33 protein-coding genes (1 of these 33 running past the window's edge) are annotated in these 57,671 nt (G+C 43.2%); 24 read left to right on the forward strand and 9 right to left on the reverse strand.

Translation table 11 applies throughout. The annotated features are described in order from the left end of the window. Positions 1–1,279: 1,279 nt before the first annotated feature. The 8 genes from BMX56_RS27205 to BMX56_RS27235 all read right to left on the reverse strand — a co-directional run bounded on the left by BMX56_RS27205 (position 1,280) and on the right by BMX56_RS27235 (position 17,799). Entirely contained in the window at positions 1,280–2,491 is a 1,212-nt protein-coding gene (locus tag BMX56_RS27205) for a DUF4998 domain-containing protein (RefSeq protein WP_090652874.1), read from the reverse strand. Positions 2,492–2,524: 33 nt separating this feature from the next. After that, positions 2,525–3,751, reverse strand: coding sequence for a DUF4959 domain-containing protein (locus BMX56_RS27210; protein WP_090652875.1), 1,227 nt, complete (start codon positions 3,749–3,751; stop codon positions 2,525–2,527). 49 nt (positions 3,752–3,800) lie between these two features. Next, complete coding sequence (locus tag BMX56_RS27215) at positions 3,801–5,714, reverse strand: RagB/SusD family nutrient uptake outer membrane protein (protein WP_090652876.1); 1,914 nt, start codon at positions 5,712–5,714, stop codon at positions 3,801–3,803. Positions 5,715–5,736: 22 nt separating this feature from the next. Next, a complete protein-coding gene (locus BMX56_RS27220) occupies positions 5,737–8,982 on the reverse strand; it encodes a SusC/RagA family TonB-linked outer membrane protein (protein WP_218152498.1) in 3,246 nt (1,081 codons plus the stop codon). 545 nt (positions 8,983–9,527) lie between these two features. Continuing rightward, positions 9,528–10,571 carry an aldose epimerase family protein gene (locus BMX56_RS27225; RefSeq protein WP_090652877.1) on the reverse strand — a complete coding sequence of 348 codons (1,044 nt, stop codon included), beginning with the start codon at positions 10,569–10,571 and terminating at the stop codon, positions 9,528–9,530. Positions 10,572–10,787: 216 nt separating this feature from the next. Next, entirely contained in the window at positions 10,788–14,132 is a 3,345-nt protein-coding gene (locus BMX56_RS27230) for a tetratricopeptide repeat protein (RefSeq protein ID WP_177183940.1), read from the reverse strand. A 15-nt stretch (positions 14,133–14,147) separates the two neighbouring features. Beyond that, on the reverse strand, positions 14,148–15,491 hold the full coding sequence (locus BMX56_RS30315; protein WP_177183941.1) for a sugar porter family MFS transporter: 1,344 nt from the start codon (positions 15,489–15,491) through the stop codon (positions 14,148–14,150). A gap of 58 nt (positions 15,492–15,549) precedes the next feature. Beyond that, the gene (locus BMX56_RS27235) at positions 15,550–17,799 is read right to left on the reverse strand and encodes an alpha-amylase family protein (protein WP_218152499.1); all 2,250 of its coding nucleotides are present in this window, start codon (positions 17,797–17,799) and stop codon (positions 15,550–15,552) included. Between the two features lie 381 nt (positions 17,800–18,180). Here BMX56_RS27235 and BMX56_RS27240 point away from each other — a divergent pair, with 381 nt between their 5' ends. The 14 genes from BMX56_RS27240 (at position 18,181) to BMX56_RS27305 (ending at position 40,733) form a co-directional block, all read left to right on the forward strand. Then, complete coding sequence (locus tag BMX56_RS27240) at positions 18,181–19,089, forward strand: AraC family transcriptional regulator (protein ID WP_090652878.1); 909 nt, start codon at positions 18,181–18,183, stop codon at positions 19,087–19,089. A 40-nt stretch (positions 19,090–19,129) separates the two neighbouring features. Continuing rightward, positions 19,130–19,264 carry a hypothetical protein gene (locus BMX56_RS30595; protein WP_255369935.1) on the forward strand — a complete coding sequence of 45 codons (135 nt, stop codon included), beginning with the start codon at positions 19,130–19,132 and terminating at the stop codon, positions 19,262–19,264. Positions 19,265–20,016: 752 nt separating this feature from the next. Then, positions 20,017–22,902 (forward strand): SusC/RagA family TonB-linked outer membrane protein, encoded by a 2,886-nt coding sequence (locus BMX56_RS27250; RefSeq protein ID WP_255369936.1) that lies wholly within the window; start codon positions 20,017–20,019, stop codon positions 22,900–22,902. Positions 22,903–22,924: 22 nt separating this feature from the next. Continuing rightward, on the forward strand, positions 22,925–24,427 hold the full coding sequence (locus tag BMX56_RS27255; protein ID WP_255369937.1) for a RagB/SusD family nutrient uptake outer membrane protein: 1,503 nt from the start codon (positions 22,925–22,927) through the stop codon (positions 24,425–24,427). 11 nt (positions 24,428–24,438) lie between these two features. Continuing rightward, on the forward strand, positions 24,439–25,548 hold the full coding sequence (locus BMX56_RS27260) for a discoidin domain-containing protein (protein WP_090652881.1): 1,110 nt from the start codon (positions 24,439–24,441) through the stop codon (positions 25,546–25,548). A gap of 42 nt (positions 25,549–25,590) precedes the next feature. Then, complete coding sequence (locus BMX56_RS27265; protein ID WP_090652928.1) at positions 25,591–26,679, forward strand: DUF5007 domain-containing protein; 1,089 nt, start codon at positions 25,591–25,593, stop codon at positions 26,677–26,679. 20 nt (positions 26,680–26,699) lie between these two features. Further along, positions 26,700–29,846 carry a SusC/RagA family TonB-linked outer membrane protein gene (locus BMX56_RS27270; protein WP_090652882.1) on the forward strand — a complete coding sequence of 1,049 codons (3,147 nt, stop codon included), beginning with the start codon at positions 26,700–26,702 and terminating at the stop codon, positions 29,844–29,846. 11 nt (positions 29,847–29,857) lie between these two features. Further along, on the forward strand, positions 29,858–31,381 hold the full coding sequence (locus BMX56_RS27275; RefSeq protein WP_090652883.1) for a RagB/SusD family nutrient uptake outer membrane protein: 1,524 nt from the start codon (positions 29,858–29,860) through the stop codon (positions 31,379–31,381). Positions 31,382–31,411: 30 nt separating this feature from the next. After that, positions 31,412–32,134: a class I SAM-dependent methyltransferase gene (locus tag BMX56_RS27280; RefSeq protein WP_143065544.1), complete on the forward strand. Its 723-nt coding sequence runs from the start codon at positions 31,412–31,414 to the stop codon at positions 32,132–32,134. 39 nt (positions 32,135–32,173) lie between these two features. Beyond that, positions 32,174–33,796, forward strand: coding sequence for a DUF5008 domain-containing protein (locus BMX56_RS27285; RefSeq protein ID WP_090652885.1), 1,623 nt, complete (start codon positions 32,174–32,176; stop codon positions 33,794–33,796). Positions 33,797–33,825: 29 nt separating this feature from the next. Next, positions 33,826–35,529 (forward strand): alkaline phosphatase family protein, encoded by a 1,704-nt coding sequence (locus BMX56_RS27290; RefSeq protein ID WP_090652886.1) that lies wholly within the window; start codon positions 33,826–33,828, stop codon positions 35,527–35,529. A gap of 24 nt (positions 35,530–35,553) precedes the next feature. Beyond that, positions 35,554–36,978: a PA14 domain-containing protein gene (locus tag BMX56_RS27295; RefSeq protein ID WP_090652887.1), complete on the forward strand. Its 1,425-nt coding sequence runs from the start codon at positions 35,554–35,556 to the stop codon at positions 36,976–36,978. Positions 36,979–37,006: 28 nt separating this feature from the next. Continuing rightward, complete coding sequence (locus BMX56_RS27300) at positions 37,007–37,819, forward strand: PKD domain-containing protein (RefSeq protein ID WP_090652888.1); 813 nt, start codon at positions 37,007–37,009, stop codon at positions 37,817–37,819. Positions 37,820–38,255: 436 nt separating this feature from the next. Beyond that, complete coding sequence (locus tag BMX56_RS27305; RefSeq protein ID WP_090652889.1) at positions 38,256–40,733, forward strand: glutaminase family protein; 2,478 nt, start codon at positions 38,256–38,258, stop codon at positions 40,731–40,733. A 333-nt stretch (positions 40,734–41,066) separates the two neighbouring features. On the opposite strand, the gene BMX56_RS27310 is transcribed toward BMX56_RS27305, so the two are convergent. After that, positions 41,067–42,167, reverse strand: a complete 1,101-nt coding sequence (locus tag BMX56_RS27310; protein ID WP_090652890.1) for a hypothetical protein — start codon at positions 42,165–42,167, stop codon at positions 41,067–41,069. Positions 42,168–42,847: 680 nt separating this feature from the next. Here BMX56_RS27310 and BMX56_RS27315 point away from each other — a divergent pair. The 10 genes from BMX56_RS27315 to BMX56_RS27360 form a co-directional block, all read left to right on the forward strand. Then, the gene (locus BMX56_RS27315; protein ID WP_090652891.1) at positions 42,848–44,557 is read left to right on the forward strand and encodes an alpha/beta hydrolase; all 1,710 of its coding nucleotides are present in this window, start codon (positions 42,848–42,850) and stop codon (positions 44,555–44,557) included. A 29-nt stretch (positions 44,558–44,586) separates the two neighbouring features. Further along, a complete protein-coding gene (locus BMX56_RS27320) occupies positions 44,587–46,188 on the forward strand; it encodes a M81 family metallopeptidase (RefSeq protein ID WP_218152500.1) in 1,602 nt (533 codons plus the stop codon). A 54-nt stretch (positions 46,189–46,242) separates the two neighbouring features. Continuing rightward, positions 46,243–46,461 (forward strand): hypothetical protein, encoded by a 219-nt coding sequence (locus tag BMX56_RS27325; RefSeq protein WP_090652892.1) that lies wholly within the window; start codon positions 46,243–46,245, stop codon positions 46,459–46,461. Positions 46,462–46,487: 26 nt separating this feature from the next. After that, positions 46,488–46,829: a type II toxin-antitoxin system VapC family toxin gene (locus tag BMX56_RS27330; RefSeq protein WP_177183942.1), complete on the forward strand. Its 342-nt coding sequence runs from the start codon at positions 46,488–46,490 to the stop codon at positions 46,827–46,829. A gap of 35 nt (positions 46,830–46,864) precedes the next feature. Continuing rightward, positions 46,865–47,254 carry a hypothetical protein gene (locus tag BMX56_RS27335; RefSeq protein ID WP_090652894.1) on the forward strand — a complete coding sequence of 130 codons (390 nt, stop codon included), beginning with the start codon at positions 46,865–46,867 and terminating at the stop codon, positions 47,252–47,254. Between the two features lie 107 nt (positions 47,255–47,361). After that, entirely contained in the window at positions 47,362–48,660 is a 1,299-nt protein-coding gene (locus BMX56_RS27340) for an aminotransferase class V-fold PLP-dependent enzyme (RefSeq protein WP_090652895.1), read from the forward strand. Between the two features lie 435 nt (positions 48,661–49,095). Further along, the gene (locus BMX56_RS27345; protein WP_090652896.1) at positions 49,096–49,974 is read left to right on the forward strand and encodes an AraC family transcriptional regulator; all 879 of its coding nucleotides are present in this window, start codon (positions 49,096–49,098) and stop codon (positions 49,972–49,974) included. Positions 49,975–50,089: 115 nt separating this feature from the next. After that, positions 50,090–54,244 carry a hybrid sensor histidine kinase/response regulator transcription factor gene (locus BMX56_RS27350; RefSeq protein WP_090652897.1) on the forward strand — a complete coding sequence of 1,385 codons (4,155 nt, stop codon included), beginning with the start codon at positions 50,090–50,092 and terminating at the stop codon, positions 54,242–54,244. A gap of 50 nt (positions 54,245–54,294) precedes the next feature. Continuing rightward, positions 54,295–55,257 carry a family 43 glycosylhydrolase gene (locus BMX56_RS27355; RefSeq protein ID WP_090652930.1) on the forward strand — a complete coding sequence of 321 codons (963 nt, stop codon included), beginning with the start codon at positions 54,295–54,297 and terminating at the stop codon, positions 55,255–55,257. A gap of 645 nt (positions 55,258–55,902) precedes the next feature. Continuing rightward, positions 55,903–57,671, forward strand: the 5' portion of a protein-coding gene (locus tag BMX56_RS27360) for a SusC/RagA family TonB-linked outer membrane protein (protein WP_090652898.1). It continues 1,453 nt past the right edge of the window; 1,769 of the gene's 3,222 nt are visible here — the first part of the coding sequence; its start codon is at positions 55,903–55,905; its stop codon lies off the right edge, out of view.

Consider the following 57,671-nt stretch of genomic DNA (forward strand, 5'->3'; position numbering starts at 1 on the left):
CTTACTCATTCTTTCCGAAAAAACCATCGCTAAATATCGTTTTTGAAAACCAGGATAGTCAATTATTCTTAGCCGCTTAACCCGAACTCACGTTAGTTAGAGATATTTTTAACGCGGCGAGCCATGTTGAACTTTAAAAGCGACCGCCTGACCTATGCGGAATTGCTGGCGCCTTTACGCTGTCGCAAGGCTCCGGCCTTGTGGCCCGCTGATAGACAAACGCCATGCTAAGTAATAACTATGCAACTCCCGGATGTTCATTTCATCCGGGAGTTTATATTTTAAACGGAGCAAAAAGTAATCAAGAGCATTACGCTTAACAACAAACATTGTTAACTGTCCTAAAGACATGGCGTAAGCTTAGTATTTAGAAGGAAAAGATGAAATTCTTTTCCTGAAGATGACGTAGCGGGTAATTTAATTGTAGCTGCCGCGATATGTCTTTTCGTTTATTTATTATAGTTTACGAATTGACAACACTATAAATGACTCTGTGAATCTGCGGTCGCCGCAAGCTCGGGATTTTTGCATAATCGGAAAATGGCTGTATCGTTGGCACTTGACTTTAATTTACCCTTGCGTTTTAAGTCGGAATTTTTATTTTTTAGAATTTAGGTTATTGGGAAGCCGATAAGAAAAAGCTTGATTCAATTGTTGCCGAAAACCCCGGCATAACACTCCTTGATGTGGTAAAGCCTATCATCCTTCGTAACAACCGGTTCCGCTGCGACCATGGTTGGGATATTGACCTGGAGGATGGATCCAGCAACTATCTTATTTACAATAATCTGTGCTTAAACGGGGGAATCAAGCTGCGGGAAGGCGTAAGCCGTGTTGTTGAAAACAATATCATGGTCAATAATACTTTTCATCCCCATGTATAGTTTAAAAATAGTGGCGACCTGTTTCGTCATAATATCGTTGGAACTGGATACTTGCCTATCGGTATTTCTGCCTGGGGAAAAGAGGTTGATTACAACGCTTTTCCTGATTCCGTTTCATTGGCTGAAGCGCGCTTGCGCGGAACGGATAGTCATTCGGTGCACGGGCCTCTAACCTTTGAAAATCCTCGGAAAGGAGATTTTCGCGTGAATGAGGGTGCTAAATATAGAAAAATTATTTTGCGAAGACACACCCGGCGCGGATCGGATTTAGAAGTTAAATTTCCATACGGGGTTACGCATGTGATGCGTATCTGCAAAACTGCCTTCGCCCCCCATAACAAAAAAGCCGGCAACCATTACAGCTACCGGCTACATTTAACCAATTTATAAACCTATTATTTATCTGTTTTGTACATCGTCAGTTCGCACAGGTGGAAATAGTTGCCGCCGCCCCATGTTTCCAGCACTTTAAACCTGATGTAGCGGTATGGCGCCAAATTAGCCGGGAAGGTAAATGGCTCGCCGGCGCGTTCAAACGCCAGATCGGCATCGGTGTTTTGGCCAACCGGCAGGCCCGATGGCTTAACCGAGGTAAAGCTGCCAAGCATTACCCAATTGCTAAAGTCGCCGTTTGAGCTTGGGTTGTTGCTGCCGTAAATTTCGAAGCGTTTTGGATTACCGTAGTTATACAGGCCCGATTCGCGCTGCCAGATTTTCATTTTTGCCAGCGATGCCGATTGCCCCATATCAAAGGTGAACCAGATAGGGAAATTTTGGCCGGGGGTATGAAAACCAGGCTCGCCGGTGCTTTTATCCCACAGGTAATAAGTTTCCCAGCCGTAGGCCGATGGCACATCTGTTGGCAGGTTATAGGCCTTGAACAATGATTTATCGCACTCCACAATGTTGTAAATGGTTGGGAAGCTATCGGCTGTTTTTACCGGAAACGCATCTACCGCGTCGGGCGTTGGTTTATATGCCGACTGGTAGCTTATAGGGCTGCCCAGCTTATAATCGGTTAAAGTTACCGAGTTATCATTAGGCCCGAAAGATTTTTGGGCGGCAGCGCCAAGCTTATTGGTATACATCATAGTGGTTGATACGTTACCTGTATCGGCCTTGTTAAAGTTTAACGTTACGGTGCCGTCGTCATTTAACGAATAGGGGTTTGACGTATTATAGCCCCGGTTAAACAGCGCCGAGATGTACGATGGACCGTATACCCGCACGTTGTTTAAATCCTGCCCTACCGATTTATTGCCATCGTTATCATGTGCCACAATGGTGAAAGTATATACATACTCTTTTAAATTGGGGATTGATACGGTAATTGAATCGGCCGGACTGTGCGAGGTAGCATTAACAACTACCGAATCGCTGCCATTATTCCAGCTTACCACGTAGTTTTTGATACTCGGATCGGGGCTGGGGTGCCAAACCAGTACGGCCCGCAAATTGCCGGTGTGGTAGGTAACCCCGCTGGCTAAACCAGGGTAAGTTACCTCGTGATGATCTAAAAAAGATTTATAGTCTGTATCGTATTTTTTGCAGCCGGCCAGCGACAGGTACAGCAAAAAGAAAACAGCAACCTTGAAATTAATTTTCATTTTCTTAATTTTTAATGTTAACAACACGTTGTACTACAAAGGATTGCCATATAACGATACCTCAATCGCGTTTACATAGTTTAAGCCGCCAAACGTGCGCGATACATCCAGCCTGATATATTTGGTAGCCGGCGCAGCAAACGGGATGGCAAAGTTTACGCCCGCGGCAACAAAGGCCAGATCTGACGCGTTGGCCTGGTTATTTGGCAAACCCGAGGGCGGCGGCGGAAACGCGAAGTTGCCCAGGTTAACCCAATCGCCGGATATGGTGCCCGGTGCCGAATTTTTTGGCAGAACGGAATCCTGCGGATTATCAACCGTGGTGCCCCATAGCGTAAAATTCTGGATGTTTTGGTACGAGTAAATACTGTTAAGCCTTTCCCACAGCACAAAGCGGCTCAGCTTAGCAGTTACGCCCAAGCCAAATGTACACTGGTTGGTTGGCGCGCCTAAAGTATGCCAGCCCGGCTCGTTGGTGCTGCCATCAAACAGGTATTTTAACTCCCAACCGTAACCAATTGGGCTATCGCTGGCCAGATGGTACACATAAAACTTGCTTTTATCCAGCAGGGTTTCATACAGCGGCGTTAAGGTTTTAAACAAGGTATCGGAGTGGTTGCCAAACCTATCGGTGGTATAAACACCAAACTTGGTAGATACGGCGCTAAAACCACGTACCGAAAAATTAACGGTATCGGTACTGATATAGTTAGGGTCCTGCTCATCGTACTTGTTGGTTTTGGTGTTAAACGTAAGGACGTGCATGGCAATAGGCGCTTTATTGGGGTTGAGGCCAAAAAAGTTTGCGCCGCCAAAATCGGCAGTGATGTTTAGCGCGGCGTTAACCAGCTGGTAGTTTGGTGTAAGCGGGTTTACCTTTACGGTAACCGGATCGGACATGATATTGGCACGGCTTACAGCATACAGCGTAACCGTGTACTCCTGGGCACGGGCAAAGCCATCAACCGTAATGGTATCGGTATAATAGCTGGCCTTGGTTTCGCGCACAGTTTTATCGTTAATGGCATATTTGGCCAAAACGTACAGCAGATTTTTTGAATTGGGCAAGGTATAGGTTAACCTGGCGCTGCCGTTTAAATTGATTACGTTAACATTGGTTACAGGCCCCGGTTTGGTAGGATCGTTGGATACCACCTCGATGTTCGACTCGGCTTTTTTACAGGACGCAAAAAGCATCATGAGCAACACGGGCGCTAACAGCAAACCTGAAAGGTATCTGCGGTTATTGATCTTTTTCATAATTTATATTTTAATATTAATCATTTGAAATTTTTACAGCACCGGTAAACTACCAGTATGGGTTTTGGTTAAGGTTGTTATCCACCACAATGTCGCTTGTCTGGATAGGCCATAAATAATCCTTAATCCCAAACACGGGTATAATAACCGTTTGCGGCCGGTAGTAATTCGCGGCATCGCCTTCGTTAACGTTCCAGCCCTGTATGGGCCTGCTCAGCACATCCTGCAGCTCTTTCCAGCGGCGCAAATCCCAGCCGGCCTGGCCTTCAAAGCACAGCTCAATCCTTCTTTCGCGGTGAATAATCTCGCGCAGGCCATCTTTGGTATTTGGCTTATCGGGCGTTTTTGAATAGCTGCCCCATGAAGCCTGTACGCCACCCAAACCGGCCCTTGCCCTTACTTTATCTATGTAAGTAAACACTTCGGCAACAGGGCCCTGCGATTCGTTAAGCGCTTCGGCATATAGCAGGTAAAGGCCTGCCAGGCGCATCCGCGGCATATGAAAATCAACCGCGGTAAAAACCTCATCATAAACCGACAGGTAATTGGCCAGTTTTTTTGGCCACATACCGGTAATATTGGTGGCGCTTAAACTTTTTGGCCCGGCTAAAGCATAAGGGCCACGGGCCTGTACGTAGTAGGCGCTGCTTTCGTCAAGCTTGCCGTTGCCAAACCAGATGCCGCCGTCGAAACCAATGCTGGCATAAAAACGCAGCTCGCGGTTAAAGTGGCCTTTTGCTGTTTGATAGCCCGATTTGATGTACGATCCATTGGCATCATCGCCGGTTTGCGGGGTGTAGCGGTTGGCATAGTCAAAAGTTTTATCCTCATTGATAGGCACACCATTGCTGGTATAATACAGCTCGGATGTTGAAATAGGCACCGCGAATGTTGATGGATAGGTTGATGCCAGGCTTTCGGATTTATCCGTCATCCTTGGGATAGTAAAGCCCTGGTAACCAAAACCGTAATTTAGGGCCCAGATCAGTTCGGGGTTTTGCTCCCATTTATCGGTGATCATGGCCTGCAGGGTTAATACCTTTTTCAGCTTATCAGATACATTGCCCACACTTACTGTTGGCGGCGTGTTGTACAGGTGCAGGCCCTGCGCTTCGCACTCGGTTATAGCGGCTTTACAGGCATCGGCAGCCAGTTTCCATTTGTTAGCATCGGCGCTTGATGAAAAAAGCAGCTTGCCTGTATTATCCTTAAAATTGGCATAATCGGGGTTGCCGTTAAACAGCGGACTTGCAGCCGTGGTTAAAACCTCGGCCTTTACACTCATGGCAATAAATTTGGTAATGCGACCGAACTCGGTAGCCTGGCTTTCAATAACAGGTGGCAAATCGGGTATGGCATCATCCAACAACGATACCACATAGGCAAATGATTCATCAACCGACGAGCGGCTGCGTTTTACATCGGCCGTGCTGGCATTAACCGGATTATTGGTTTTTATTAAAATGATGGGGCCGTACAACCTTATCATGTAATAATGATAGTAGGCCTTTAAAAATTTAACCTCGGCAATCCACCGCTTTTTTTCTGATGCGCTTAAATCAATAGGCTTATCAATGTTTTCGAGCATGATATTGCACCTCCTGATGGCCTGGAACAAATTGCTGCCCCCGTTGGTGCCGTCCCAGTAGTTAATGCTTGGGTTTGCGGTGGTTTGCAGGCCCCTGATGATGTTGAAGCCCACCTCGTTAAAGTAATGATCGTTAAGGGTATTGGGGTACACAATTTCTGACGAGGTTGCAAAACCCGGATCATTTACCACGTTGTTCATCTGCGTCATGGTAGCGTAGCACGAAAACAGGTAGTTTTCGGCCTCGTTACGGTTCCGGAAGGCATATTCAAGCGTGCCCACATTATCGGGGGTAACATCCAGGTATTTTTTACATGAAAGGCTCATGGAACACAGCACAATCACACAAATCAATTTATAATATGACGATTTCATATCTTCTGCTTTTTTCTGTTAATTATAAATTCACGTTTAAGCCTATGTTGTATACTTTTTGTATCGGGTACGCAAAGCCGTTACCACCCTGCTCAGGATCCCATAGTTTGAAGGGGCTCCAGGTAAGCAAATTCAGGCCGTTAAAGTAAATTCTTAGGTTTGATACCCTTAATGATTTGGCTATGCGTGCAGGCAGTGTATAACCAACCTCTAATGATTTAAGGCGCATAAAGCTGCCATCGCGCAGCCACCAGGTGCTTGGCTGCAGGTTGTTTGATATCACGGTTGAGTTAACACCCAGGCGTGGGTAGGCTGCATACAAATCCTGGTGCTCTTCGCTCCAGTGGCTGTTGGCAAACTCGCTTAATACCTGTGTATTGCCGTACACATAAGGATCGGGGCTTTGGATAAAAGGGCTTACCCTGGTAGGATCGACAAAGAACGATACCCTTGCCTGGCCCTGGAAAAATGCCGAAAGATCAAAACCCTTATAGCCGGTTGAAAAACCGAAGCCATAAACAATTTCGGGCGTTTGCGGATAACCCAGATAGGCCATATCCAATACATCTATTTTACCATCGCCATTTAAATCGCGGTATTTAATATCGCCACCCTGTGGTTTTATACCGCTGCCATTAAAGATCTGGGTAGGCGAGTTTGCCGCTTCCTGGTCGTCAACAAACAAGCGTTCGGCAATGTAGCCGTAGCCGCGGCTTATGGGCTGGCCAATGGCATGGCGCCATGGCTCCTTATAGTCGGGCTCCTCGATGTAAGTATATTTATTATTGGAGTAGGTAAAGTTACCGCGGATTGATGCCCAGGCGCTGTTGCCAAAGTTTTGTTTGTAATCCATAGATAAATCGATACCCTTTGAATCAACCACGCCCAGGTTGGCACTGATAGGCGCCTCTAAACCCTCGCTTACAGGGATGCTTGCGCGTTGCTGTAAAATGTTATAGCGGTGGTTTTTATAAAACTCGGCCACGATATTGAAATTTTTCAAAAGCGTCATTTCAACGGCAACGTTGGTTTGTCTCGAGGTTTCCCAGGTTACATCAGTATTCTCGTAATTCTGGATGGTTACCCCTTTACGCTCATACTGGTTATTGATACCAAATTGCGCATAATTATAACCCTGGTTAAACTGAACTACCGATTGGTAGAAGAAACGCTGCGAGCCAATGGCATCGTTACCCACCAAACCATGGCTGGCGCGGATTTTTAAACGATCGACGATGCCCGGTGTCCACCAGTCTTCATTAGATACTACCCATGAGGCACCAATGGTTGGGAAGAAACCATAACGATGATTGGCCGAAAAGCGCTCTGATCCGTTATAGCCAAAGTTAAACTCGGCAAAATACCTGCTTTTAAAAGAGTAGGTTACCCTGCCTGCCAGGCCAAGGTTACGATAGGGTAGGGCCGATAACAAATCGCCGGCATTGGCATACAGTGTTTGCTGCTGTGTACCTATCAATGTGGTGTTTATGGTATGACTGCCGAATGATTTGGCATACTCCAAAGCGCCCTGCAAATAAATAAAGGTATTTACCTGTGTACCGCCCGGCGAATAGCTCAGGTATTCCTGCGCTACGTTGTAGCCTGTTGGCTGCGGGTTAAGCCAGGTAAGGGTGTACTTGTTGGTTTCCTTATCGTAGGTATTAACGTTATAGTAAAAAGGCGAATAGGCCGATTGTGAGGTGAAATAAGAATACCTGTTGGTATTAAATAGCCCCCTGAACTTTAAACCGTCGGTAATAAACTTAAGGTTTTGGTTTAACTCCAGTTGTGCCGACATCCTTGACTCTGACGAGTTTTTATGACCGCGCAACAAAGCCGCGTAAGGGTTATTGTAGGAGATATTGTTGCTTGTGGTACCGCCAACCAAACCTGTATTACCAAAAAGGATGTGCTGGGCATTCAGGTTTGCCGAATCGGCCGGGAAATAAGCCGGGAACAATACGGGGCTGGTATGGATGGCCACGTTATATAAATCGGATGCGAAAGAACCATCGGTAGTAATAGGGCCGTTATATTCGCTAAACGTACCCGATAAACGTACAACCACCTCGGTGGTCTTGGTCATGTTTACGTTGATGTTTGAACGTAACTGGTAGTTTTTAAACTTAACGTTATTGTTGTTATTGTTGCGGATATCGTTCTTCAATACCCCGTTATCCACATTGTATGCGCCTGCTATATAGTAGCGGGCAATGTTACCGCCGCCGCTCACGCTTAAATTATTACGTTGTGTGGTGGCACGTTTTTTAAACAACAGGTTAAGCCAGTCAACAGCGGGGTATACATACTGGTTGCTGCCCGGCGTTCCGTTTATGGTATTCTGCGTATTCCTGATCTTGCTTTCGGGGAAAGGTAACGGCAATTTAGGGTCGCGGGTTAACGTGGCCTCGTTGTAAAGGTTCATGTACTGGATCGGGTCCACAAGGTCCAACGTTTGGGTTGATTGCGAGGACGAGTATTCCGACCGAAAATTGATTTTAGGCGCGCCTTCCTTACCCTCTTTGGTGCTTACCAAAATAACACCGTTTGCACCGCGTGCACCGTATAGGGCGGTAGCGCTGGCATCTTTCAGGATAGAGAAGCTGGCAATATCATCCACATTTAAGCGTGCCAGGTCATTGGTGGATAGCTCCACATTATCAATCAAAATAAGCGGATCGCGTTTGTAACCGAAAGTAGTTACCCCCCTGATGAAGAAGGAGGCGTTATCCTGCCCCGGCTGGCCGCTGCGCTGGTAGGCAATGATACCGGCTGCCTGCCCTGCCAAAGCGTTGGTTAAGTTACTCGCCGGTATTTTTAGTTCGCCGGGCTTGATGCTGGTTACCGAACCTACCAATGCTTCCTTGCGTTCCTTTTTACCAAAGGCTGTTACTACAACTTCTTCGGCAATCAGCTTGTTTTCTTTAAGGATGATGTTGAAGATCTTTTTATCGGCACTAACAACAACGTGCTGTTCGGTAAAACCCACAAAGCTTATACGTAATGATGTACCTACGGGCACATCCAGTACAAAGCGGCCGTTCTCATCAGTCGACGTCGAGATATTTTTAACGTTTTCGGCCAATATGGTAGCACCCTGTATTTTTACGCCAAGGGTATCGGTTACCTTACCTGTAACGGTAACCCTGGTTTGCGAATAGGCACTGCCAAAAAACAGGGTAAGCACAAAAAGCATTGTGCAACGCCCCAGGATAAGCTGCCTGGTATTTTTTGAAAGTAGTTTACTAAAAATGTAAAGTGGCTTCATAAAATTTGGTTCATAATTTGTTATTCATTAATTGGTTTGCGATCAAATATTTGTTTTCAAATGCAGGATCAGTTATTGGCGGGAAAGCAAGTTTTTGGGGATTGTTAAGCCGGGCTTATGCGCGGAGCTAATTGTAAAACGGCCGGCCCCTTCTCCATAAGGCCGTGGTTTTATTAATCGCATCCGCCGGTTATTCCGTGGCCTGTAATTGGTTGTTCTGCTTTTCTCCCCTAAGGTCAAGAGTCAAAATCTTCACATACTTTATGGGTTTAGTTAATAATTGGTTCTGTAAATGTAGGGGGAGATCAAGCTTGAGAAAATGGATTTACTTTCAAAAAGGATGGACAATTTTATGATTTTTGATCATCAAAATGGGTTCGTCCATTAATTCCCGAACCCTGGGAAAAACAGCACTTTGGGGAGTGCAAAAAAGTTAAAACTTTTTGTGATTTTTTTTTAAAAAAGTATAGCATAAGTATCTCGTTTGTATAAAAAAGTATTGTTTTTTATACAAAAAGAGCTGCTTATAAAAAAGGAAGGAAAGCTTAAGCCACCACGCCAAATTTGTACACAATAACCTGGTGAAAAGCTTCGCCTGGGCCTAATGTTGCCGATGGAAAATGAGCATGATTGGGACTATCGGGATAATGCTGGCACTCCAGGCATAAACCATCAAAAGGTCTGTATGACCTTGAATAATTGCCGGGAATTTTGCTTTGAAGATAATCGCCGGTATACACAACTATTGATGGATAGGAGGTAGCTACCTCAACCCGGCGCCCCGAGGTGCTATCGATAAGCAGCGCGGCCGTTTTGAGGGTATGTTGGGCGTCGTTTTGCAGTACAAAGCAATGGTTATAACCGTTGATGGTATCGCCGCCGGCAATCATTTTCTCCCTTAAAACCTCCCCGTTTAAAACCCTTTTACCGGCTGGTTTAACCAGGCCGGTTGGTACGTAGGTGGCATCTACATCCAGCATGTTTTCGGCATAAACCTTAAGGGTATGGTCAAAAATAGCACACTCCCCAGCAGATAGATTGAAGTATGCGTGATTGGTAAAACTGGCCACCGTTTGCTTGTCGGCTGTGGCCTGGTATTTGATTTTCAGTTCATTATCATCAGTCCACTCATAAGTTACTACCAATTTAAGGTCTCCGGGGTAGCCGCCATCACCATCCTTACTCAGCAGGCTAAATGATACGCCGCTTTCGGTTATTTGATAATCAAACACCCGGGTATTAAAGCCGGTATTACCACCATGGTTGGAATTGTTACCATCATTAGCGTCCAGGTGATAAATTGTTTCGTCTAAAGTAAATTCTGCCCCTCCAATCCTGTTGGCAAAACGACCTATGGTGGCACCTAAATAGCATTCGTCGGCAATATAATCCGGTAATGAATGGTAGCCCAATATCACGTTTTCCAGGTTGCCCGCCTTATCCGGCACTACTGCCGATACCAGCGTTGCACCATAATTGGTAAGCTCCACATATGCCCCTGAACTATTTTCGAGCCTGAAAAAGTAAACCTTACAGCCAGCATGTTCGCCCCATTCCTGTTGCGATATCCTGTTTTGGCTTTTGATCATGATTTGGTTGGTATTATGGCTCAAGGTAAATTATATTATTGTAATTATAACACCTATTTAATTAAGCTAAAACTATTTAGCTTAATTAAATGACGCATAAGGGCAACACAGATATGCATTGCATTGTTTATTTAGCCAGAAGTCTTAAGCTTTAAGTCCCAAATGCTACCTCGCATTTTTCAACCTAAAACTTAAGACTCCGGGCTTAAGACTAAATTAATAGTTTGTCACGTTCAATTGCTGTTTGGTCATCTCTAAATGAGCCTTTGCACCGGCATGGGCACTGTCGAGTTGCAGCACTTTGGTAAACAGGGTCAGTGCTGCATCAAACTCGTGCAAACCCAGCATTCCTAATCCCTGTAAAAAGTAGGTGTGAATGGTGTTGCGCAGGTTTAAATCGTCGTCGAAAATGAGCAGGTTGGGGAGGGATACGGCAAAGTAATCTATCTTCACCACATCACTTTCATGGGCTTTGCCATAGGCTATCAGCTTATCAAAAATCTGTTTGGCATGCTGCTGGTCGCCCAGTTTTTTCCAGCTTAGGCCCTGGTAAAAAATCTTATCGGGCTGCTGATCGTTATAAAATATGGCCGCCGACGGTTCATCCAAACCGATGGTCGACTGGGTAAAATAGTGTTTGGCGGCGTCAGCCTGGTTTAAACCTTCATAAGCACGGCCCAGCCAATAATCAATATCGTTTTCCTGTGTACCGTAAAGCTTGCCCTCACCTAAATTATGTGGGTAGCTTTTGGCCATGTTTAAATTGGCAACGGCTTTGTTAAAGTCGCCTTCGTCAATATACTGTTTAGCCAACTGCACCAGGCTAAACACGTATTGGCCCGATGCCTTGCCTTCGCCGCCCTCCCATGGGTGAAACTGCCGTTTCATCAATAAACCAAGTGCCTTATCGTACTCGCCCGACAGGTTATAAAGCGTTACCCGCTCCAGGTAAACGTCGTCGCGTTGTTCGGCAACTTCAAGGTTATCTTCCAGCAACTTCAACCGTTTATCAACAGGATAGTTCAGCCTTTTATAAAGCTGATCCAGCTCCATTAATACGCGGGCATCTGTTTTATCCAGTTCAAAAGCCTTTTCAAAATAGTTTAAGGCTTTTTCGGCATTGTTTTGCTTGTTAAAATAGGCAATAGCCAAATTCCTGAACACCGTCGGAAATGTTTCGTCCAGCTTTGCTGCTTTTTCCCAGTTGCTTACGGCATCATCATACTGGCGTTTATCATAAAACAGGTTGCCTAAATAGTAAGGCGCTTTAGCATCAGCCGGGTTAAGCTCCATGGTGAGCTGAAGGATCTTCACCTCATCCAAACGGTTAGGAAAGCACAGGTAAGGGTCGGCTACGGCGGCTTTTTTAAACCATTTCTGGGCTTCGTCCTGTGCGCCGTTTTTATGGCAAAAATAGCCCAGGCTGTAATAAACCATTGGGTTGTTGCCATTATCCTTCAACGCCAGTTGCAATAGCTCACCAGCCTCGGTATATAAACCGGCCGCAGCGTAATCAAGGGCGTATTCAATATAGTTTTGATCATCGTTTCTTGACAGGGCTATCAGCTCATCCAGGCATTTGGCAACCATCTCGGCATTGCCTTCCAGCTTATAAAGCTCAATTTTTTCAAAAATAACCCCAAGGTTAAAGCCATCCCTTTCAAGCGCCACACTGGCCACATTTTGTGCTTTATCCAGCTGTTTCAGGTTGCGCAGGGCAGCCATTTTTATCACATAGGCCTTGCTGTTATTGGCGTTTCTATCCAGCGACTGGTTGATATGATCTAAAGCCAATGCAAAGTGACCGCGGGCGATATCTGTTTTGGCCACCTCAAAAAATCCGGTATCTTTCCAGGCATTGCTCCAGGTTGATTTATAAAAAAACGTATAAGCTTCATCGGCCCTGCCTAAATATTTTAAGCATAAGCCCAGGTTGTAATAAGGCTCGCTATCATATGGGTTAGGGTTGCGTTGAATGCTGGTTTCCACAGCCTGCCTTAAAAAGGGCTCGGCTTTGGCAAACTGACCTTTGCGGATATACCATTTACCCAAAGCGTTGTTGTTGCGGATATCGGTTGGTTCGCGGCGAAGGGCTTCTTCATAGTAAGGTACGGGGCTATAGGTAGCATGACGGTATTGCTCCAGGTGCTGCGCGGTTAAAAACAATTGCTCCACGCTTTCCACATTGGCAGGTTCCAAAGCGGGTTTGGCCGGGATAGGCATTTCGTTCTTTTTGTTTTTGGCCGGCTCGTACCGTAGTACTTCCTGGTCACTGCTATTGGTGATGATAAGCAGCAGCGCATTCTCGTCCAAACCTGCAGCTACCGTCAATTCCTGTACAAAAACAACTTCAGGCACAATTGTACCGGTGTGTGCAAACAGCTCTTCGCCGTTATAGCTAAGGTTGATATGCAGGTTTGTTTGGGCCGATGTTACCTGCACTTTGATGGTTACCTTATCCCCATTTTTGCTTAAAGCTAACAGGATATCCTTAGATGCGTTTTTTACCATGCCTAACTCGCGGTAGGGTAAAAAATACTGGGTAAAAGTTTTTTCTTCGTAAGGCATCAGCCAGCTAAAATCGGGCTGATTATCGGTAAATACGCCCGTCATCAGCTCGATATATGGGCCATCCTCGTCGGTGAGGTTCCTGTCCCAGGCCTGGCCAAAATCGCTGTGGCCCCAGGTCCATTGTTTTTTGCCGGGCGATACATGGTGATTGGCTACGTGCAGTAAACCGGCTTCGCTATCATGCTCATAGCCGCCCACAAAATCATAATCAGAGTTAATGGCCATGTACGATGTGGGTACCGGGATGTTTTTATACATCGAGATATCGGTACCGGGCGAATAATCAACCTTGTAGTAAGTACCTGTAGCTATCGGAAAATCGGATACATCGCGCTTACCGTGGTCAAAAACAGCGTTCACATCCGGCGGAAATACCGATTGGTAATAATCATTCACCTTAACTGCCGGGTTTGCCCACCATAAAAAGGTTTGCGGCAGCGCCGATCGGTTAAAAAGTTTCGCTTTTATTTCGATATATGCCGTATCGGGATGCAGGGTAAAACCCGCCATGCCTTTGGTGTGGAACATACGCTCCACCTCGTTTACCCAAACGGTTTTGCTGCCATCGGCATGCTCTTCCAGCTTGTAATCAACCGGATCAAAGGTGCTTGGCCTGTGGTGCTGCGGCCAGTTAAATTCGATACCGCCCGAAATCCAGGGACCGGTTAAACCAACCAATGCAGGCTTAATTACCTGATTATGGTAAATAAAATGGCGTTGCTTCACCTTATCAAAAGCTGTTTGAATGCGGCCGCCTAACTGAGGCAAAATCATCACCTTCAGGTATTTATTCTCCAGGAACAGGCCTGTGTATTCCTTCTCTTCTTTTTCATCGGCAATTTTCTCAATCACCGGGTTTGGATAAACCACCCCGCTGCTGCCCTGGTAAACCCGTTTTTCAAAAAACATGGGGTTTTTATCGGGCTTGCCAACACCATAAGTGGGGATAATTACTTGCTCTTCCCAAACGGAAACAGTTGAACTTTGCATACTATGTATTGTATTTTAATGTCTTATTAAATTGTCTTCTAACTCTTCTAAAGTTTGGCCTTTGGTTTCTTTCACTTTTGCTTTTACAAACAGGAAGCCCGCAAAGCAGATGCCCGCGTACAGGTAAAATGGCCCATATGCGCCTAATATTTTGGCCAGGATAGGGAATGTAAATACCAGGATAAAGTAAGCCCCCCAAAGCGATACAATGGCTACCGATGATGCAACACCACGGATTTTATTGGGGAAGATCTCGGATATAAGCACCCAGGTAACCGGGGCCAGCGAAATAGCATAGGTACTGATGGCCAGCAATACAAATATAGATACCAGCCCCGCCGGGAAGTGATTTTGCAGCAGGAAGGCCAGTATAATGTACAATACAGATAAGCCCAGCGATCCCCAAAGCATCAGCGGACGGCGGCCCAGTTTATCAACCTGCCACATGGCTAATAAGGTAAATACCAGGTTCACTACGCCTATGGCCACGGTCTCGAACAATTGCCGGTTCAGGTTAGCGCCAACCGATTCAAATATGGTAGAAGTATAGTTAAACACCACGTTAATACCGCAAAATTGCTGAAACACAGCCAGCGTAATACCCACCACCACAGCCGGGCGTACGGCTTTTTCAAACACCATAGCGTATGATTGTTTGGTTGCGCCAATTAATGATTTTTCTACCGCTTTAAAGGTTGATTCGGCAAAATCAGGCGAGCCAATTTTGTTGAGGATAACCCTGGCTTTATCGGGCTGACCGGATTTCATGAGCCATCTTGGGCTTTCGGGCAGCCAGGTAACACCTATCAAAAATATGGCAGATGGTACTGCACCCAGGCCAAACATCCAGCGCCATGAATCGGCACCGTGATCGGCCAGGAAGTAGTTGACCAGATTGGTCACCAATATGCCGATAACCACAGTAAGCTGATTTATAGCCACGTTTCGGCCGCGTACTTCGGCAGGCGAAACTTCGGCAATATACATGGGGCAAAGCATCGACGCCATGCCCACGCCTATCCCGGCGCCAAAACGCAGGATTAAAAAGTAAGTTAAGGATGCAGAAAAAGCAATCCCGATAGATGATACCGCGAAAATTAAGGCAGCGATAATAAGCCCTGGTTTACGGCCATATTTATCGGCTATGTTACCGGCCAGCAAACAGCCAACTATGCAGCCTAAAGCCAGCGAACCGGTTAAAAAGCCCTCCCATACCGGTGTTAAGGCAAACTGGGTTCGCAGGAACGGCAGCGCGCCCGAAATTACCGCAAAATCGAACCCGAACAGGTACCCGCCCAGGGCCGAAATAAAGGAAATGCCAATAATATAACTACTGTTAAAGCTTTTTGAACTACTCATTTTTTAGGTTGGATATGGTTAACTGGTGGTGGCATAATATTACAGTTTATTTTTATCATTAATTTACCGCTACTATTTTTACCAGCAGGGCATCGCCTGTGTTGGCGGCCATGCTAAATGTTTGGGCGTCAGCTTTTAATTCACCAATGGCCTTATCGGTCATAAAATCGCGGAATTCATATTGTTTATGCGCATCAAGGCCCAGGGCCTGCCTGCTAAACAATTGCTTAAAATCATTTTTAAGATCGAAATTGAATAAGGCCAGCATAGTGGTGTCGCCCGGCAGGTAAAATGATAGTTGTTGATCGAAACTTTCACCATCAGCCATTTTCAGGGGGATAAACGCTTTAGGATCGCTAAAGAATTTGGCGATGTTTTTATTGTTCAAAAATTCCTGTGCACGGTACGCGGCTATCGGGTTCCTGAAATCAGATCCATCGCCCAGAATACTGCCCATCACCATCATGGCATACAGGCGTACTTTTATTTCCTGCTCGTTCAGATCCGGGTTTTTCTGGAAGTTTTTCATGATGCTTACATCCAGGTTGGTATAAGGGAACAAAGTGCCCTGCACCCAGCCCATATGCGATCCTGTGGCTAACGATGCTTCGGTACTGCCCCAGTTAGGAAAACCTTTCTGGTCATCGCGCAGGTGCGAGTATACATCGGTAGATACAAACCGTGTGTGGGTATACTGATGCGGAAACAACGGCGAGATAGCCTGGGTGATAAAAACATCTTTGCCCATAATTGAATCAACCAGGTGTCGCAAAGTTCTCATTCCATAATTGTAAGCCTGTATCCCGGTACGAATCTTTGGATCGTAACGTTTGGTACTCTCCAGGGCGCCAGCCGTTAAAAAGTCTATCTTGATAAATTTGGCATTGATGGCTTTTGCCTTTTTCAGCTGCGAAATGATAGAAAGCCTGACCGCCGGATGCGTGGGATCCAGGGCATAAGCGCCCCAATCGCCATCTTTGTACATGATGGCCTTACCGTTTTTATCCTGTAAAAGCACATCCTCAAACATTACATCGGTACCTGGCAGCTTGTGCCCTTTTGTATCATTCTTCCAGCTCCACATGGCAAAAGGCGTAAAATAAAACCCCATCTGCTGGCCGTTTTTTGCGCCATATTCTCCTATTGATTTTAAAACCTCGGTAGAATAGATGCCCTGGTCGTACGAGTCGATACTTAAAACTGGTTTGGAGTAAGCGCCAAAGTTGGGCATGGAGTGGATGAAATCCGAGATCTGGTTTACAGCAGGCGGCATCATCACCTTTTCGTAACCCAGCACACCTTCAACCCCAAAACTGTTCCAGTAAACAGGAGCTGGCCCCTCCCAGGTTTGCTTGCCATTGATGATGGAATTTACCCGCCCATAATCCTTAAAAGCCTTGTGCAGATCATCCGATCCGCAGATATATACGGCGGCCGAGCTTACGGTTTGGCCAACCATGGTACCATGGTCGGCATGGTCATGCGTACCATCCAGGCCGCCATAACCCGATTTAAGGGATGGATCATCCGGCGTCGCCACACCGCCAAAAACGTTTAATGAATCTACGTAGCCCAATTGGGTTCCGATTTGATAGGATAAACCTGTTTTCCAGAAATCGTGGCTTACACTACCTATTACCAGTCCCGAATTTTTAAGCTGATCATAAACCGCCAAAAACTCGTAGCTGATGCCTTTGCTTTTGGGCTCGTCGCCTTTCGGCCATCTCCGCTCTAAAGTTGGCGTCCAGTCGTCGTTATCAAACGGAACATCCAAAATGCGCGGCCCGGTACCGGGAATAAACAACTTGCCTTTATTGGCCGGCAGGATAGCTATCGGGCTGATATCCCGGGTTTCGATAGGTTTACCCTGGGATGTAGCACTTACATTAACAAGCGCATATTGCCTGCCCTGGTAAAGGGTAAAGGATTGTGTGATGCTGATGTTGTGTTTTGCATCGCTATGCTTAACAACAAGGCTTAAGCCTTTGCCTATATTATCGTTAACCTGCCGGGTTGTGCAGGCATGGTTAGCAAGATCGACGGTTGATAAATATCCTGAAGTTAAATCGCGCACGTAGGCTACCGTGTTATCCATATGCATACCGTTGGCAAACACATAGTTAATTGTGCCGGTAGTTTTATCGACGGTGATTTTTACCTGTGGGCTGCTAATAACGGTATTATCCGCACTTTTTTGGGGTTCCTGTGCACTCAACATAGTCACAGATAGTATCAAAACAGTTATCAAGCCAGAGATTTTGATGAAGCTGATTTTATAATTACCTGGTGTTTTTTTAAAGTGCTGCATTGGTGTTGTTATAGTTTTTGTTATCGGCAATAGCTTGGTCAAATCTGCTGCATCGTGTTTGTCGGTACACTTAATTCCTGTTGTTGTCAGCAATAAACACCGGACCTTAACACACTAATATTTCCGGCTCATCTCTTTTATGGAAATAATTAAGAAGCATTTGCTATTGTTGGTATTGCTAATTGGTTACGATGTAAATGTCATGGATAAAACAGGATAAAAGAATAGTTAATATTACGGAAATGATGGACTTTATTACGCTGCGCCAATTTCAATTATTTTTATTTTTTACCAATGTTTTGATATTTTTTGTGAATGTTTGTATACGAAGATCAATTAGTTAATACCGAGAACTGATTACAACGGTGTCCAATCAAAAAAATGACTAAAAGTACAGCTATCAGGCGGCGGGACGGTTTTGAAGGGCAAAAGCTTATTGTGCTGCCCAAAAAGATCATTACCAACTTTTTAAGTAAGGATTTAGTTACCAAACAAATCTACATTACCGATATCGGCTATTACCCTAAAGCCCGGCACCATTACGCCGAGCGCCCCAACGGCATTAACCAGCATATAATAATTTATTGTACCGAAGGCTACGGCTGGTTGGAGATCAACAAGAAAAAGGTGGAGGTTTCGCCATCGCAATTTATTGCCATACCTGCCAACACCCCGCATAAGTACGCCGCTAACATGGATAAACCATGGACGATATACTGGATTCACTTCAAAGGCGAGATAGCATCTTTCATAGTAGAACTGATCCTGAAAAACTCAGAGAATTACAAGCCATACCTGTCTTTTAACGAAGACCGGATAAAACTGTTTGAAGACATTTGTTTTAACCTGGAGAAAGGCTATAGCAGCGATGCGCTGCGTTATGTAAATATGATATTCTCGCATTTCCTATCCTCGCTTATTTACGAGGATAAGTTTAACCATGTTGACGACAAACCTGCCGATAACGATATAGTTGAGAAAACCATTCATTACATGCAAGATCATGTTAATACCATGATAAGGCTTGATGACCTAAGCAGCTTTGCCAAGTTATCCACTTCGCATTTTTCGGCCATTTTCCGGGCAAAAACGGGTTACTCGCCCATCGAGTATTTTAACCAGCTAAAAGTTCAAAAAGCCTGTCAGTACATCTCGTTTACAGCTATGTCTATCAAAAACATTGCCCTGACTTTGGGTGTGGAAGATCAATATTATTTCTCAAGGATGTTTACCAAACTGATGGGCACTTCTCCCAATGAGTACAGGAAGAAGGTAAAAGCGAGTAGTTGAAGGGGGAATCCTAAACTCTGATGGAAAAATTTAAGTATAAATGTTACGTTACGATGAGCCGGCAGATGGCTTTTTAACTGTAGAAAAAGCGGGGCGCTCGTTTGCCGGATTGACCTGCCCGATGGCAATTACAATTATTACAGCTTTGAGTAAATCAAACAGTGGAGTTTTCTGAATATAACAGGTAAAAATTTTATTTACTATAAACGCTATGTAGCGTATATTAACAAAAGAAAGTGGTTTTTGTTAATATAATCGATTTATAAATAGGGTATTGCAAGGCTTATTTCTATTGTTTTATCTTAAATCGCTAAATGATTTATGCGATATTGTCCCTCTGGTTAACCAATCTGCAACAAATTGTATCAATATTTCGTCAAATAGTATCAATTTGTTTTGTGGCGAAAAGTTAGTGCGGTTTTTACCATATTTTTATTTCACAATTATAATAATACTATGCCGGCTTAAAGTGATTAAAAACTACCGGTTTGTACTAACTAACATTTACCAAATTATGAACACAAAAAAAAATGCTATTATGGCCTTTGCGGCTATGGCCAATTATTACCGCCTGCTCCAGGCGGTAACTCCCAAAACAATTTGTAGTGGTTTAAAATGTTAGGATGTAGTCCTGAATATTTATCCCTGCCTGCAATTAAATCAGTAAATCCTTAAACTAAAATCTATGCCCACAAACCTTACTCAACATCACACTTCCCGGGAAAATGCTTCAGATGCCTAAGCAGCATACCGTCTTCGTGAAGGTATAATCCTTTCCAAATCAATTTTTTATATCATTAATCAAATTATCCATTAATTATGCGATACTTATGGCTGTGCTTTGTAGTTTTTTTAGCAATTACTACAAATGCACCTACTTGCTTAGCTAAAGATAATAGGGGAGAGAGAAGCAAAATCAACTATATTGTGTTTAACAATGACACCACAGTTCGTCGCGATACAACTGTTAAGGACTCGTTGTTAAAGGATAGTAGCAACTTTATAAAAAAGCGTACTATTTATAACTTTTTTGTCGATAGCGTTACTAAAAAACCTTATGAATTATCCTTATTTCCGGCAGTTTCATTACAACAACTTTTAAAAGGGAAATTCGCAGGACTATACGTCCAGGAACCTTCGGGCGAGCCCGGTTCTGTGCAAAACATGTTTATCAGGGGGGCGCCAATGCCCTTGTTATCGCAAAGAGAGGTTTATCAATCACAGCCGCTTGTGGTACTGGATGGTATTCCGATAATAACCGAGCACCCGTTTGCATTTGATATTCAGCAATATGAGTTTAACAGGCCCGGCCCTGCTACTAACATATTTGCCGGTATTGATATGAACAATATTGCTTCGATAGAAGTGTTGAAAGATTTGGCAGCTACTGCGGTTTATGGACCAAGGGCTGTGAACGGAGTAATTGTTTTATCCTCAAAAACGCCGGGCGCCTCAAGAAGCATCACTTTTGATTCGTATATCGGTTTAGCGCAACGGCCGCAGGTGACAACCATAAACGGTAAATACGAAAACGCTTTCAGGCAAAGGTTTTATGACCAGTATACTACCAACGGCAGATATTCTGATGATGAAAATTATCCTATTTATTTAAGCGATTCGCTTAACAATGTATATAGCGGGAAAGCCGACTGGAGTGATCTTTACTACCGCAACGCTTTAGTTTATGGTATCAACTTCGGCATCTCGGGTGGTACAAACCGGGCGAATTTTCGCTTTTCTTTGGGCGATATGAAAAATGAAGGGGTTGCTGATGGAACAGCGCTAAATCGGTATAGCGCTATGTTTAACATCAATATGAAACCTGTAAAGTGGCTTTTGTTTTCAACCATGGTAAATGCCAACAGGTTGGACCGCACCCGTAATAAAAATTTACGCGACAGGTTTGCGCAGATTAATTATTTCCCCGACCTGAGCGCCCCCTTACCCCCCAATAAAGATTATTATGCCAACTATCTTAAAGAGTATCAAAAAGGCTTTGACAATAACAAAACTAATATTATTGACGGATACGCAAGGATTGGCGTTGAATTTGGAAAGTTTAATTTCAGCACCACTTTTGGTGTAGATTATAACGAGGGCTATCGCGATGTATTTTATGCCCGCACACTTTTGCAGGGTAATAGCTACGCATCAAACTACTTTGGCTTTAACCAGAGGTTAATGTTGGATAATAAAGCAACATATTCTTTTAACCTAAACAAAGTACATGATTTTCAACTGGAGGTTGGACAATCAACCCAATGGAACATTTATAAATACAGCAATGCTTATGCGTATAAAGGGGTAAACGATTTTATCAAAATAAACCTTTTAAACTCAGACCCTAATGATCCTAATTATTTAACCCCGGTTGCTTTTCCACGTGAATTAACCTACCGCTTTTTGGATAAAACCAGGGACAACCTGGTGTCGTTTTATGGCAAAGTAGATTACACACTAAAAGAAAAGTACCTGTTATCAGCTACATTACGTGCTGATGGCTCTTCAAACGCTCAGCCAACAAGCCGTTGGTTTTATTCGCCTGTAGTTTCTGCCGCGTGGAATATTAAAAAGGAAATGCTGAAGGATAACACCACCGTGAATGATCTTTTATTGCGTGTTAGCGCCGGCCGGTTAGGGCGATTGAATGCATATGACAATTATGCACAGGGCCCGCAGTATACAGCATCTGTAGGTTATACCGGGAATTTAACTGTACCTGGTTATAACGCATTTGGTGTATTAACCAGGCCATACTCAACCGGTTGGATTGGTTACGGCATCCCGTGGTCGTATTCAGATCAGCTTAATCTTGGTGTAGATGCCGGTTTGCTCCACAACCGTTTACACTTATCTGTTGATTGGTATAATAAAGAAGAAAAGAACCAGCTTATTGGCATCCCTGCCTTTGCCGAATACGGTTATAAGCAATCTATTGAAAGTGGAATGGCCGTAAACAACAGCGGTATAGATGTTTCGATAGCAGCCAATATAATCAATCATAAAAACTTTGGCTGGACATCATCTTTAAACCTTAACCACAATACCAATAAATTAAAAGCACTCCCAAGGGGCTTAAATGAAATTATAATTGGCGATAAACTTTTAAAGGTTGGCCAGCCGGTTGATCAATACTGGCTTTTAGTGAACGATGGTATTTATACCTCAAATGACCAGGTGCCGGTGGTTAACGGACAACCCGCTAAGTATAACGGAATTCCATTGCAGGCCGGCGATCCTAAATGGCGCGATTTGAATGGTGATAACGCTATTGACAATAACGACAAAATATTAACAGGCCATTCATTGCCTAAAATATCGGGTGGTTTTGATAATAATTTCAGATACGGTAACTGGAGCTTAAATCTCAATTTTTATTTTAACCTGGGCCGTGACCTGATTAACCAGGAGATGGCCAACCGGTTTGATTTTATTAACAGGGAAGGCAATAGTGATGTTAACTCAGTTAAAGAGATTACCTATTGGGAAAAACGGGGAGATTATAGCAAGTACCCTTTGTATAATCCATGGAGCACAGTAATTCCATACCGTGTTGATCAGAATTTATTTCTTGAAAATGCTTCGTTTCTGAAATTGAGGACGGTGTTAGTTGGTTACGACCTTACCAAAACACTGCGTAGAAAAAGCATAAACGTAACCCGGTTTTACGTGTACGCATCAGTTAATAATGTATTTACCATCACACCTTACACCGGCCAGGACCCCGAGTTGGTAAATTATAACGGGTATGATACAGGCTACGGGCTGCCGATACCAAGAACGTACACATTAGGAGTGAAAATGGAATTATAGCATGGAAAAACGAATTACAAAAATGAAAAAGATATTATATATCACGCTTCTGTTTTTTGTGGCCTTAACCGGTTGTAATAAAACACTGGATATAAATTCTGTAAGGGTGGTTGCCGAAGTGAATATGTGGAATAAGCTGGAAGATACCCGTGCCGGCCTGCTGGGAGTTTACGCGCTTACCCGTGCCGCATTATCTGATAACGACAGTCATTGGCTATATGGAGATGTTCGGACAGGCGAGTTTATCAGCCCAAACAGGCCCGATCTGAAGGCCATTGCCGGTAATAAACTAAATGCATCCTACCCAACCGTGGATGCTTTATCCGACTGGACCAGGTTTTATGCCATCGTGAATGCAGCAAATATTTTCCTTGAACGCGTTGGCGACGTAAAAGCGGCTGATAAGCGCTATACAGAAAACAATATGATTGTTGATGTTGCCCAGGCCCGCTTCCTCAGAGCCTTCGCTTACTTCTACATGGTTAGGATATGGGGCGATGTTCCTTTCATTATCACATCGCACGATGGTAAGTTTGAAAACAAACCCCGTGAAAATCAGGGTAAAATATTGGTTTGGGCTCAGCAGGAAATGTTAACGGCCGCTGCCGATTTGCCATTTATTTATAGTGGAGGCGATGTTCAGCAACCCGGTAACTATTACAACGAGGACAGAACCAGGTGGGGTGGTGCTTTGGCAACAAAAAATACGGCATACGCTGTTTTGGCTCATTTGGCCGCCTGGCAAGGCAATTATACTGATGTTGCCACCTATACTAAATTTGTTGAGGATAACTATGGCAAAAGTGGCATAGGTTTCCAGAATACCGAGGACCTGACCAAATCAAACGGATTCTTTTTTAATAAAAACACCAGCCAGATGTTTGGTTTTAATTCCGATTGGGGGCATATTGACGGTTCCGGAACAGGCCATATAGAAGAGTTGACCCTGGCCGAACCTGTTTTAAACAAAAAGGTTCCTGATATCTATATGCCCAAAGACACCATTTTAAAAATATTTAATCAGCCAAATGACGAACGCTTTAGTGTTGATACACTTGGGCTGCCACGGTCCGAAAGATATTTTACCAATATAAATGGTAAGTACCCCATTTTTAGTAAGATAAAAGTTATACAAGGAGGTACCACCGACCCCACTTTCAGGTATTTCACCAGCGCTTTGATTTTTACCAGGCTTGAAGATATTGTTTTGTTACGTGCCGAGGCATTAGCTGTTTTAGGTGATCAAAACGGAGCTTTAAACGAGCTGATAAACGTAATGACAAGGCGCGGAATAACAACTATCACCATCAATAGCGGAGAGTTGATTGACCTGATTTTTGAAGAGCGGCATCGCGAATTACTGGGCGAGGGGCAACGATGGTACGATTTGGTAAGGTATAATAAAATCAAGCAAAATAATGCTGCCTTTTTAAATCTTATAAACTCCCAGGGAATTTACTGGCCGATATCCCGCAAGCTTATTTCACAAAACAACTTATTAACTCAAAATCCATTTTGGAAATAAACAGACCATATATGAAAAACTTTGAAAAATATATGAGCGCCTTAAAGCTATCAGTAGTTATGGCACTATTGCTGTCTGCCTGTAAAAAAGATGGTGGATACCATAGCACCGCAACCAACAGCCCCAGGTTTGCCGGTAACACCTATGAATATTTAAAAAGTAAACCGGGTGTTTACGATTCGCTGATAGCAGTGATTGACCGAATGGGTCTAAAGCAGACTTTAACCGATAGTAATGTAACCCTGTTTGCCGTTACAAACCCCAGTTTTCAGCTGGCAATTAATAACCTGAACACATTAAGAAGACAAGGGGATAAAGACCCGCTTTTTCTTTCAAACGTTGATGGCGTACAGCTTGATACAATGGCATCCTACTATATTATGAGGGGAAGCCGCACTACCGATTCTTTAACCTTGCAGGATGGGCTTGACCTGACCAGTGTACGGTTTGGCTATCCGATGCATGGTAAAGTTACCAGGGCATCTTCATCGGGTTTGGTTGATGGTGGCCCACAGGTAATAGAATTCAGTAACACCAAAAAGAGCAAATTTATCCGCTTTTGGTCAACAACAACAACTGGATCTAATAACATCCTGACCAAAAATGGGGTAGTCCATGTGGTAAGCGCCGACCATATCTTCGGTTTTGATGAGTTTGTTCCCCGGCTCACATTTATCCCGCCGCCACCAAACTTAATATCATTAATAGGAGGTAAACTATCCGTGTTAAGAGATAATAATGGCGGTCCTGACAATGGCGAGGGATCAAAAAAAGTTATTGACGGAGATGATCATACCAAATTCCTGGCAGAACTACAAGGCAGGTTATGGATCAAATTTGAGCTGAATACGCCGGCAGTATCAGGTGTATACACGCTTACATCGGCAAATGACGCACCCGAAAGAGACCCGAGGGCATGGACTTATGAGGGCTCAAATGACGGACAAACCTGGGTTGAATTGGATAGACGCAGCAATTTCTTTTTTGAAGAACGGTACCAGACAAAAGTTTTCAGTTGCCCTAATACAGTAGCTTATAAATTTTACCGCATTGACATTACCGAACTCAGGGACGGCGGGCTTTTCCAGTTAGCTGAGTGGTCAATAAACAAAGCTAAATAAGTGATGAAAATTCAAAAAATTAATACAATTAACCATAAACAGATGCGAACATATTTTAAAAAAGAGTTCATTTTCTTCTTGTTTGCTATTGCTGTATTAAGCAGTTGTAAAAAGATATTTAATCTGCCAAATGAAAAGGACTATTTAAGTTCAAATGTAAATTACAGTAATAAGATATTTGAACCAATTATTGGCCGCACTACAGTGATAGGCGGCTTTAACGGCGATAATTCAACGCAGCCTATAAAGTTTGAAATTGTTAATGCCCGCTTTGGCGATGGCCGGCCGGTAACAGATCTTTTTCAGAAAAAAGCTACTTACGTTTGGACTTCAGCTTACAATGGCCAGGAAAAAAGTTTGGCCGAAATTGAAGCCAAAAGAAAGCTGCAGGAACATCCATTATTTGAGGTGCTCCCATCCGGCGAATTTATTTTGTGGGCATCGTCAACCAATGAACTTATTGCTCCGAGGCCTGCAGATAGCACAAATTTTCCGCAGGATACGCGTTTTTTCGATGTTAAAATCACTAATACGGGTGGTCATACCATTATTCGCGATTTTCAGATAAGGCCTTTCCGGGAGCGCCCTTATGAACCATCTGACGATTTTAATATTTACTCCGGCGGTCCGGCACCTCATCCCAAAACACCTTATAATCCATTAAGCAGGAATTATATAAGGCCGTTTTTAAATAATGTTATAGGAGCCACTACCGATATACCACTTGAAAGCAATGACGATAAAAAAGACGTAGTGGTTTATATACGGCCATTTACGGGTGGCAACGGCAATTCGCTGAGGTTTAAATTTTTAAACAAAGACTCGGTGGAGATGAACCCTGCTTTATTTAATGAAACAGTATGGGATAAAATAGTGCACGGGTTTAACTTTCAAAAAACGCTTACATACGCGCAGTACGATGTGGCTTACCCGATTCCTTTAGTTGAAATACCAACTGTATATGCTCCAGGCGGTACCCGTGATCATGCCGAATTCAGGTATTCAAGAATTGGTTTTGGTGGTGTTAGGGTAGTGGCAAGTTTCGGGATCGATTTTGCCATATACAGAAAAGGCGACTGGGAAATAGTGTTCCATTTCCTGAAGGATAATCCAAAGTTCGAAAACGAATAATAGCATTTAAAGCCACTGAAATGAGAAAATATATACTATTTTATGTAGTACTGATAGTTTGCATAATCTGCAGTGCAGATACATATGCGCAAACAAAAAATATAACGGTTTCTGGTAAGGTACTTGACAAGCCCGAAAATAAGGTGCTGGTGGGTGTAAATATCTCTATAGACAAAAAGGGAATAGCCCAGACCGATGCCAACGGACGTTTTTCCATTACGGTACCTGTCAATTCTGTAGTTTCATTCTCCTTTATTGGGTTTGTTACTCAAAAGTTAAAGGTTGAGGAAAACCAAAAAGACATAATAATCACATTAAGTGAAGACAAAAAAGGGCTTAATGAAATAGTTATTGTGGGTTATCAAAACCGAAGCAAAGAAACCACAACGGGCGCTTCGGCAATTATTACCAATAAGGATATCGCCGATATCCCTGTATCAAGTTTTGAACAGTTACTGCAAGGTAAGGTTGCCGGCTTAAACATTCAGAACAATACGGGCGCACCGGGCTTCAGGGGCTCGGTACAGGTGCGTGGCTTGTCAACCCTTAGTGTTAGCGGCAACGGCAACGAATCATTTTTACAGCCAACATCTCCGCTGTACATTATCGATGGGGTGCCTTTAGATGCCGATAAGGCAGCCGAATTTGGTTTTCAAACCCAGGGCCCCGGGGTTAGCCCATTGTCCTTGATCCCGGTAGAAGACATCCAGAGTATCCAGATCATGAAAGATGCCCAGGCAACTTCTCTTTATGGTTCAAGAGGTGCCTATGGTGTAATTATCATTACTACTAAACGCGGAAATTCAAAGGTGCCAAGGGTGCGTTATACCACTAACTTTTTTGTTAACGCGCCGCCAAAACTGCGCGAAACATTAGGAGGTAACGATGAGCGCCGGGCAAAAATTCAGCAAATATTATCAAATGCCACAACGGTTGATGAGTTACGAAAAATAGGGATGACAGGCTTTTTGGCCGATAGTTTAAATGCTTATTGGAATAACTCAACCAATTGGCAGTCTATATTTTATGCTACTACCTATAACCAAAGCCATAACCTGGCTTTAGATGGTGGTGATCAAAAATTCAACTACAAGGCAAACGTTGGCTACTACTCAGAAAAAGGGGTAATAAAAAACACCGGATTTGACAGGTATAACCTGAATATGAACATGGAGTTTAAACCAAACGACAAGTTTAGGTTTTTCGGGTCCTTATTTGGCTCGGTAGGTAGCCAGGCTAAAGGCGATGGCCTGGGGCTGCTGCAACAAGGTGTTGCTTCAAACGGCCAGGCATCAACGTTATTGCCGCCTCCATCATTCTACCTGTCGTCAGACGGTGTTACATCAGCCTTGAAAACGTTGAACAGCAACAGTTCAAGAAACATAAGGGCCAATGTAGATGGGCGGTACGAGTTTATTCCCGGACTCGCGTTATCATCAAGTATCAGTTATGATTATACCTCTGATGCCGAATCAACTTTTACGCCTGCGGCAGCCAACTCGCAATTTGCCCAGGTATATGATTTTGAGGGCCGAAACTACACCTTGTATAACCGTAACGCCATTACTTACGCTAAAACAATAGGCGGTAACCATAATATTTTTGTTAACTTATTTAATGAAATATATAAACAGGGCGGTCAAAGTGGCATCATCAGGCAGGAGCGCACGCCTAACGATCAGCTCCAGGGACCGGTAGGTTACGATTCATATAATTCGCGTGGTGGTGGTGTACTTTCAAATTATAAAAATGCCACTATCGCGTCATTTGCAGGTGCAGTAAGTTATGATTTTCAGCGCAAATACGTGGTTGAACTTTCATACCGGTTAGATGGCACGTCATCAAACGGGTTAGAGAACCCTTACTCCAAAAACCCATCGGTGGGTTTAAAATGGAATTACAGTAAAGAAAACTGGTTTAAAGATCTGTCGTGGCTTACTTATGGTGGTATAAGACTAACCTGGGGTCAGAATATTGTGCCTACCGGTAGCCTGCAAAGTATTTATGGTATTTATAACCTGAATGGCAACTTTAACAATAATCCAACTATTGGTATAAATTATGATTTTATTCCCAATCCTACATTAAAACCAACTACCACTACACAATACAATTTAGGATTTGATATCGGACTGTTTCAAAGCCGGGTTGATTTAAACTTTGATACCTATTATAAAAAGGTTGATAATTTATTGTTCGACAGATTTTTATCAAACACTACCGGCTTTAACCGCCGGGTGAGCAATGATGTAGCTATTGCCGATTATGGTTATGAGTTAACGCTTACGGTACGGCCGGTGATTTCAAAAGATTTTAACTGGAGTATCTCGATGAACGGCGCCATCAACCGTGATGTTTTATTAAAGCTGCCTGCCGAGTATAATGGTCAGTACATCAAGTTTGATAACAGTCCTTATTTACAGCATATTGTTTTTAGGGTAGGTCAAAACACGCTGTCAAACTATTTGCACATCAACCAGGGTGTATATTCAACCGATGCTGAAGTGCCGGTAAACCCCGCAACCGGAAAAAAATATTCGTCTAACGGGGTACCGTTTAAAGCAGGTGATCCTATTTTTAAAGATGTTAACGGCGATTATATATTAGACGACAGAGATTATGAAATAACCGGTAATTCACAGCCCTTGGTAACCGGCGGTATATCAACCAATATTATATACAAAAATTTTGGCCTTAACATCTACGCAACATTTACTGCCAAAAGAACTGTTTTGAATAATGCACTGGCCGATCGTTTGGCCATATCACGCAATCCTTATGATTTACTGGCTGTTGTGCCTTTAAGTAATATGGATATCTGGAGGCAGCCCGGCGACCATACAGTTTATCCAAACCCTTACTCGTTTTCCACCTATAACCAGATACAGCCTTTAAGGCCCGATCAAACATTATGGGCCGAAGATGGATCGTATTTTAAAATAAATAACGTAACGCTGTCGTACTCGTTTGATCGCAAGCTTATTCGTAAGATTGGTTTTAACAACCTAAGGGTGTATTTCTCAACCAATAACCTAACTACGTTTTCAAGCTATAAAGGGCCCAACCCCGAGAACGTAACCACGCTGGGGCGGGATATATCCAGCGGATACCCTGTGCCGCGTACCTATAATATTGGTTTAAACTTAGAACTCAACACAAGTAAATAAAACTTAAAATCATGAAAAAAAGTATTTTATACATTTTAGTAATTACAGGAAGTTTCTGTTTACCTGCCTGTAAAAAGTTTTTGAACATTCAACCTATTGATAAGTTAACGGGCAACAATTTTTACCGCTCAAAAGAGGATGTTATTGCCAATATATATGATCTTTCGCGGCTGTTTTTTGGGAAGATCAACGAAACTCATTTCATAGGCGCTACCGGCGAATACCGCTCTGGCGAGGTAATGCACGAAGCACAATCAGATCTGGGGCCAGCCCGTGAGTATGTTGAAGTATTGGGCAGAAACGATTTGCTGGGCCTTATCAACGGTAACCCGCCATGGAATTTTTACAATTTTTATAAAATTACCAACTGGACAGGTTATTACCAGGTAATACAGGGAGCCAATATCCTGATATCTAAACTGGACGAAGGCATACCCGGAGTATCCACCACTGAGAAAAACCAATTTAAAGGCGAAGCAGCTTTTATACGGTCGCTGGCTTATTTCTTTATGGTACGGCTTTATGGCGATGTGCCTTATTATACCGATGCTTTTCATTCCACGTCTTTACCCCGCGAAAACATGGTTTCGGTTTTAAATAAATGCATTGCCGACCTGAAGATATATAAAGACAACATGCCCTGGACTTACTCGGACCCAGCCCTGAAAGGGGTACGGGCAAGCAGGGGCAGCATCATCGCACTGATGATGAATATGAATATGTGGAATGCCGGTTTTGATAAGGCAAATGCCAATAAGTATTACCAGGAAACTGTCGATCTGGGCCAGGAGCTCATTAAAAGCAATGCTTACAGGTTATTGCCAATTGCAGAATGGGCCACGGTTATTAAAGGGCGTTCGGATGAAAGCCTCTTTGAATTTTACCGCAGCATTAACTATGGCGATGCAAACTCAAACATAGCACCCATTGGCGATATGTTTTTGCATTATCCCTACAAACGGCCGGAGTATACGCACAGGATAAGCTTTGCTTATTTCCGCGGAGAATATATGCAAAAACTATATCCCGGAACTGCAGATAAACGGGCGACAGTATGGTTTAATGAAGACATATATGCCGATAACGGAAAATTCATGATGCTAAAATTTGCTCAGAATGCATTTGCAACGGGCGAAGAAGATAGTAACCCCGATAATACTTTTATGATTTTCAGGTATGCCGGCGAAATTTTACTATGTGCGGAAGCAATGGCCGAATTAGGGCAGGATAATGAGGCAATAGCGTTGGTTAACAAAGTGAGGGACAGGGCCGAAGCTTCGCAGTATTCCGGTTCGGGCGGCCAGGATCTGAAGGACTTTATCTTTTTAGAAAGATCACGCGAATTGATGGGCGAAGGGCATCATTATTTCGACCTGGTACGCACCCGCAGGATACTTAGCAGCGAGTGGTCATATAATGTATTAACGTTAGACAAATTTAACCGCGGTGCCTGGACATGGCCTATCAGCAGCGATGCTTTAACCAATAACCCTTTTATGACACTAAATGCCTATTGGGTAAACGGTGGTAATTAAAACATAGTTAATAGAATAATGATAACAATTATGAGAAATATGATTATTGTTTGTGCCGGTTTATTATTGGCACTTACCGGGTGTAAACGGGATGAGTACTATAGGGATGGAGGGAAAGCCAATCCCGATTATCCCGGAGACATGTTTCAGTACTTAGAAGCAAAAGCTGTTCCGTTTGATACCATTGCGCAAATTGTGAAGTTAGCGGGACTTGAGAATACTTTTCACCAAACTGATTTTACCTTTTTTGCCCCGGATGACGATGTTATAAAAAGAACTATCGGCAATGCAAAAACCCCGGGCTCGTTAAACCAGTTTCTGTTTGATGTAGGGCGCGATACGGTGAAAAGATTAGCGGATATCGATTCATTAATCTGGCGTAAATACCTGCAACGCTATATGTTTAAAGGGATAAACCGGCTTAAGGATTATCCGCAGATCGACCTGGATCTTCAAAATCAATATCCCGGCGCCTTGTATTATTCATATAGTGGCGATGTATGCAACATCGGGGTTATTTACGGCGATGCGAACAAGGTTAGGTACATAGGGCCTCGTAGCCTCATCATCAGCTATGTGCTTGATATAAACAATGCCGAAAACGCGGTTTTTCGAACATACATATCGTCATCAGATATTAAACCGAAAAATGGGGTAGTGCACACGTTGCAGTATAACGGGGCATACTTTGGGTTCGATAAAAACGATTTCTTCACTGATGTTTACAATACAGGGCTTCATTCATCCAATTAAAATATTTGCGTTGATGTTTGATTAATAACGAATTGACATATGAAAAAAATCAGATACATAATAATACTTGCCATGGCAGCCTTAGTTATACAAAGTTGCAAAAAGACTAAGGAGACCTTTGAGGCTCCTTATGGCGACGGCAAGCCACCGTTAGGCGTTTCTCTTAGCCGCGATGCATTACCAAGCCCCTCATCGGGCGCGGTAGGTGCCGAAATTACATTTAAAGCAACCGGACTCCTGCCTTATAAGGATAAATTGAAATTTATGTTTAACGGCGAGGAGGGGCAAATTACCGAGGTTACCGCAACAGGTATCAAAGTAAAAGTTCCGCCGTTTGGAAGCAGCGGTATTACCTCAATAGCCATAGATGACCAGTTAGTGCTGGGGCCGTTGTTTAAGGTTAACGGACTTATTAACATCGATCCTTCCTTTAGGGCTACCTTGGGTGCAAATAACTTTGTAAGCCAGATATTTCCATTGGCCGATGGCCGGAACCTGGTAATAGGCCGTTTTACCAATTACGATAACAAGGGAATAATTACGCCGCTTAACCGGATTGTAAGAACATCATCCGATGGCGAGTTTGACCGTACATTCAGAACCGGTAAAGCAGCTAACGGTGCTTTAGCCAGGGTTATGCAGATAAACTCGAAGTTTATTATCGCGGGCGGCTTTAGCGGATATAATCAACGGACAGACAATATTAGTAACATAACCAGTTTAGGCGTTGATGGCAGTGTTGATACTATAGGTATAAAAGTATACCGGAGGCCTACACAAAAAGATACCTCGAGGGACACCACCAAATTTTTTCCGAAATTTAACGGCGGTACAAACGAGTTTATAAACAGGGTTTATAATCATCAAAATAAGATACTGGCGACCGGCAACTTCAGGTACTATGTACACCGCACCTATCAAAAGCCCAATCACGACTTTACAAAAGATACGGTTATTGTAGATAGTACCGAAATAAGGCAGGTGCTCCGCTTTAACCTGGATGGATCATTAGATAAAACATTTCGTTTTAACGTGGCTGCCAATAAAGGCCTGCCGGCAGCAAACGGCCCAATAGATTCATATATGCACACAGATGCCGCGCTGATAGAGAAGCTTGTGGTTTTTGGAAGCTTTACAACATTTGATCAAACCCCGGCAGGCCGTATTGTGAGGTTAAATGCCAATGGTGGCATCGATAACACATTTAAAGCAGGCTTGGGGGCCGATAACGGCATATCATCCTTAACCTATAACACCGTTACAAAAAAATATCTCATTACCGGGGTATTCAGAACATATAACGGTAAGCCCGTGATAAGTATGGCATTACTTAACCAGGACGGTAGTCTTGATGAGTCATTTGTTCCAAAAGTATTCGAGGGCGGCTACCCGGCCTTTGCAAGGCAACTGGACGATGGCTTAATAGTAGTTAGCGGCGGTTTTAAAAAATATAATAAGGTAACGCGCAACGGATTTATGGTACTTAATTCCAAAGGCGATCTTGCCGGTAACTATAACACTACAGGTCCGTTTTCGGGTGGTCTGTCAGATATAATTGAAACAAAATCGGCCGACGGAAAAAGGGCGTTATACCTGATAGGTGGATTCGACAGGTTTGACAACCAGCCGGTAAATAACATTATACGGGTAACCATTGAATAAATTAAAAAAGAAATTATAACTATAAAAAGATGGGGCAGAAGAAAAAATACCAGGGAATAGTGTTTGGAATAATGTGTTCCATACTGGCCATTGCGGTAATATCCTGTAATAAAGATTTTTTAAAGGCGTTGCCTGATAAAAATTATAGCGATACCACCAGCGTAGCCTACGGTCAACGCAAAGTGTTGTATTTGATTGTTGATGGGGCAAGGGGCGTATCTGTAAACAGCGCCAATGTGCCTAATATTAAAGCCTTATTGCCAAATTCCATTTACAGTTGGGTAGCATTAAGCGATCCTGATTCAACCAGGGATGTTAGTAATTGGGCCAACATGCTAACCGGGGTAAAAAAAGAAAAGCACTTGGTTTTAAACGATAATTTAACCGGGGCGAATTTGGCAAACTACCCGGTTGTGCTTCAAAGAATAAAGGACGAAAAACCTACCGCCAAAATGGTAGCATTTTCGTCTTCGGCAATCTTTAAAAATAATTTTACCACGGGGGCCACTGTAAGTGAATTGTTTGACACCGATGAGCAGATTAAAACAGCTGTTGTAAATGATATCAATACCGATACTGCAAGCTTGATTTTAGGGCATTTTAATGATATCGACGAGGCCGGCGCCAAATACGGTTATGATAACTCGGCTCCCCAATATAAGGCCGCTATTGAAAAGTTTGATGGCCATGTAGGTGCTATAATGGATGCATTAAAAAAACGCAAGAATTATCAGAATGAAGAGTGGCTGGTAGTTATAGCTTCAAGTGGCGGTGGTAAGTTTGCCATACCGGCAAATCAAAACGACAACACAGTTTTTAGCAATACAGCGGCCAATACCTTTACTATTTATTATAGTACAAGGTATAAGCAACGCGTAATAGGAAAACCATTTACCGGAAACCGTTACTTAGGTAAAACAGTAAGGTTGTATGGCGAATCGGTAAGGGCTGAAATTGATACAGCTGATGTGTTTAACCTTGGCGATACTACCAAATTTACCATTGAGCTAAAGGTTAAGAAAAATGCGGATAAGTTTTTTTGGCCAAGCATTTTGGGAAAAAGGCGCGAGTGGTCAGCCGGGCACCCAAGTGTGGGTTGGGTAATTTACCTGGAAGATGCCTATTGGTACTTTGAAATGAGAGGCACAAAAGATGGCGATTACAGGCAATGCAGGGGAGCCGATTTGCAAAAAGGCAGATGGCATAACTTATCTGTTAAATGCGAGATCCGGGCGGGCAAACGCTTTATCAGAACATATACCGACGGTAATTTTAATAACGAAATGGAAATTACATCATCGGGAAGCCTTGATAACAATAACCCCCTGAAATTGGGTTTTTTAAATGGTAACGGACATGGTACACCAGACGTGTATGTAAGCGATATCAGGTTTTTTAAAGTAGATGTACCGGATGCGGTTATTGGCAATTACGCTTGCGAAACGTCTATTTCAGAAGGGCACCCTTATTACAGTTTTCTTGCTGCCTACTGGCCGGGAACCGACGGGCAGGGCGATAAATTGAAAGATGTTGGCCCGCAGGCCCGTGATTTTCAATTAAAGGGAGATTACAAATGGGAAGATTTTAACGACCTGATATGCCCGCCGCCGGCCGAAGCACTTGCTGTATTTGTGCCGCAAACAACAGATATACCTGCGCAAATAATAAACTGGTTCCGGATTCCTAACAGGCAAAGCTGGGAGCTTGATGGCAGAGTTTGGTTAGATCAGTAAAATTAATACACAATAAATTAATTGATGATGAAAAATTATATATACAGTATATTACTTGGGATAACCCTTATCACTGTTTCCTGTAAGCATAATAACCTTGACGACGTAGGTTTAATTAAAAATAATGCAGTAAGTATTTCTGGTGATGGTGTTGTTGTTGCTGGAGTAACAAAGGATAATGAAACGGTAAAGGTTCCGTTTAAAATATCACTGTCTGCGGCTGCAAGTAAAGCTTTTCAGGTAGGTATTACCCTTAATAGTGACACAGTTAATCAACTAATAGCCAACGGCACTTTAAAAAATACTATAGTATTATCTAATGGGGCTATTGATTATCCAAGTGTAATTAATGTGTCGTATGGTTCAGATACCGCTACGGGAGTTGCAATAGTAAGGCTCACAGCGCTTGAGGCTAATTATGGTAAAAATGTAGCATTTGCTTTTAAACTTACCGACCCCGGAAAAGGTAACCAGGTTAAAGCGTCCAAATCAAATATTATGGTTGTACTTAATACCAAGCAACTGATAGACGAAAAAGATATCCATTATCTTTCTATTGTAAATGGTGGCACTATTATGAGTGTTGATTATAAAAAGAATTACACTACTTCTCCGGCAGGCATTACCATACCGCTAATAGTCAATTTGTCCGGGCAGGCCGGTACTGCATTTAATGTGCACGTAAAGCTAAATACGGATACCATTAACAAGCTTGTAAGCAGCAAAATATTACCGGCTAATTCCATCAACTTAAGCCCGGCCAATTTTACTATTGATACCTTAATCAGGGTAAATTCAAATTCAAATACGGCTCAAATACGCCTACAGATAGGGTGGCCGGTTTTTGATGCCAATATCACGGCAAACAAAAAATTTGCGTTTGCAATAAGCTTAAGCGCCCCAACAAGGCATATTTTACACCCAACAAGCAGCAAAATAATTGTTTTGGTAGAGCCAACGGTTAATCTCGACAACAATTCATACATAACCGGTAATGGCACCGGCCTGAAAGCCGAGTATTTTTCAAACAATCAGCAACTCGATTTTGATGGGCGGGCGCCATCACTGGTAAGGATAGACGAAACTATTGATTTCGGCGGAGATTGGCTGCCCTCATCCATTGTCAGCAATGATAACTATTCATCAAGATGGACCGGCGAGTTTTTAGCCCCGGTTCGCGGCGAGTATATATTTTATCAAACACGCTGGGATGACGGTGCAAGGTTGTTTATTGATGGTAAAGCGGTTATCGATGATTTTACTACCCAATGGGACCTGCCAAGCAGATTTGCCAAAGTGACCCTCGAACGCGGAAAGCGATACAAGATAGAAGCAGACCACCGCGAAAATGTTGGCGGTCAACAGGCCAGGCTTGAATATGAAGTGCCATCGGCAGGCATAAACGGAAGACGGATTGTACCTAAAAGTCAATTATTTCCAGCACAATAATCATTTATAACGATTAATAAAAATGCAAATGAAAAAGTTATTCAGCATTATATCAGCACTTATACTCATGGTAACGTTGTCGGTAGGATGTAAAAAGGATAAACCGGTAGATACTACCGTAGTTGAAGAACCTGTGCCCTTAACAGGCTTTACCGTGGCGAAGGCAGATAGTGTTGATTTTCTGAAATATCAGTTTACCAACACTTCAACCAATTATAAAGAGTTATTATGGCAATTTGGCGACGATAGCACTTCTATCGAAAAGTCGCCGCTGCACAAATATGCATTTGAGGGCATATACCACGTAGTACTAACATCAAGAAACTCGCAGGGGCTTTCGTCGAGCCGGGAAATAATATTGAACGTAGCGGACCCTAATTTTGACAGAACAAAAGTTGGGGAAAGCTATTTTGCCACTATTGGCGGTACCCTTACTGTTTCGCGCGATAATGGCGGTGGCCCCAACTCAAACGAGGGGTCTTTAAAAGTAGTTGACGGTGATCCCAATTCAAAGTTTTTTCAATCCGGCTTTTCCGGCGACCTGGTGTTGAAGTATGAGCTTAAAACAGCTGCCCTTGCAGGGGCGTACACTTTGATAAGCGGTAATGATTCGCCCGATCGGGATCCTAAAACCTGGATATTACAAGGTTCGGAAGATGGGATAAAATGGATAAACTTACATTCGCGCACAGGGGAGTTGTTTTCTGGCCGCGCCCAGCGTAAATTATATCATTTCAATAATAATGTACCCTACAAGTTTTACAGGTTAAGCATCAAGGCAAATAACGGCAGCCGCGATTTTCAAATGGCCGAATGGACAGTAAATAAAAAGCAACCCTAAGTCTAAATATTTATGGTCGCGTTTTACTGACGCTGGACTTTTAATTTCATCAAACTAAATAAAGCAAAGTTGCGGTTGAAAAAACGGAAAATGCTTTGAGTGGCAAGACATTAAAAAGTGTCATTCTGGTTACGATTTTTAATTTTTCAGGTATCGGCGTTATGACAGATACAATTTTATTACAGGTTAAAATTGTGTTTATCATAACGCCTAAATCCGGTACTTAGCATTAAGAAATACTTTTGACTTGCAAAAGGCTCGGGCGCTAATTGACAATTTGTTTACCCGAAATGGGTTACTGGAGCCATCTTTTATTGCCGAATCATAACCGTTAATTGTTAAGCATCTATAACCGCTCCGGATACACATCTTACTTAGCGCGGCGGTTAATTATTCATTTTTGAACGATAATAAATTTACAAATACATACCATTTAATGAGGACCGAAATCAATAAAATAAAAATACTTGGCTTTATAGGATGCCTTTTTGCCGGCATGTTGCTCAAAGCACAGGATCGAAAGGCGCCATCTTATCCATTGATCACACATAATACCTATTTTAGCATTTGGTCTAATACTGATAAGTTAAACGAGTCGCCTACAACACATTGGACGGGTGCCGAGCAGTCACTTTTAGGCCTGATAAACGTTGATGGCAATGTTTTCCGTTTTATGGGAATGGAAAGCCCAAATTATATAACCATTCTTCCTGCTTCAGATGAAGGCGCTTACCAGGTGCAGTATACAGAAACGAAGCCCCAGGGAAATTGGAATTCACCTGAATATGCAGCTTCCGATTGGAAAACAGGTTCGGCACCAATTGGGGACGATATTAAAAACGTAAAAACCATTTGGCGCTCAAACGAAATATGGGTGAGAAGGTCGTTCAGGGTTTCCAATATGGCGGCAATTAATAAGCTTTTTTTAAAGATAAACCACGATGATAATATCCAGGTTTTTCTTAACGGGAAAAAGGTATATGTTAAAGAAGGCTGGACAAGTGATTTTCAATATATCGTGCTAAATGATAAAAATGTACTTAAGGACGGCGATAACACTATTGCTATACATTTAATGAATACTGCTGGCGGCAGGCATCTTGATTTTGGATTGGTTGACAGACAAAAAGATAAAGCTGGTAAAGTGCAGGTAGCCAGGCAAAAAAATGTTGATGTAAATGCTACCCAAACCATTTATGATTTTAGCTGCGGTAAAATAGACCTGAAATTAACCTTTACCTCGCCGCTATTGATGAACGACCTGCAACTGTTTGCCAGGCCTGTGTCTTATATTACCTGCCGGGTTAAAGCAAATGATGGCAAAACACACCAGGTTAAGGTCTCCTTAAGCGCATCATCTAATATTGCTGTTTATAATCCGACCCAGGAGGTAACAACTCAAAAATACGCTACCAGTAAATTGTCGATTTTAAAAACGGGAACTATTGAACAACCGGTTTTGCAAAAAGCAGGTGACGACATGCGGATTGATTGGGGCTATTTTTATGTTGCTGCCCCCAAAACAAGCAATGCCATTCAATTTGTTACACCCGGAAAAGATGCCGCCAGCGCTTTTATAAAAGGTAATTATCAATCAACGGCTAAGCAAGGTAAAATGCTGGCATTAAATACCATTATACCTTTTGGTGCAGTTGGTAAAGCCCCGGCCGAAAAATTTCTCGAGTTGGGTTATGATGAGATTTACTCCGTTCAATACTTTAACAATAATTTGAGGCCATGGTGGAACGCTTCGGCAAAAGCAACTATTGAAGGGGAATTAACTGATGCCGCCTTGCAGTACAAAAATGTAATGGGTAAATGCGATGATCTTAATAAATCAATTTATGCCGATGCTTTAAAATCTGGCGGCGTGGAATATGCACACCTGTGTATGTTAAGCTACCGGCAAAGTATCGCTGCACATACGCTGGTTAAAAGTCCGCAAGGTGATCTGTTATGGTTGTCGAAAGAAAACAATAGCGGCGGTTTCATCAATACTGTTGATGTAACGTATCCATCAGCACCGTTATATTTAATTTATAATCCGGTACTGTTACAAGGGATGCTCAATGGCATTTTTTATTTTAGTGAAAGCGGAAAATATCCCCATCCATGGGCCGCGCATGATTTAGGAACTTATCCGTTAGCAAACGGCCAAACCTATGGCGAACCGATGCCAATCGAAGAATCTGGAAATATGATTATTTTAACAGCTGCAATTGCAAAAGCCCAGGGTAATGCAAATTATGCAAAGCTGCATTGGAAAACACTTAGCACCTGGGTTGATTATTTAGCAAAAGAAGGGTTAGACCCTAAGATGCAGTTATGTACCGACGATTTTGCGGGCCATTTAGCAAGAAATGCTAATTTATCTGTAAAAGCCATTGTGAGTATTGCCTGTTATGCACAAATGGCAGAAACGCTGGGTTATACCGAAATTGCCGGTAAGTACAGGGCCATTGCTGTTAACATGGTGCCTAAATGGATGGAAATGGCTGACGGGGGCGATCACTATGCATTAACTTTTGATGATAAAAGTACATGGAGCCAAAAATACAATCTGGTTTGGGACAAAGTTTTGAACTTAAACTTGTTCCCGCAAAAAGTATATGATACAGAAGTTAAATACTATTTAACTAAGCAAAATAAATACGGTATTCCGTTGGATAGCAGGAAATCTTATACTAAAAACGACTGGATTTTGTGGACGGCAACTTTTGCACCAACTCAGAATGAATTCCAGGCATTGATTCATCCAGTTTATAAACATGCGATTGAAACACAGTCAAGAGTACCTTTGAACGATTTTTATGACTCAAATACAGGCATCCGCGATAATTTTAAAGCCCGGAGTGTAGTTGGTGGTTTTTATATGAAAATGCTGGCTGATAAACTAAAAATGACGAAAAAGTAAATTGAAATAATAGCAGTAAATGAGATTGCTCTTTTTAATTTATTTCATAGGGCAAATGTACCGGATAATTAATAGGCAAATTTATGCTTGCTAAGGATGGACTGGTCTGCCGATGCTAAAGCGATATTTCGTGTGAGGGTAAAAAACAATAAAACCGGTAATCCCCTGCGAGGTAAATTAGAAGTATTATTTGTGTACAAACGGTAGCCTTCGAGAGGGGCGGAGGGGGGGATATAAGCGAACGCTGGGTAACACACTCTTGCCGTGGCTAAATCCGGAGTACCCTCTCTTCAGAAAGGGCCTCAAACAATCGGATATTCTAACAAGGCGTCTTCACTTATTTTTAGCTGTATCCGGGCCGTAAAAAGTTGTTCCGCCAATTTGGGTGGTTACTTTTAGTTTTTGGGTGGTGGCAACTTTATTTTTTTTAACCAAGGCCAGGTATTTTTTTAAAATGGCTTTTTGCTGCGGCGTTCCTTCCTTTGCTATCAGGGTTAACTGGTCGTGAAAGGCATCTACAAACAGGGTGTCGTTGCCAAAATCTCCAAAACAGGCTATCTTTTTGGCATTAAGGTCGTCGGGCGTGTTTTGCCAGGATAGAATTTCAAGCTTATAAATGTGTTGTTTATTATCCCAAATGTACCCTACCCCAGCGTCGCCTTTTACTAATGGGATATCCGGATTTGCACACCATGCACAATCGCCATCTTTTACAGCTCCGGGAAAAAAGCTGTAAACATAATTAAGGTCCAGTCTGTCTGATTCGTCGCCGCTGAACTCAAAGCTTGTGGTTACTGCCTGGTTCATATAAAGCCCCCAGCCATAAATATGAACATCATTAAGCAGGTTAAGGCATTTGTAAACCTTGTTATTTATCAGTTTGTAAAAAGTGTAACCATCTTTAAAAATTCCCGAGCCATGTTCATATACCCGTTTGAAATAAAAAACTTTATTTTTTGAAAAGTTATCCGCGATAGAAAGACTTGGCGATGAATAAAATGTATCGATATCTTCAAGGTAAAGCAGGTACCAGTTGCCATTTATCTGCTTAAAAACACAAAGGTAGGGCGACGTAATATCCCAGCCCAATAAACAAATCATTTCATCGCCCGGTTCGCCATCAAGGTTGGCAAATATTGGGTTAAAAACTCTGCCGTAGCCTTCATCAACATGTTGGGCGTGCGGATTAACAAGTGAATCAGGTTTAATGAAGCCTTCAAACTGGGTTAGCAAAGGTTTAATATTTCGGGTGTAATCAAAATGCCGCACTTTCTCTATCCAGGCCGTTGGTATAGCTATCCTCACATTATAATCATCGTGCCGGCTGGTGTCCCGGTAAATATTTTTCTCCGGCTTTGCGGGATTATTGTCATGACGGCCGCAGCCAAAAAACAAGGGAAACAGAAGCAAAATAATAGCAAAAAAGCGGCGCATGGTTAGGTTGGTATTTGGGTATTAATTTAAGGAATAAGTGCCGCATTTATTTAATAAACCTGAAATATTGCACCATCTGCTAAGCCCTCAACCGGGACTGTTCTCCTGGGCGTTCCGCTTTAGGTCGTGCTTTCTCCTTATACTTACAAGGGCTAAAGCCACCTGCCCTGTATTCGGTACAATCACTAACGTGAAATTGAGTTGATAAATGAACTTTGAGTAAGCTGCTAATTCGGTTTAGCGCAACGGCTGGCTATCACCGGATGTGCTTAGAAGCCATAGATATGGTTGCTAATTCGGTTTAGTAATATAACGCTAAATCCGGAGCACCCCTCTCGAAAGCTACAGCGTATGCACATCTAAGCTTATAGCGTCGAGAAGATATAAGCATCAAACGATACCTTGTTTTTATTGGCTGATGGTGGTTAAATGATCCAGGTACCAGAGGGACTTGCATTGGCCAACAACAGGCACAAATATTTGGATGCTTCTAAATTGTACGATCAGTTTAATGTTAACCATGTTTAAATTTAAAATACTGACTATCAAGTATTTAAAAAAAATAAAATTAAAATGTGTTAAGTTATGTTAACCCAATTAGATGCGTTGACCCTGTACTTTTAGATCACTTTTTTACAAACTCATCTTTTTCCCTATATTTAATCCCAAACCCGCCCTACATGAAAAAGCTGATCTTATTCATACTCCTTATCTCTCCATTTTTTGCAAACGCCCAAACATTCAGGGTAAACATCGATCCTTCGCTTGGCGAAAGCAAAGAATTGGATGGCAGGCTGTTATTGCTCCTTTCTAAAAACAACAAAGCTGAGCCCCGTTTCCTGGTGAGTGACGGTGCCGGATCGCAGCTGGTTTTTGGGATGGATATCAACGGGTGGCAGCCGGGCACCAGCCAACTAATAGATGTGCAGGCTTACGGTTACCCGCTGGAACGTTTGAAGGATGTGCCTGCCGGCGATTATTATGTGCAGGTGCTATTACATAAATACGAGACCTTTCATCTTAAAACCGGGCAAACCGTAAAGCTGCCGATGGATAGGGGCGAGGGCCAGCACTGGAATATGGCGCCTGGCAATATATATTCGGCCCCGGTCAAAATTCATTTCGACCCGGCTGTTTCTAACGAATTAACGCTTAATATCAGCAAGGTTATCCCGCCTATTGAGGCGCCTAAGGATACCAAATACATCAAACACATCAAAATTCAAAGCAAACTGCTCACCGAGTTCTGGGGCAGGCCGATGTATCTTGGTGCAAACATATTGATACCCGCCGGTTTTGATGAGCACCCTAATGTAAAGTATCCGCTGGCTATTTTCCACGGGCATTTCCCTGCCGACCTGGAAGGCTTCAGCACCACACCGCCCGACCCGAATTTGAAACCCGATACTTCGGCACGTTTCCATATCACGGGCTATAACAGGATAGTGCAGCAGGAGGCCTATGATTTTTACAAACAATGGACAGGGCCTGCCTTCCCGCGGGTGCTGGCCATCGAAATTCAGCATGCCAACCCGTATTATGACGATTCATATGCCGTAAACTCGGCCAATCTTGGTCCGTACGGCGATGCGATAACTTACGAATTAATCCCCGAGATTGAGAAGCAATTCAGGGGGATAGGTAAAGGATGGGCCAGGTTTATGTATGGTGGCTCCACAGGTGGCTGGGAAGTACTGGCCGCGCAGGTTTTTTATCCCAACGAGTATAACGGCTGCTACGCGGCCTGCCCCGACCCGGTAGACTTTCACCACTACATGACCATCAACCTTTATGGCGATAAAAACGCCTATTTCCTGTCGTCAGATTTTAAACAAACACCTCGCCCCGAAGAACGCGACTACCTGGGCCATGTAGGATCGACCATGAAGGAGGTAAACCAAAGCGAACTGGCAATAGGTACACGCAGCCGCAGTGGCGGCCAGTTTGATATCTGGGAAGCCGTATTTTCGCCCATGGATAAGGATGGCTACCCCAAACGCATTTACGATAAAAATACCGGCGCTATAGATACTTCGGTTGCCGCCTACTGGCGCGAGCACTTTGATCTTACGCACATCATCCAACGCGACTGGCCAAAAATTGGCAACAGCTTAAAAGGCAAAATTCACATTTATGTAGGCGATATGGACACCTATTACCTCAACAATGCCGTTTATACCGCCGAAGACATGCTCAAAAAGCTCAATAACCCAAACTGTAACTGCGAAGTTGACTACGGCGACCGCGCCGAACACTGCTGGAACGGCGACCATACCCAACCCAACTACATCAGCCGCCTGCGCTACCACCAAATGTTCATCAAAAAATGGGCAGCCGAAATTAAAACCAGGGCACCAAAAGGGGCCGATTTGAAGAGCTGGAGGTATTAGTATAATAACACATAATTTATCTGATAGCTATGCTTAAACATTCATTACCGGCAATACTATTATTTAGTTTTACTTTTTGTTTGGCGGCCACCTTGCCCAATAAACACAGACACGGTAGCAGGCCATCCGATAACAGCCCTATGGTAAAACCACTGCCCCGGATAGCCATTTGCGGACTGGGTATCGAGTCGAGTACGTTTTCGCCGGCACTAACGGATGAAGCCGCTTTTCATGCCAAATACGGGGCCGAAGTTTTTAGTTCGTACCCATTTATGGCTGCCGACTCGCCTTTGCGCAAGAGTGCGGTTTGGTTCCCGGCTTTGATGGGCAAAAGTCTGCCCGGTGGGGCGGTTACCAGGGCTGCTTATGAGTCGCTGGTTGGTAAAACTTTAGATTCGCTTAAAAAACACCTGCCTTATGACGGGTTGTATTTTGATATTCATGGCGCCATGAGCGTTGTTGGGTTGGATGACCCGGAGGGCGACCTGATAACCAGGATAAGGAAAGTAGTGGGCACAAAAACGCTTATCTCCACATCTATGGACCTGCATGGCAATGTTTCCTGGCGGCTGGCCCAAAATACCGACCTGATTACCTGCTACCGCATGGCCCCGCATGAAGATGCCATGCAAACCAAACAGCGGGCTGTTGCAAACCTCATCAACCGGATTGAAACAGGCAAAGGAAAACCGGCCTACAAGGCCTATATCTCTATCCCTATTTTACTGCCTGGGGAAAAAACAAGTACCCGGATAGAGCCAGGTAAAAGCATATATAAGGCCGTAGCCCCGGCTTCGGTACAGCCGGGCGTTATTGATGCCGCCATCTGGATTGGTTATGCCTGGGCCGATGAGCCGCGCAACCATGCCGTTGTAATGGTAACCGGCGACGATAAAGCCGTGGTAACAGCCGCTGCCGAAAAGCTGGCCCAAAACTTTTGGGATGCCCGCAAAGCTTTTGAATTTGTAGCGCCAACAGGTACTTTAACAGAATGCCTTGATAAGGCCGTAGCCAGCCCAAAGCATCCATTTTACATCAGCGATTCGGGCGATAACCCAACCGCAGGCGGGGCAGGAGATGCTACCTGGACGCTGACACAAATATTGGCCCGGCCGGAGTTTAAAACCAATGCAGGTCCATCGTTGCTGTATGCATCCATCCCTGCGCCGCAATTGATCAAAAGCGCCATCGCCGCGGGCGTAGGCGGCCATGTGGATGGTTTGGCCGGCGCAGCCGTTGATGCCCGTTTTGCACCACCCGTAAGGCTATCGGGTACGGTAGAATCTATCCAATACGGCGATAAGGATGCTGAAGTGGAGGCCGTGATAAAAGTGGGCAGCGTACACGTGATCGTCACCCAAAAACGCAAGCCATATCACAAAGAAATTGACTTTACCCGCCTGGGCTTAAACCCCCGCACCGCCGGTATTGTGGTAGTGAAAATTGGCTACCTTGAGCCCGAACTATATGCCATGCGTGCCGACTGGCTGCTGGCGATAACCCCCGGCGGGGTTGATCAGAACATCGAACGCTTGCCATACCATCGCATCCAGCGCCCTATGTTCCCGCTGGATAAGGACATGAAGGACCCGGATTTGAAGGCAAAGCTGGTGCCGGCAGCGGGTGAATGAATTGGATATATCTATGAGATAAGTTTTGTATATTTGGTAAAAGATAAACTAAAGATGGAAACGGTTTTGCTTCAGATAAATAACAATAAAGCTTACAAACTGATCGAAGATCTTGAGGCTTTACATATTGTTAAGGTTCTTGAGAAAAGTAGTAAGCCAAAACAAAAACTCTCCGAACGATTTGCCGGCTCACTCAATCTTTCTAAAGAGGAATATAACAACTTTCAAAACTCAATCGAACAAGGTAGAAACGAGTGGGAAAGGGATATTTAATAGATTCTAATGTGGTAATAGGGTATTTGGATAATAAATTACCTGAATCCGGCATGAAATTCATGCATGCAATAGTTGATGAAACTCCAAATATCTCAGTAGTTACTAAAATTGAAGTCCTTAGGTTTAATGCGTCTGACGATGTTTATAAGACATTACACGATTTTGTTTCAGAAAGCATCGTTTTTGAAATTAATGATCAGGTTGTAGATAAAACGATAACCATATGTAAAGGCCAGCGCATTAAACTCCCTGATGCTATCATTGCAGCTACAGCCATCGTTGGTGATCTGACATTGATCACGCGCAACACCTCTGATTTTAAAAATATTACAGATTTGGAGCTTTTAGATCCAGGGAAGCAATAACTTTCATCCCTTGATAATACATGTAACTCAATTCAATGAAAACAACCGTCCTCATATCCCGCCTGCTGCTTGGCTTTTTATACCTGGTGTTTGGCCTCGATTATTTCCTGCATTTTATACCGTACCAGCCATTACATACCGGTGCGGCGGGTGCTTTCATCGCCGGGTTAAAGGGTACCGGGTACTTTTATCCTATTCAAAAAGTGATACAGATAACAGGCGGCTTGTCGCTGCTCACTAACCGCTACGCGCCCTTTTCGGCGGTGGTGCTGTTCCCTATCAGTTTAAATGTGTTGTTGTTTCACACCTTCCTGGTGCCGTCAGGTTGGCTGATGGGCGTTTTCCTGGTAGCCCCAAACCTGCTTTTAGGCGTTGGGTATTGGAAGTACTATAAAGCAATGTTTGTTGCAAAGGCGGCGGTGTAACAGCTTAGTTAATACCTTTCATTAAATCGCTTCTAATCAGCAATCTCCGAAGCAAAAAACACGGGCCGATTGCTTGTTTGTATCCATCAAATACGCTAAATTCGTTCATGACCAATAATCGACGCAGTTTCATCAAACAGGCGGCCGTACTTACCGGCGCCTTTTCGGCTACAAGCTTGTTTAACCAGGCGCATGCCGCCGACTGGACATCAGCATTAAACAAGGTAAGCCGTTTAACGCCGCAAGAGGTAGCGCAGGACGAGGACTTTTGGGGCGTTATTCAGCGGTCGTACTCGGTAAGCGCCAATATCATCAACCTGAACAATGGTGGTGTGTCGCCCTCACCAATTGTGGTACAGCAGGCTGTAGAGCGCTACAACCAGCTTACCAACGAAGGCCCGTCGTACTTTATGTGGCGCATCCTTGACCAGGGACGCGAGCCATTGCGCGAAAAACTTGCCTTGCTGGCCGGTACGCTGCCCGATGAAATTGCCGTAAACCGTAACGCTACCGAGGCGTTAAATACCATCATCTTTGGCCTGCCCTTAAAAAGCGGCGATGAAGTGATTGGGGCAAGGTTAGATTATCCACACATGGTACAGGCTTATCGCCAGCGTGCACTGCGCGAAGGCATAGTTTACAAACAACTCACTTTCGACTTCCCGATTGAGAATGACGAGCAGATTGTAAAAGCCTACCAGGACGCCATTACCTCCAAAACAAAACTGATACACGTTACACATATAGTAAACTATGTAGGCCAAATTATGCCAGTGCGTAAAATTTGCGATATGGCGCATACCCGGGGTATCGAGGTAATTGTAGACGGGGCCCATTCTTTCGGGCTGCTCGACTTCAAGATTCCCGATTTAAATTGCGATTACTTTGGCACCAGTCTGCATAAATTCCTGTCGGCACCTATAGGTAGCGGCATGATGTGGATTAAAAAAGAAAAGATAAGTAAAGTAATGCCGCTTTTGTGCGATGATAACCCGCAGGGGCCTGATATCCGCAAGTTTGAAAACCTGGGCACCCGTAGCTTCCCGATAGAGCAGGGGATAGGCGAGGCCATCAACTTTCAGTTGGCTATTGGCAGCAAACGTAAGGAGGATCGCATCCGTTATCTTAAAAATTACTGGGCTGCCAAAGTACAGCACCTGCCCAAAGTAAAGCTGCATACCTCGCTAAAACCCGAATACTCCTGCGCTATCTGCGGCATATCTATTGATGGCATGACTCCCGCGCAACTGGATGCCGCGTTGTTTAACCAGTATAAAATTCACCAGGTATCTATCGTATTTGAAAACGTAAGCTGTGTGCGCATAACCCCGCATGTATACACCACCCTTGCCGACCTTGATAAGCTGGTAAAAGCAATTACAGAAATAGCCGGTAAGGCCACCTGATATTAGGTTAATCATGATAGTCCTAAGTCGAAAGTTTTAAGTTCTGAAAGGCTGCCTGAAATTAAAAATCAGGCCGTGGTTGCGAGTGACTACCAGCCCTGGCCGAAAAAAACAGTAATGACGTGTTGGCTTATACATATAATGGGCCTGTCACCCTGAGCCTGTCGAAGGGTCGCGCGTAAAGGCTTTTGCCCACTATGCTTCGACGGGGCTCAGCATGACAGCCCTCTTTTAATATTGATTCTACATAGTATCTTTAAATAGTATTACTCACTTAACAATAACATTTGTCTTGGTGCCGAAAAGGCGGTATAAAAAAACTGCTTAACATTTGGTGTAGAAACTGTAACATTTGTGGCATTAAAAAAAAGGGCAATCACATAGTTTTACGCCATAAACCGTAATTCCAGGTTGCCAATAATTTAAATGTATCAAATGCCGGTTCCTAATGTGATGCGCGAAACTACGTCCCTGAATATGGGCGATTGTTTTTCGATATTTTCGAAAGTAAAGGAGAAGTTTGATTTTCCTTTACATTACCACAACGAATATGAGTTAAACCTGATCATAAATGCCAAAGGCGCCAAACGCATTATTGGCGATAGTATAGAAACTATTGACGATATCGAGCTGGTGTTTATCGGCCCAAACGTTTACCATGGCTGGTTTACCGGCGAGTGTACCAGCGAGGCCATTAATGAGGTTACCATTCAGTTTCATACTGATTTATTTGATGAAAAGTTTTTGCAACGTAACCAGTTGCATTTTATCAAAACTATGTTTGAAAATTCGCGGCGGGGCCTGGTTTTCTCCTATGAAACCACCCGCGATATCACCCGGCGTATACTAAACCTTAGCAATAAGGATGGCTTTAACTCGGTGTTGGAGCTGCTTGCCATACTGCATACCCTATCTACATCCAAAAACAGGAGGATGCTATCTGATCCTGGCTTTTCGGACGAAAAATTCAGGTATACCAACGGGCGTGTTGATAAGGTTTTTGATTATATGAAAACCAATTTCGACAAGCGTTTAACACTTGCCGAAGTAGCCACGGTTGCCAACATGCCCGAGGCCTCGTTTTGCCGGTTCCTGAAAAAAAATACCGGCAAATCGTTTATTGAAAGCCTTAACGATATCAGGCTGGGCAATGCATCCCGTATGCTCATAAACACCACGCACTCTATTGCCGAAATTGCCTATCAATGCGGCTTCAATAATATTTCAAACTTCAACCGGATTTTTAAGCGCAATAAGCTATGTGTCCCTAAAGAATTCAGGAAGGCATACACGCTTGATGCCAGGGTAAGTTAATACCATTTTAATAATTAAATATATTGATGTTAATATAACACTTATTACGTAATTTTATAAATCCTATAAACCGGATTATTAAACCCCGCAATCGATTGTTGGTAATTGCTAAATAATGAGTTTTAAAGTTTATATAACATTTATATTTCTTGTTTTTACCCATCAGTGGCTATCTGGCCAAAGTCGCTTATATAAATTTTCGCGGTTAGATATTACCGATGGCTTATCTGATAATCACGTCAATTGTATTTTTAAAGACGAAAAAGGGTTCATGTGGTTTGGCACAAACTCGGGCCTGAGTAGGTATGACGGGTTTAAATTTAAGGTTTTTAAGCACGAGGCCGATAATCCTAATTCGCTAAGTGAAAGCTTTGTTTCGCGCATCAGCGAGGGGCCTGATAAAAAGCTGTGGATATTTACGCACAGCAACATCAGTATTTATGACCCCGCGACCGAGAACTTTGCTGTTAACGTTGCCGATGAACTTCGGCGGTATAAAATTATAACCAGTGATGTAACGCTCATTCGAAAGGATAAAGACGGCGGTTTTTGGTTTATCACTAAAAATAAAGGCGTGTACAGGTATAACCCAACAGACGGTTCCACGTCGTTTTACTGCACATCGTCCTTTTCAAAAACCATTTTACATTCAGATGCCATAATGGATGTGGCAGCCACAAAAAATAATGCTGTTTGGTTAATTTATAGCGATGGTATTATCGATTTGTTGGATACCCGGTTAAATAAAATCATCAAACGTTTTGATGGCCTGGCCAGGGCCAATTTAAATAAGCAGGAATTGTACACGCTTGCAGTTGATAATAAAAGTAACCTGTGGATTTATTCGGCCGCGGGGCCTTTTGGCACCTACTGTTTTAATACCCAAAACTATTCGCTATTACACTTTAGTAAAGATACGCCCGATGGCCGGCTAAACTCCAATATTGTGAATACCATAATACAGGGTGATGATAACAAAATATGGATAGGTACCGATCATGGCGGCATCAACGTGCTCGATCCGGTAACCCATAAAGTAACCTACCTGGTAAATAAGGAGGATGATCCTCAATCCATCAGCGGTAACAGTGTTTTTTTATACAGGGACGATGCAGGTATTGTTTGGGCGGGCACTTTTAAGCAGGGCATAAGTTATTACCACAGTGCCATCATTCAATTTCCGGTTTACAGGCATTTATTAACAGATAAAAACAGCCTGCCCTATGAGGATATTAATGCTTTTGCCGAAGACCGGAACAGTAATTTATGGATAGGGACAAATGGCGGCGGTCTTATTAATTTTAACCCTGAAACCAAAAAGTATACCCAATTCAAGCACGATGCGTCTAATCCTAATAGTTTATCAATCGATATTATCATAAGCTTATACGTTGACCATGAAAATAAACTTTGGATAGGCACCTATTTTGGTGGGCTGGATTGTTTTGACGGTAAAAAGTTTACCCATTATCGCCACAGCGATAAAGATAAAACTACCATTACCGACGACCGGGTTTATACCATAATTGAAGATGCTGCCCGGAATTTATGGGTAGGAACCTTTGCAGGCGGATTGAATGTGCTTGACCGTAAAAGCAATACTTTCCGCCATCCCGAGTATAAAATGGTATCTGACTACACAGCTTTTTTTTACCGGGACAGGCAGCAAAATATTTGGATAGGCCGCGATAAAGGCGTTGATGTGATAGAGCGCAAAACAAACCTGGTGCGGCATTACTACTATCAGCCTAAAAATCCAAACAGCCTTGCCGGCAGCGATGTAAATATAATAACCCAGGATAGCCGCGGATTAATGTGGATTGGCACAAAAAGCGGCTTAAGCATACTTAACACCCAAACCAATACATTTTTAAATGTAGATAAGGGCGTGGGCTGGCCGGTAAATAATGTATCGAACATTTTAGAAGATAACCAGGGCAGGATGTGGGTAAGCACCACTAACGGCCTTTCAAACATCAGTTTAACACCCGCAGGCGGGCAATATAAATTCCAGGTTGATAATTACAATGAAGCTGATGGCTTACAGGGGCGGGATTTTAACTTATATGCCGCTATAAAACTACGAAACGGGCAAATGGCATTTGGTGGGGCGCATGGATTTAATTTATTTGACCCTGCAGTAATAAACACCCTTAAACCCAATCCCAAATTGGTATTTACCGATTTTAGGCTATTTAATAAAAGTGTGGTCGCCGGCGATTCGGTAAAAGGACGGGTTGTGCTGGATAAGGCTATATCAGAAACAGAGTGGATAACTCTGAATCATAATGAAAATGTATTTGATATAGAGTTTGCTGCCAACGAATATTTTTATCCCAATAAAATAAGTTACCAGTATACCCTTGAAGGCTTTGATAAAGGCTGGATCACTTTCCCGGCCAACAGCCATAGTGTTACCTATACCAATCTTGATGGCGGCGATTATACTTTTAAAGTGAGGGAATTAAATACCGGTAAAGAGATCTCGCTTAAAATTACCGTTCAGCCCCCGTTTTGGAAAACGCCTTTGGCCTACATTGCTTATATGCTGCTTGCACTTGGGCTGTTATTTTACATCAGGCACCGCGGTATAACCAAACTGGAACGGCAATTTGAATTTAAACAGGCAGAGATAGAGGCTGAAAGAAAACTTGCCGGCCAGCGCGAAGAAGCGCAGCGCATGCACCAGCTTGATTTAATGAAGATTAAATTCTTCGTTAATATCAGTCACGAGTTTCGCACGCCGTTGTCATTAATCCTGTCACCAATTGATGATCTTATCAAGGTATCTGACAATCCCGATCAGCAACATCATTTAACCATGATTAAGCGCAACAGCAAGCGCTTACTTAACCTGGTTAACCAGTTGATAGATTTCAGAAAAATGGAGCATAACGAATTGAAGCTTAGCTTAAACAAGGGCGATATTATTCAATTTATAAAAGAAGTTTCGTCGTCATTTACCGATGTAGCCCATCAAAAAAAGATTCAATACCTGTTTGAAAGCGAGCTGCACTCATTTACCACCAAATTTGACCAGGATAAAATAGAAAGGATATTGTTTAACCTGCTGTCAAACGCGTTTAAGTTTACGCCCACAGGAGGCAGCATCAGCGTAATTTTAAATACGCCGCAGGTTGCTAATTTGCCGGCTGATAAAAGAATGCTCGAAATCAGGGTAATTGATACAGGTATCGGGATCTCGAAAGAAAACCAGGAGATGATTTTTGAACGGTTTTTCCAGGATAACATCCCCGAAAGCCTGTTAAACCAGGGGAGCGGAATTGGTTTGTCAATTACAAAAGAGTTTATTAAAATACATGGAGGAACTATCAGGCTGGAAAGCGAACCCGAATATGGCAGTTGTTTTATTGTAAGTATACCATTTGAAGGTAAAACCGAGAAACTGACGCTTGCACCGGCAATACATGAAAATAATACGCTGCCGACTTTAAAAAACACCGAAGGCATACAGGGCTCAAACAAAAAACCAACGGTTTTATTAATTGAGGACGATGATGATATGCGTTTTTACCTGAAAGAGAACCTGAAAGATCATTTCCACATTATTGAGGCCGTAAATGGTAAAGAAGGCTGGCAAAAAGCGCTTGCCTTGCACCCCAAATTAATAGTGAGCGATGTAACCATGCCCGAAATGAATGGTTTTGAATTGTCGCGAAAGCTAAAGGGAGATAGCCGTACATCACATATCCCCGTTATATTGCTAACCGCTATGGCCGGCGAAGATGACCAGTTGGTGGGCTTGGAATGCGGGGCTAACGATTATATTGTTAAGCCATTTAATTCGGGCATATTGCTATCCAAAATCAACAATTTATTGCTGATGCAGCAAACGTTTAAGGAAACCTATCAAAAACAGGTTGATATTCAATCGCAGGATGTGGTGGTGGTGTCGGAAGACGAAAAATTCCTGAAAAACGCGCTCGATTTTATTGAGCAGAATATCACCAAGCCCAATTTCTCGGTAGAAGAGCTGGCCAGGCACCTGGCGCTGAGCAGGGTATCCCTTTACCGTAAATTATTAAACCTTACCGGTAAAACGCCGGTTGATTGTATCCGCACCATCCGTTTGCAACGGGCAGTACAGTTGCTGGAGAAAAGCAAGCTAAGTATTGCCAATGTGGCTTATGAAGTGGGCTTTAACAATGCCGCTTATTTTGCAAAGGTGTTTAAAGAAGAGTTTGGCATGCTGCCGTCTGAATACATTGCCGAGCTGAAGAATAAGGAGCATGAAGATATTTTAGCGTAGCAATAGCACGATTGATACCGGTAATTGATAAAATTGTTAATTTGCGCACCATGAGGATATTTAAAACCCTGTTGCTGATAACATTATTTTTTAGCTTTTTGCTGGCAGCCCATGCGCAAACAAAGGCTGTAAATAACCCGGTTGTTAAAGGCTATTATGCCGATCCTACTATAATTAAAGATAAAGGGCTTTATTATATCTATGCCACCATTGATCCCTGGGGAGGCAACGAGTTGGGGGTATTGGTAACCAAAGATTTTGTGACCTTTAAAACAGAACATATTAACTGGCCAACAAAACAAGCCTGTACAAGCCCAACCTCCAATAATTCCATGGTATGGGCGCCATCCATCCGCAAGGCAGCCAATGGCAAGTATTACCTGTACGTAGCAGTTGGCAGCGAGTTGTGGGTAGGGGTAAGCAGCCACCCGCTTGGCCCGTGGAAAAATGCGAAAGCCGATAATACACCTCTTGTTGCAGGCAATAAATACCCGGGTGTTCATAACATCGATCCCGATTGCTTTATTGACCAGGATGGGCAGGCCTATTTATATTGGGGTTCGGGCTTTAAATGGGTAAATGGCCATTGTATGGCAGTAAAGCTTAAAAAAGATATGGTCACTTTTGATGGCGAACCAAAGGATATTACACCGCCCCATTATTTTGAAGCCCCGCATATGGTTAAGCGTGGCGGTTTGTATTACCTGATGTATTCATACGGTAAAGCCATCGACGCTACCTACCAGGTACGCTATTCGGTAAGTAAAACACCCTTTGGGCCATGGACAGAAGGTGAGTACGACCCTATCCTGGCCACCACGCCCGATAGTACCACAGTGGGGCCTGGCCATCACACTGTTTTTCAGCAAAACGGTCAATACTATATTTTATACCACCGCATTCATCCCCAAAATAAAGAATATGTATTGCGCGAGCTTTGTTTAGATAGCCTGAACTTTGATAAGCAAGGCAATATTCTGAAAATTAAGCCATCGGCGTTGAACCGTTTTTAAAGTGCGTTATTGGTTAAGTCGAAACTCTTGAGTTATTAGTCTTAAGTCGCATTTTGGTTGTTTTTTATTTTCGGCTAAGAAACTATCTAAAGACGAAAATTATTCATTGCCGTTGACTTTAGCCAACGGTAACAGAAAACATCATTGCGGCTTTAGCCCAATTATTCAAGCGGGACTTTGGCTAAAGCCTCTCGTCTTTTGGTCATTATTCCGTTGACTAAAGTCAACGGCAATGATAATGTGATACATAAATAATATAAACTAAATATAGGAGCGTCTTAGAACTTCAGACTTTCGACTCCAGGCTAAAACCCCTGGCCTTCCCCGGAAATTTACACTTATCTCCCAATCTATTTTAACGCTGTTTTGCCTCAAAACACAGCTATAACACCTGTATCAAAAGTTGTATCGGTTTAATGCTTATGGTATTTTTTTGACCATTAATACTCAGTATTCTGTTTATCTAATTGATAATCATTGCTTTAAATGTGTGTAACATTTGTTGTATCAATTTAAACATAAGTAGTACAATCGATTGAGTGTGTTGCATAGTTTTGGTATCAAGGTTCGGTGAAATTTTGCCGACATGAAAAAAGCTGAACCGCTTCGATCGCAAACCAATTTTCAAAATCTAATAATTAATGTATGAGAGGAAAACTACACATCAAAAAGTTTGTGGCTTTAATCTGGATCAACTTAGCACTTATGCTGGTAAGTATGTCTGGATATGCACAAAGCAAAATTACCGGTAAGGTAACCGGAGCCGATGACGGGCTGCCAATACCGGGCGTTACCGTTAAAGTAAAAGGCGGCACTGCCGTAACGAGTACCAATACCGAAGGTACTTATTCAATTACAGCAGGCAGCAATGCTACATTAATATTCAGCTTTATTGGCTACACCAGCCAGGAAGCGTTAGTTGGCGGTAATGCAACAGTAAACGTAAAATTATCTCCCGAAAATAAAGCACTTAATGAGGTAGTTGTTGTGGGTTACGGTAGTGCCAAACGCAGTGATGTTACCGGCGCAATTAGTTCTGTAAACGCTGCAACCATTGCAAAAGTACCCGTTACATCGTTAGACCAGGCTTTGCAAGGCCGTGCTGCCGGTGTACAGGTTACCAATAATGATGCTTCGCCGGGTAGTAACATTACCGTTTTAATACGTGGTACAGGTAGCCTGGCCAGTGGCGGTAACACACCGTTATATGTGGTAGACGGTTATCCTATAAATGCAGGTGGTATCAATAACATTAACCCAAGCGATATTGCATCTATAGATGTACTGAAAGATGCTTCGGCAACCGCTATTTACGGTGTTAGGGCTGCTAATGGCGTGGTTATGGTAACCACCAAAAAAGGTAAAAAAGATGGCGGCGCGCAGGTTGAGTTTAACGCTTACAACGCGTTCCAGAGCAAACCTAAGCAGTACGATTTGTTAAACGCGCAGCAGTTTGCCACCCTGGCCAATGATGTAGCAGCAAATGATCCTAACAAACACTTTACAACTTTAGCCAACTGGGCCAGCCCATCGTCGTTAACCAATGCCGATTGGCAAAATGCCATTTACCGTAACGGTTTAACCCAAAACTATGATTTGGCTATCCGTGGTGGTAACGAAAAAGTACAATCATCAACATCTATCGGTTATTATGATCAAAAAGGGATTGTACTGGGCTCTTACTTTAAAAGGATCACTGTAGGTACAAATTTAGATTATCAGCCAAAAAAATGGCTTAAATCTGCAACCAGTGCCAAATACTCTTACCAAAATTTAAATAACCCATTCGGTACCGGTAATTTAGGTAATATCAACCAGTTGCCACCAACACTTGATGGCGGTAATAAATTAACCAGCCAGATAAAAGACGCTAATGGTAATTACGGTTTTTTTAACCCTATTTACACTTATGTGGCCAAAAATAACAACCCAATCTACTCAATCGAGACCAATAAGTATAAAAATATAAACAACTACTTTTTGGTTAACTCATCATTAGAAGCCACTATTTTTGACGGCCTTAAATTTAAAACCAACGGCGGTATCACTTATACTGGCTACAACGGTTCTTACTTCCAGCCTTCAGATAGCCGTAAAATTGATCAGTATGGCGCTGCTGCAGGTGCATCGGGTACAGCTTTATATTCGCAGCATATCAACAGCACGTTCGACTGGTTGTGGGAAAATTACCTGTCATACGATAAAACGTTCGGTTCACATACCATCAATTTTGTAGCAGGTGTATCTGAACAGGAAAGCGATTACAACAGTTTAGGTGGTAGTGTTACGCCGCCAAACAACACTATTAAAAGCTTAAGCCAGGGTACCAACCTTATATTGGATGCTAATACCAACGGCGTTGTTAATAACGGCGAAGTAAAACGTTCTTACGCTTCGCAATTTGCAAGGTTGGC

It is taken from the genome of Mucilaginibacter sp. OK283, from assembly GCF_900110415.1.
GTDB lineage: Bacteria > Bacteroidota > Bacteroidia > Sphingobacteriales > Sphingobacteriaceae > Mucilaginibacter.

Excerpts from the sequence above, each read along its gene's own strand:
- BMX56_RS27275 (WP_090652883.1), top strand. The coding sequence starts at position 29,858 with ATGAAAAAAAGTATTTTATACATTTTAGTAATTACAGGAAGTTTCTGT.
- BMX56_RS27345 (WP_090652896.1), top strand. The coding sequence starts at position 49,096 with ATGCCGGTTCCTAATGTGATGCGCGAAACTACGTCCCTGAATATGGGC.
- BMX56_RS27215 (WP_090652876.1), bottom strand. The coding sequence starts at position 5,714 with ATGAAATCGTCATATTATAAATTGATTTGTGTGATTGTGCTGTGTTCC.
- BMX56_RS27295 (WP_090652887.1), top strand. The coding sequence starts at position 35,554 with ATGATGAAAAATTATATATACAGTATATTACTTGGGATAACCCTTATC.
- BMX56_RS30315 (WP_177183941.1), bottom strand. The coding sequence starts at position 15,491 with ATGAGTAGTTCAAAAAGCTTTAACAGTAGTTATATTATTGGCATTTCC.
- BMX56_RS27310 (WP_090652890.1), bottom strand. The coding sequence starts at position 42,167 with ATGCGCCGCTTTTTTGCTATTATTTTGCTTCTGTTTCCCTTGTTTTTT.
- BMX56_RS27285 (WP_090652885.1), top strand. The coding sequence starts at position 32,174 with ATGAAAAAAATCAGATACATAATAATACTTGCCATGGCAGCCTTAGTT.
- BMX56_RS27335 (WP_090652894.1), top strand. The coding sequence starts at position 46,865 with ATGAAAACAACCGTCCTCATATCCCGCCTGCTGCTTGGCTTTTTATAC.
- BMX56_RS27230 (WP_177183940.1), bottom strand. The coding sequence starts at position 14,132 with ATGCAAAGTTCAACTGTTTCCGTTTGGGAAGAGCAAGTAATTATCCCC.
- BMX56_RS27235 (WP_218152499.1), bottom strand. The coding sequence starts at position 17,799 with ATGCAGCACTTTAAAAAAACACCAGGTAATTATAAAATCAGCTTCATC.
- BMX56_RS27220 (WP_218152498.1), bottom strand. The coding sequence starts at position 8,982 with ATGAAGCCACTTTACATTTTTAGTAAACTACTTTCAAAAAATACCAGG.
- BMX56_RS27255 (WP_255369937.1), top strand. The coding sequence starts at position 22,925 with ATGAAAAAGATATTATATATCACGCTTCTGTTTTTTGTGGCCTTAACC.
- BMX56_RS27355 (WP_090652930.1), top strand. The coding sequence starts at position 54,295 with ATGAGGATATTTAAAACCCTGTTGCTGATAACATTATTTTTTAGCTTT.
- BMX56_RS27210 (WP_090652875.1), bottom strand. The coding sequence starts at position 3,751 with ATGAAAAAGATCAATAACCGCAGATACCTTTCAGGTTTGCTGTTAGCG.
- BMX56_RS27270 (WP_090652882.1), top strand. The coding sequence starts at position 26,700 with ATGAGAAAATATATACTATTTTATGTAGTACTGATAGTTTGCATAATC.
- BMX56_RS27205 (WP_090652874.1), bottom strand. The coding sequence starts at position 2,491 with ATGAAAATTAATTTCAAGGTTGCTGTTTTCTTTTTGCTGTACCTGTCG.
- BMX56_RS27260 (WP_090652881.1), top strand. The coding sequence starts at position 24,439 with ATGAAAAACTTTGAAAAATATATGAGCGCCTTAAAGCTATCAGTAGTT.
- BMX56_RS27325 (WP_090652892.1), top strand. The coding sequence starts at position 46,243 with ATGGAAACGGTTTTGCTTCAGATAAATAACAATAAAGCTTACAAACTG.
- BMX56_RS27320 (WP_218152500.1), top strand. The coding sequence starts at position 44,587 with ATGCTTAAACATTCATTACCGGCAATACTATTATTTAGTTTTACTTTT.
- BMX56_RS30595 (WP_255369935.1), top strand. The coding sequence starts at position 19,130 with ATGTTACGTTACGATGAGCCGGCAGATGGCTTTTTAACTGTAGAAAAA.
- BMX56_RS27300 (WP_090652888.1), top strand. The coding sequence starts at position 37,007 with ATGAAAAAGTTATTCAGCATTATATCAGCACTTATACTCATGGTAACG.
- BMX56_RS27265 (WP_090652928.1), top strand. The coding sequence starts at position 25,591 with ATGCGAACATATTTTAAAAAAGAGTTCATTTTCTTCTTGTTTGCTATT.
- BMX56_RS27290 (WP_090652886.1), top strand. The coding sequence starts at position 33,826 with ATGGGGCAGAAGAAAAAATACCAGGGAATAGTGTTTGGAATAATGTGT.
- BMX56_RS27340 (WP_090652895.1), top strand. The coding sequence starts at position 47,362 with ATGACCAATAATCGACGCAGTTTCATCAAACAGGCGGCCGTACTTACC.
- BMX56_RS27240 (WP_090652878.1), top strand. The coding sequence starts at position 18,181 with ATGACTAAAAGTACAGCTATCAGGCGGCGGGACGGTTTTGAAGGGCAA.
- BMX56_RS27225 (WP_090652877.1), bottom strand. The coding sequence starts at position 10,571 with ATGATCAAAAGCCAAAACAGGATATCGCAACAGGAATGGGGCGAACAT.
- BMX56_RS27315 (WP_090652891.1), top strand. The coding sequence starts at position 42,848 with ATGAAAAAGCTGATCTTATTCATACTCCTTATCTCTCCATTTTTTGCA.
- BMX56_RS27350 (WP_090652897.1), top strand. The coding sequence starts at position 50,090 with ATGAGTTTTAAAGTTTATATAACATTTATATTTCTTGTTTTTACCCAT.
- BMX56_RS27305 (WP_090652889.1), top strand. The coding sequence starts at position 38,256 with ATGAGGACCGAAATCAATAAAATAAAAATACTTGGCTTTATAGGATGC.
- BMX56_RS27280 (WP_143065544.1), top strand. The coding sequence starts at position 31,412 with ATGAGAAATATGATTATTGTTTGTGCCGGTTTATTATTGGCACTTACC.